The organism is Xanthomonas sp. LMG 12462, from assembly GCF_009192885.1.
GTDB classification, from domain to species: Bacteria; Pseudomonadota; Gammaproteobacteria; order Xanthomonadales; family Xanthomonadaceae; genus Xanthomonas_A; species Xanthomonas_A sontii.
On the sequence record NZ_NMPP01000032.1, the window covers coordinates 54819 to 110105 of the forward strand.

At 69.1% G+C, this 55287-nt stretch carries 54 protein-coding genes and 3 pseudogenes (2 of these 57 running past the window's edge); 42 read left to right on the forward strand and 15 right to left on the reverse strand.

The window, feature by feature from the left end; genetic code table 11:
- On the reverse strand, positions 1-195 hold the start of the coding sequence (locus CEK69_RS09390) for a DUF3016 domain-containing protein (RefSeq protein WP_148828012.1). The gene continues 375 nt to the left of window position 1, outside the view; 195 of the gene's 570 nt are visible here — the first part of the coding sequence; the start codon lies at positions 193-195; its stop codon lies beyond the left edge, outside the window.
- Between the two features lie 192 nt (positions 196-387).
- Between CEK69_RS09390 and CEK69_RS09395 the strand changes: the two genes are divergently transcribed.
- The 5 genes and pseudogenes from CEK69_RS09395 (at position 388) to CEK69_RS09415 (ending at position 5089) form a co-directional block, all read left to right on the forward strand.
- Complete coding sequence (locus CEK69_RS09395) at positions 388-858, forward strand: hypothetical protein (RefSeq protein WP_017914945.1); 471 nt, start codon at positions 388-390, stop codon at positions 856-858.
- Between the two features lie 19 nt (positions 859-877).
- Entirely contained in the window at positions 878-1126 is a 249-nt protein-coding gene (locus CEK69_RS09400; protein WP_152245221.1) for a hypothetical protein, read from the forward strand.
- A gap of 221 nt (positions 1127-1347) precedes the next feature.
- Positions 1348-3291, forward strand: a pseudogene (locus CEK69_RS09405) (ATP-binding protein); the annotation flags it as partial.
- A 68-nt stretch (positions 3292-3359) separates the two neighbouring features.
- The gene (locus CEK69_RS09410; protein ID WP_017908768.1) at positions 3360-3680 is read left to right on the forward strand and encodes a DUF3247 family protein; all 321 of its coding nucleotides are present in this window, start codon (positions 3360-3362) and stop codon (positions 3678-3680) included.
- 74 nt (positions 3681-3754) lie between these two features.
- Positions 3755-5089 carry a sorbosone dehydrogenase family protein gene (locus tag CEK69_RS09415; RefSeq protein WP_193313947.1) on the forward strand — a complete coding sequence of 445 codons (1335 nt, stop codon included), beginning with the start codon at positions 3755-3757 and terminating at the stop codon, positions 5087-5089.
- A gap of 475 nt (positions 5090-5564) precedes the next feature.
- Here the strand turns inward: CEK69_RS09415 and CEK69_RS09420 are convergent, their stop codons facing one another.
- A complete protein-coding gene (locus tag CEK69_RS09420) occupies positions 5565-5828 on the reverse strand; it encodes a hypothetical protein (protein ID WP_017908770.1) in 264 nt (87 codons plus the stop codon).
- Positions 5829-5972: 144 nt separating this feature from the next.
- Here CEK69_RS09420 and CEK69_RS09425 point away from each other — a divergent pair, with 144 nt between their 5' ends.
- Both CEK69_RS09425 and CEK69_RS09430 read left to right on the forward strand, forming a co-directional pair.
- Complete coding sequence (locus CEK69_RS09425; RefSeq protein WP_152245225.1) at positions 5973-7043, forward strand: methyltransferase; 1071 nt, start codon at positions 5973-5975, stop codon at positions 7041-7043.
- Positions 7040-7747 carry a pseudouridine synthase gene (locus tag CEK69_RS09430; RefSeq protein WP_152245227.1) on the forward strand — a complete coding sequence of 236 codons (708 nt, stop codon included), beginning with the start codon at positions 7040-7042 and terminating at the stop codon, positions 7745-7747. Before CEK69_RS09425 ends, CEK69_RS09430 begins: the two co-directional genes overlap by 4 nt.
- Positions 7748-7829: 82 nt before the next feature.
- Here CEK69_RS09430 and CEK69_RS09435 read toward each other — a convergent pair whose 3' ends face one another.
- Positions 7830-8399, reverse strand: a complete 570-nt coding sequence (locus tag CEK69_RS09435; protein WP_152245229.1) for a DUF1415 domain-containing protein — start codon at positions 8397-8399, stop codon at positions 7830-7832.
- Between the two features lie 89 nt (positions 8400-8488).
- Positions 8489-9418: a LysR family transcriptional regulator gene (locus CEK69_RS09440; RefSeq protein ID WP_017908774.1), complete on the reverse strand. Its 930-nt coding sequence runs from the start codon at positions 9416-9418 to the stop codon at positions 8489-8491.
- A 161-nt stretch (positions 9419-9579) separates the two neighbouring features.
- On the opposite strand from CEK69_RS09440, the gene CEK69_RS09445 reads away from it, so the two are divergent.
- From CEK69_RS09445 to salA, 13 genes are all read left to right on the forward strand, one after another.
- Complete coding sequence (locus tag CEK69_RS09445) at positions 9580-10749, forward strand: muconate/chloromuconate family cycloisomerase (RefSeq protein WP_152238509.1); 1170 nt, start codon at positions 9580-9582, stop codon at positions 10747-10749.
- A gap of 2 nt (positions 10750-10751) precedes the next feature.
- Positions 10752-11042, forward strand: coding sequence for a muconolactone Delta-isomerase (gene catC, locus CEK69_RS09450; protein ID WP_043095268.1), 291 nt, complete (start codon positions 10752-10754; stop codon positions 11040-11042).
- 80 nt (positions 11043-11122) lie between these two features.
- Positions 11123-12061, forward strand: coding sequence for a catechol 1,2-dioxygenase (gene catA, locus CEK69_RS09455; protein WP_017914954.1), 939 nt, complete (start codon positions 11123-11125; stop codon positions 12059-12061).
- 105 nt (positions 12062-12166) lie between these two features.
- Positions 12167-13522, forward strand: a complete 1356-nt coding sequence (locus tag CEK69_RS09460) for a Rieske 2Fe-2S domain-containing protein (protein ID WP_017913083.1) — start codon at positions 12167-12169, stop codon at positions 13520-13522.
- Entirely contained in the window at positions 13519-14007 is a 489-nt protein-coding gene (gene benB, locus CEK69_RS09465; protein WP_017908779.1) for a benzoate 1,2-dioxygenase small subunit, read from the forward strand. Before CEK69_RS09460 ends, benB begins: the two co-directional genes overlap by 4 nt.
- Positions 14008-14033: 26 nt before the next feature.
- Positions 14034-15065 (forward strand): benzoate 1,2-dioxygenase electron transfer component BenC, encoded by a 1032-nt coding sequence (gene benC, locus CEK69_RS09470; protein ID WP_043093402.1) that lies wholly within the window; start codon positions 14034-14036, stop codon positions 15063-15065.
- Positions 15062-15835, forward strand: a complete 774-nt coding sequence (locus CEK69_RS09475; RefSeq protein WP_017908781.1) for a 1,6-dihydroxycyclohexa-2,4-diene-1-carboxylate dehydrogenase — start codon at positions 15062-15064, stop codon at positions 15833-15835. The genes benC and CEK69_RS09475 overlap by 4 nt, the downstream gene beginning before the upstream one ends.
- Before the next feature lie 109 nt (positions 15836-15944).
- Positions 15945-16907: an alpha/beta hydrolase gene (locus CEK69_RS09480; RefSeq protein ID WP_017908782.1), complete on the forward strand. Its 963-nt coding sequence runs from the start codon at positions 15945-15947 to the stop codon at positions 16905-16907.
- A 32-nt stretch (positions 16908-16939) separates the two neighbouring features.
- Positions 16940-18403 carry a benzaldehyde dehydrogenase gene (locus CEK69_RS09485; protein WP_148828001.1) on the forward strand — a complete coding sequence of 488 codons (1464 nt, stop codon included), beginning with the start codon at positions 16940-16942 and terminating at the stop codon, positions 18401-18403.
- Between the two features lie 18 nt (positions 18404-18421).
- Complete coding sequence (locus CEK69_RS09490) at positions 18422-19549, forward strand: NAD(P)-dependent alcohol dehydrogenase (RefSeq protein WP_152245231.1); 1128 nt, start codon at positions 18422-18424, stop codon at positions 19547-19549.
- Positions 19550-20408: 859 nt separating this feature from the next.
- A complete protein-coding gene (locus CEK69_RS09495; RefSeq protein ID WP_152245233.1) occupies positions 20409-21602 on the forward strand; it encodes an outer membrane protein transport protein in 1194 nt (397 codons plus the stop codon).
- Between the two features lie 19 nt (positions 21603-21621).
- The gene (locus tag CEK69_RS09500) at positions 21622-22341 is read left to right on the forward strand and encodes an alpha/beta hydrolase (RefSeq protein ID WP_152245235.1); all 720 of its coding nucleotides are present in this window, start codon (positions 21622-21624) and stop codon (positions 22339-22341) included.
- 22 nt (positions 22342-22363) lie between these two features.
- Entirely contained in the window at positions 22364-23650 is a 1287-nt protein-coding gene (salA, locus tag CEK69_RS09505; RefSeq protein WP_152245236.1) for a salicylate 1-monooxygenase, read from the forward strand.
- Between the two features lie 365 nt (positions 23651-24015).
- Here salA and CEK69_RS09510 read toward each other — a convergent pair whose 3' ends face one another.
- The gene (locus CEK69_RS09510; protein ID WP_152182191.1) at positions 24016-24498 is read right to left on the reverse strand and encodes a YajQ family cyclic di-GMP-binding protein; all 483 of its coding nucleotides are present in this window, start codon (positions 24496-24498) and stop codon (positions 24016-24018) included.
- Between the two features lie 300 nt (positions 24499-24798).
- On the opposite strand from CEK69_RS09510, the gene CEK69_RS09515 reads away from it, so the two are divergent.
- The 5 genes from CEK69_RS09515 (at position 24799) to CEK69_RS09535 (ending at position 29046) form a co-directional block, all read left to right on the forward strand.
- A complete protein-coding gene (locus CEK69_RS09515) occupies positions 24799-25695 on the forward strand; it encodes a DMT family transporter (protein ID WP_152238516.1) in 897 nt (298 codons plus the stop codon).
- A gap of 97 nt (positions 25696-25792) precedes the next feature.
- Complete coding sequence (locus CEK69_RS09520; protein ID WP_017907482.1) at positions 25793-26800, forward strand: methionine ABC transporter ATP-binding protein; 1008 nt, start codon at positions 25793-25795, stop codon at positions 26798-26800.
- Positions 26797-27492: a methionine ABC transporter permease gene (locus CEK69_RS09525; protein ID WP_017916296.1), complete on the forward strand. Its 696-nt coding sequence runs from the start codon at positions 26797-26799 to the stop codon at positions 27490-27492. The genes CEK69_RS09520 and CEK69_RS09525 overlap by 4 nt, the downstream gene beginning before the upstream one ends.
- 173 nt (positions 27493-27665) lie before the next feature.
- On the forward strand, positions 27666-28469 hold the full coding sequence (locus CEK69_RS09530) for a MetQ/NlpA family ABC transporter substrate-binding protein (protein ID WP_152245237.1): 804 nt from the start codon (positions 27666-27668) through the stop codon (positions 28467-28469).
- 13 nt (positions 28470-28482) lie between these two features.
- Positions 28483-29046, forward strand: coding sequence for a DUF1453 domain-containing protein (locus CEK69_RS09535; RefSeq protein WP_152245239.1), 564 nt, complete (start codon positions 28483-28485; stop codon positions 29044-29046).
- A gap of 123 nt (positions 29047-29169) precedes the next feature.
- Here the strand turns inward: CEK69_RS09535 and CEK69_RS09540 are convergent, their stop codons facing one another.
- Entirely contained in the window at positions 29170-29799 is a 630-nt protein-coding gene (locus CEK69_RS09540) for an OmpW family outer membrane protein (RefSeq protein WP_017907486.1), read from the reverse strand.
- Between the two features lie 182 nt (positions 29800-29981).
- Here CEK69_RS09540 and CEK69_RS09545 point away from each other — a divergent pair, with 182 nt between their 5' ends.
- A complete protein-coding gene (locus tag CEK69_RS09545; RefSeq protein WP_152245241.1) occupies positions 29982-30521 on the forward strand; it encodes a DNA-deoxyinosine glycosylase in 540 nt (179 codons plus the stop codon).
- 158 nt (positions 30522-30679) lie between these two features.
- Here the strand turns inward: CEK69_RS09545 and CEK69_RS09550 are convergent, their stop codons facing one another.
- On the reverse strand, positions 30680-31423 hold the full coding sequence (locus CEK69_RS09550) for a hypothetical protein (protein WP_152245243.1): 744 nt from the start codon (positions 31421-31423) through the stop codon (positions 30680-30682).
- Between the two features lie 210 nt (positions 31424-31633).
- Between CEK69_RS09550 and aceF the strand changes: the two genes are divergently transcribed.
- The 3 genes from aceF to CEK69_RS09565 all read left to right on the forward strand — a co-directional run bounded on the left by aceF (position 31634) and on the right by CEK69_RS09565 (position 35663).
- The gene (aceF, locus tag CEK69_RS09555; protein ID WP_152245245.1) at positions 31634-33382 is read left to right on the forward strand and encodes a dihydrolipoyllysine-residue acetyltransferase; all 1749 of its coding nucleotides are present in this window, start codon (positions 31634-31636) and stop codon (positions 33380-33382) included.
- 132 nt (positions 33383-33514) lie between these two features.
- On the forward strand, positions 33515-35314 hold the full coding sequence (gene lpdA, locus CEK69_RS09560; RefSeq protein ID WP_152245247.1) for a dihydrolipoyl dehydrogenase: 1800 nt from the start codon (positions 33515-33517) through the stop codon (positions 35312-35314).
- A 61-nt stretch (positions 35315-35375) separates the two neighbouring features.
- Positions 35376-35663: a hypothetical protein gene (locus tag CEK69_RS09565; RefSeq protein WP_150411109.1), complete on the forward strand. Its 288-nt coding sequence runs from the start codon at positions 35376-35378 to the stop codon at positions 35661-35663.
- 135 nt (positions 35664-35798) lie between these two features.
- Here CEK69_RS09565 and CEK69_RS09570 read toward each other — a convergent pair whose 3' ends face one another.
- Positions 35799-36611, reverse strand: a complete 813-nt coding sequence (locus CEK69_RS09570; protein ID WP_017911696.1) for a hypothetical protein — start codon at positions 36609-36611, stop codon at positions 35799-35801.
- A 446-nt stretch (positions 36612-37057) separates the two neighbouring features.
- On the opposite strand from CEK69_RS09570, the gene CEK69_RS09575 reads away from it, so the two are divergent.
- From CEK69_RS09575 to CEK69_RS09620, 10 genes are all read left to right on the forward strand, one after another.
- On the forward strand, positions 37058-37423 hold the full coding sequence (locus CEK69_RS09575) for an ATP synthase subunit I (RefSeq protein ID WP_026143249.1): 366 nt from the start codon (positions 37058-37060) through the stop codon (positions 37421-37423).
- Between the two features lie 26 nt (positions 37424-37449).
- On the forward strand, positions 37450-38244 hold the full coding sequence (gene atpB / locus CEK69_RS09580) for a F0F1 ATP synthase subunit A (RefSeq protein WP_010340498.1): 795 nt from the start codon (positions 37450-37452) through the stop codon (positions 38242-38244).
- A 77-nt stretch (positions 38245-38321) separates the two neighbouring features.
- Positions 38322-38621: a F0F1 ATP synthase subunit C gene (gene atpE, locus CEK69_RS09585; RefSeq protein WP_010340497.1), complete on the forward strand. Its 300-nt coding sequence runs from the start codon at positions 38322-38324 to the stop codon at positions 38619-38621.
- A 114-nt stretch (positions 38622-38735) separates the two neighbouring features.
- On the forward strand, positions 38736-39206 hold the full coding sequence (locus tag CEK69_RS09590; RefSeq protein ID WP_017910291.1) for a F0F1 ATP synthase subunit B: 471 nt from the start codon (positions 38736-38738) through the stop codon (positions 39204-39206).
- A 1-nt stretch (position 39207) separates the two neighbouring features.
- Positions 39208-39735 carry a F0F1 ATP synthase subunit delta gene (locus CEK69_RS09595; RefSeq protein ID WP_152245249.1) on the forward strand — a complete coding sequence of 176 codons (528 nt, stop codon included), beginning with the start codon at positions 39208-39210 and terminating at the stop codon, positions 39733-39735.
- A 147-nt stretch (positions 39736-39882) separates the two neighbouring features.
- Positions 39883-41430: a F0F1 ATP synthase subunit alpha gene (atpA, locus tag CEK69_RS09600; protein WP_026143773.1), complete on the forward strand. Its 1548-nt coding sequence runs from the start codon at positions 39883-39885 to the stop codon at positions 41428-41430.
- A 116-nt stretch (positions 41431-41546) separates the two neighbouring features.
- The gene (atpG, locus tag CEK69_RS09605; protein ID WP_017910294.1) at positions 41547-42410 is read left to right on the forward strand and encodes a F0F1 ATP synthase subunit gamma; all 864 of its coding nucleotides are present in this window, start codon (positions 41547-41549) and stop codon (positions 42408-42410) included.
- A 122-nt stretch (positions 42411-42532) separates the two neighbouring features.
- Positions 42533-43939, forward strand: a complete 1407-nt coding sequence (gene atpD, locus CEK69_RS09610; RefSeq protein WP_017910295.1) for a F0F1 ATP synthase subunit beta — start codon at positions 42533-42535, stop codon at positions 43937-43939.
- Positions 43940-44113: 174 nt separating this feature from the next.
- Entirely contained in the window at positions 44114-44536 is a 423-nt protein-coding gene (locus CEK69_RS09615) for a F0F1 ATP synthase subunit epsilon (RefSeq protein ID WP_019796279.1), read from the forward strand.
- A 414-nt stretch (positions 44537-44950) separates the two neighbouring features.
- Positions 44951-45496 (forward strand): chorismate mutase, encoded by a 546-nt coding sequence (locus CEK69_RS09620; protein WP_152236535.1) that lies wholly within the window; start codon positions 44951-44953, stop codon positions 45494-45496.
- A 363-nt stretch (positions 45497-45859) separates the two neighbouring features.
- On the opposite strand, the gene CEK69_RS09625 is transcribed toward CEK69_RS09620, so the two are convergent.
- Positions 45860-46243 (reverse strand): GtrA family protein, encoded by a 384-nt coding sequence (locus CEK69_RS09625; RefSeq protein ID WP_026144629.1) that lies wholly within the window; start codon positions 46241-46243, stop codon positions 45860-45862.
- Positions 46244-46383: 140 nt separating this feature from the next.
- Between CEK69_RS09625 and glmU the strand changes: the two genes are divergently transcribed.
- From glmU to CEK69_RS09640, 3 genes are all read left to right on the forward strand, one after another.
- Positions 46384-47751 (forward strand): bifunctional UDP-N-acetylglucosamine diphosphorylase/glucosamine-1-phosphate N-acetyltransferase GlmU, encoded by a 1368-nt coding sequence (gene glmU / locus CEK69_RS09630; protein WP_152182183.1) that lies wholly within the window; start codon positions 46384-46386, stop codon positions 47749-47751.
- A 3-nt stretch (positions 47752-47754) separates the two neighbouring features.
- Positions 47755-48276 carry a GNAT family N-acetyltransferase gene (locus CEK69_RS09635; RefSeq protein ID WP_152245251.1) on the forward strand — a complete coding sequence of 174 codons (522 nt, stop codon included), beginning with the start codon at positions 47755-47757 and terminating at the stop codon, positions 48274-48276.
- Positions 48277-48376: 100 nt separating this feature from the next.
- Positions 48377-48691 (forward strand): hypothetical protein, encoded by a 315-nt coding sequence (locus CEK69_RS09640; RefSeq protein WP_153752204.1) that lies wholly within the window; start codon positions 48377-48379, stop codon positions 48689-48691.
- Positions 48692-48869: 178 nt separating this feature from the next.
- Here CEK69_RS09640 and CEK69_RS09645 read toward each other — a convergent pair whose 3' ends face one another.
- From CEK69_RS09645 to CEK69_RS09665, 6 genes and pseudogenes are all read right to left on the reverse strand, one after another.
- A complete protein-coding gene (locus tag CEK69_RS09645; RefSeq protein ID WP_017910302.1) occupies positions 48870-50225 on the reverse strand; it encodes a HAMP domain-containing sensor histidine kinase in 1356 nt (451 codons plus the stop codon).
- Positions 50226-50291: 66 nt separating this feature from the next.
- Positions 50292-50510: pseudogene (locus CEK69_RS21450) on the reverse strand (hypothetical protein); the annotation flags it as partial.
- 134 nt (positions 50511-50644) lie between these two features.
- Positions 50645-51559: pseudogene (locus tag CEK69_RS09650) on the reverse strand (sigma 54-interacting transcriptional regulator); the annotation flags it as partial.
- 102 nt (positions 51560-51661) lie between these two features.
- Positions 51662-52897, reverse strand: a complete 1236-nt coding sequence (locus tag CEK69_RS09655; protein WP_152245253.1) for an FtsX-like permease family protein — start codon at positions 52895-52897, stop codon at positions 51662-51664.
- Positions 52894-54225: an ABC transporter permease gene (locus CEK69_RS09660; protein ID WP_152245255.1), complete on the reverse strand. Its 1332-nt coding sequence runs from the start codon at positions 54223-54225 to the stop codon at positions 52894-52896. Before CEK69_RS09660 ends, CEK69_RS09655 begins: the two co-directional genes overlap by 4 nt.
- Before the next feature lie 36 nt (positions 54226-54261).
- Positions 54262-55287, reverse strand: partial view of an FtsX-like permease family protein gene (locus tag CEK69_RS09665; protein WP_152245257.1) — the 3' portion only. It continues 195 nt past the right edge of the window; only the last 1026 of its 1221 coding nucleotides appear in the window; its start codon lies off the right edge, out of view; it ends in the stop codon at positions 54262-54264.

The following is a 55287-nucleotide window of genomic DNA, read 5'->3' on the forward strand; positions in this document are numbered from 1 at the left end:
TTCGGCTTCCCAGCGGTTGCGGCTTTGCCGCAGTTCGCTGAAGGTGGACGGGTCGGCCCAGCTGACCTGCACCGGGCCGTCGCTGACGAGGCTGCGCGGCGCCTGCGGGTCGGTGACGTTGCGGATCTCGGCGGAGGCGCCGCCCGCCCACAGGCAGGCAAGCGCCAGCGCCGTCCAGGCATAGCGGATCTTCATGGCGGATCTCCAGGAGACGTGCGCCCAGTGTGTGCCTGTGCCGGCGTGCCCGCAATCGCGGCGAGGCGTGCGGCGACGACCGTTGGCCGCCGATTCATCCGCTCCGGCGTGACGGACGGCTCACATCGCCTCGCCGCCTGCTTCACGGTGCGCGCGCGAGCATGGTTGCCACTCGGAGGATGCGGGGATCGCATGAAGACGCCGTTGTTCCACCAGGCCCACACCGGCAGCGATGTGCGCCTGCAATTCATCGACTGGGCCAAGCGGCATGGGCACAGCCCGGCCAGCGGTGCTGCCGCGTTCGTCGAGCACCAGGCCAACCTGGACGAGGCGGCGCGGCAGTTGCGCCTCAACCCCGGCGACGACGTGCGCCATCTGCTGCGGCGCTACCTGGTCTCGCTCGGCGAGGCGCAGGACGTGGCCGTGCAGTTCCCGCCCAGCTACCACTACCGCAGCCCGCAGGGGCAGAGCTTCCGCTACACGCTGACCCTGGTGCTGGCCGAGGACGGCGTGGAGTGGAAGGCGCGGGTGTGGACCGGCCTGGAGTACCTGGGCCTGATCGTCGGCCGCGGTGCCGGCCCGCGCGCCAACTACACGCGCCTGGCGCGGATGGCGGTGGAGCACGAGCTCGCCGGCGACGCGCCGCGTTTCACGCTCGGCTGAGCAATTCAGGAATCTTGGCATGTCCGTCGTCAGCGCACCCGAGCGATCCGTGGTTCCCGAAGAATGCCGCCGGCAATGCCGGCAGCTGGGGCCGACACGCGTGCAGCAGTTGCTCGAATCCTCTTCGCCGCCGCCGTGGCGCGAGGAGGCCGAGCGTTGGCTGGAAGAGCAGGCCTTGCGCAGCGCGCGCCTGACCCAGTGGATGGTGCTCGCCGGCATCGGCCTGTCGCTGCTGGGCATCGTGCTGGTGATCGCGTTCTTCTGGTGACATCGTTCGGGCAGGCGCAGCACAGGCGCTGGCTTGACGGCGGCGGAGTGGCTTAACAAGATGGGGGTTTACGCCTTGCCGCTCCTGGCGCATCGTCGTTGCGCCGCGGATGCCGGGCACCGTCTTCATCCGTTGCCGTAGGCCGCTTCCAGAGCTAGTCCGTCATGCATGCCAGTCCAGACTCCACCGCTTCCTCGTTTGCGCAGGCGACGGACCTGCAGTACCGCGAGATCTTCGACAAGATCGATTCCGGCTTCTGCGTGATCCAGATGCTGTTCGAGGGCGAGCGCGCGGTCGATTACGTGTTCCTGCAGGTCAATCCGGCCTTCGAGCGCGAGACCGGCCTGCGCGATGTGGTCGGGCGGCGCATGCGCGAGATCTCGCCGACCCACGAGGAGCACTGGTTCCAGCGCTACGGCGCGGTGGCGTTGACAGGCCGTCCGGACAAGTTCGAGAACTTCGCGACTGCGCTGGACCGCTGGTGGGCAGTGGATTCGTTCCGTGTCGGCGCGCCGGAACTGCGCCAGGTCGCCGTGCAGTTCCTCGACATCACCGAGCGCAAGCGGATGGAGCGCGACCTGGCCGAGAGCGAGGCGCGCTTCAGCGCGCTTGCCGAGGGCCTGCCGATGCCGGTGTGGGTGCTGGACGCCCAGGGCGAACTGCGCTTCACCAACACCGCCTATGCCGAATTCTTCGGCATCGATCTGGATACCGATGCTGCGCGCCCGGGTTGGGGCGACGTGCTGCATCCGGAAGACGTGGGCGTGTTCGCCTACGAATTGCGCAACGCGCTGCACGACCAGCGCAACCTGCGCGCGCTGGTGCGCGCGCGCCGCCACGACGGCGAGTGGCGCTGGGTGGAAATGACCGCGGTGCCGCGCTATTCCGCCGAGGGCCAGTTCATCGGCCTGGCCGGCAGCAGTCCGGACGTCACCGAACGCCGCGACATCGAACTGGCGCGCGAGCAACTGCTGGAATCCGAGCGCAGCGCACGCAACGCCGCCGAGAGCATGGCGCGGCTGAAGGACGAATTCCTGGCGACGCTGTCGCACGAACTGCGCACGCCGCTGACCACCATCCTCGGCTGGAGCGACCTGCTGCTGCAGCGGCTGCCGCCGGGCGACCCGAGCAGCAAGGGCCTGTCGGTCATCGCCAGCAGCGCGCGTGCGCAGCAGCGGCTGATCTCGGACATGCTCGATCTCAGCAGCATGCTGCTGGGCAAGGTGCAACTGGAAGTGGAGGCGCTGGACCTGGCCGAGCAGGTGCGCGAGGCGATGCGCGCGCAGGAGCCGGTGGCCGAAGGCAAGGACCAGGCGCTGACCCTGCAGGCGCCGTCGCAGCCGTGCATGGTGCTGGGCGACGCCACGCGCCTGCAGCAGGTGTTCTGGAACCTGTTGTCCAACGCGATCAAGTTCACGCCCGCGCACGGGCGCATCGCCCTGGCGATCGCGCTCGACGACGATGGCGAGCACGTCAGCGTGGCCGTGCGCGATTCCGGCGACGGCATTCCGCCGGAATTCCTGCCGCATCTGTTCGGGCGCTTCCGCCAGGCCGACAGCACTACGACACGCCTGCACGGCGGCCTCGGCCTGGGCCTGGCGATCGTGCAGCAGCTGGTGGAAATGCACGGCGGCCAGATCAGCGCGGCCAGCGAAGGTCGCGGTTGCGGCTCGGTCTTCACCGTGCGCCTGCCGCTGCACCGCGATGCGCCGGGCTCGCGCCCGCTGCGCGAAGTGCGCGCGTTCGCGATGGCCGAGCAGGTGGTCGAGGCGTATTCGCTCAAGGGCGTGCGCCTGTTGGCGGTGGAGGACCAGCCGGACATGCTCGACTACCTGCGGCGCCTGCTCGAGGAGCAGGGCGCGGAGGTGGTCGCGGTGGGCTCGGCCAGCGAGGCGTTGGAGGTGCTCGACGGCGGCGGCCATGCGGCGATCGACGTGATGGTCACCGACATCGGCATGCCGGGCATGGATGGCTACGGGCTGATCCGCACCGTGCGCGAGAACATGGGCCTGGGCGCGGACGAACTGCCGGCGGTCGCGGTGACTGCGCTGGCGCGTGCCGACGATCGCCAGCGCGCGCTGCAGTCCGGCTTCCAGGAACACCTGGCCAAGCCGTACAGCGTGGCGCAGCTGGTCTCGGCGGTGCGCTTCGCGCGGCAGCGTTAGCGCGGTCTTGCCCGCCGGCTCACGCGGCCGGCGTTAGGGTGCTGCGGTTCCCCCTCAGGAGTCCGCCGATGACCCAGTTTGCCGAGCGTATCCACACCGACCAGGCGCAGATCCAGGCGCTGGAAGCGTTGATCCTGCAACTGCCCGGGCAGGCGCATGTGCGCATCGAATTGCACGACGGCAGCGTGTGCTTCGGCACCGTGTCGGTCCGGCCCAGCATCCAGCAGTTCCGCGACGCCGATGGCAACGAGGGCAGCAATGCGCAGGTGCGCATCGACGACCTCGACGATCCGGCCCGGCACCGCTACCTGTGGCTGGACGAAATCCGCAGCGTGCGCCAGTTGCCGGCACGGCCCTGGGAGACCGATCCGCGCGGCGACGCCTCTTGACGCATCTTTCACTTTTTCCGCGTCGGGGCTGTGCATCATCGGCGTTCCCCCGTGTTCCCGGATATCCAAGACACATGGCCATGTCTTCGCCGATTCGCGCCCGTTGGGTGTTGTGTGCGCTCAGTGCCGCCCTGCTCGCCGCCTGCGGCGACACCGCCAAGCACTCCATCGAGGAGGGCATGGGGCCGGATCCGGTGTTGCCCGATCCGGTCAAGCGCATGATCCCCACGGTCAAGGTCGCCGAGGTCAAGCGCTGGGCCGATGGCGCCGCGCCGGTGCCGGCCGCCGACCTGGCGGTGCAGGCCTTCGCCCGCGACTTGGACCATCCGCGCTGGCTGTATGTGCTGCCCAACGGCGACGTGCTGGTCGCCGAGACCGCCGAGCCGCCGGCACCGGAAAAGGAGAGCAGCGGCCTGCGCGACAAGATCCAGGGCGCGATGATGGCCAAGGCCGGCGCCGCCGTGCCCAGCGCCAACCGCATCACCCTGCTGCGCGACGCCGACGGCGATGGCGTCGCCGAAGTGCGCACGCAGTTCCTCAAGGGCCTGTATTCGCCGTTCGGCATGGCCCTGGTCGGCGACCGCCTGTACATCGCCAATGCCGATGCCCTGGTCAGCTTCCCGTACAAGGAGGGCGACACCCAGATCACCGCCGCGCCCAGCTTCGTCGCCAACCTGCCCGGCGGCATCAACCACCACTGGACCAAGAGCCTGCTGGCCAGCCGCGACGGCAAGAAGCTGTACGTGGGCGTCGGCTCCAACAGCAACGTCGCCGAGAACGGCATGGAGCAGGAGCTCAACCGCGCCGCGATCCTGGAAGTGGACGCCGCCAGCGGCGCCACCCGCGTGTTCGCCAGCGGCCTGCGCAATCCGGTCGGCCTGGCCTGGCAGCCCGGCACCGACACGCTGTGGACCGTGGTCAACGAACGCGACGAGATCGGCAGCGACCTGGTGCCGGATTATCTGACCTCGGTGCGCGAGGGCGGTTTCTACGGCTGGCCGTACAGCTACTACGGCCAGCACGTGGACGAGCGCGTGCAGCCGCAGAACCCGGAGATGGTGGCCAGCGCGATCAAGCCGGACTACGCGCTGGGCGCGCATACCGCCTCGCTGGGCCTGGCCTTCTACGAGGGTGCGCTGCTGCCGCAGCCCTACCGCGGCGGCGCCTTCATCGGCCAGCACGGCTCCTGGAACCGCGACCCGCCGTCGGGCTACAAGGTGATCTACGTGCCTTTCGCCAACGGCAAGCCCAGCGGCAAGCCGCAGGACGTACTGACCGGCTTCCTCGACGCCGAGGGCCGCGCGCAGGGCCGCCCGGTCGGCGTGGCGGTGGACAAGCCGGGCGCGCTGCTGGTCGCCGACGACGTCGGCAATGTGGTGTGGCGGGTGACGCCGAAGCCGGGGAAGTGAGCGGTCTGGTTAGCCGCGTGTTTCCGCATCGATCGTAGGGGTGGCTTCGGTCGCGGCGCGGGGTTCATGGTCGCGATGCGGGACTGATGGCTGCGACGTGGGCTTCATGGTGAAGCCCGATCGCGGCTTAGGCCGTTCCTACAAAGGACCACTGCGGCGGTGTGGCGCGTGCCCCCAGGGCTGCTGCAGCGCGCATCTCATTGCGCGACCGCGTGCTTCGAAAAACATGCGCAGACACCCATAGGAGCGGCTTCAGCCGCGACGGGCCTTACAGGAAAACCACGACCGCAGCCGCTTCCTGAAAGCCGGCCTTGTTTGCTGCAATCGAAAATCGCGCGAGTGAGCGCGAGGGCAAATCTATCTCTGCTAACGCGTGCAGGAGCGGCGTCGGCCGCGGCCGGGATGCGGCTGGCAAGGCCCGGTCGCGTCCGACGCCGCTCCTGCACGATTGATTGACCGAGCCGAAAGCCCGGCGTCAGTGCTCCACAGGCGCCGGTTCCACACCGAAGCGGCGGGCGTAGCCGCGTTCGTTGAAGACGCGCTCCACTTCGGTGTCGCCCAGTTCCGGGGCGGCATAGACGGCATACACCACGCTGCCGTCGTCGCGTGCGCCGCGCTGGTGCAGGCGGTAGCGCGGACGCCCGGTGCCGGTGTTCTCCGGGTAGTGCAACGGCGGCTGGCTGCCATCCAGGTCCACTTCGCTGTTGTCGACGACGCCGCCGATGAACACTGCGCGCATGCTGCCTCTCCGGTCATTGGGTGCCTTGCAGCCTAGGCGCGGCGATGTTGCCGAAACATCAATGATGCGTTGGATTCGCGCAAAACCGGGGCCGCCGCGCACTGCCGGTAGAATGCGCGTCCCTGTTCCGATGACTCACGCCCGATGCCGGCTGCGCAAGACGCCCCCCTCGACACCCTGTTCCTGCCGTTCGCCCAGGGCGTGCTGCGCTGGCCTGCCGGCAAGGTGCTGTTCCTGCGCGCCCGCGACGGCTGGGCGCTGCGTCAGCACGCGCAGTCGCCGCAACTGGTCTGCGAGCAGGACTACCGGCCGTTCGCCAGCGCGCTGCAGCAGGGCGGCTGGACGGCACGCGCCGAGCAGGACGGCGCCGCCGACGCCGGCGGCTACGCGCTGGTGCTGGTGCTGCCGCCGCGCCAGCGCGAGGAAGCGCGGGCGCTGCTGGCGCGCGCCGTGGCGCTGGCCGCGCCGGGCGGCATGGTGGTGGCCTGCCAGGCCAACAACGAGGGGGCGCGCTCCGGCGAGGACGACTTGCAGCAATTGGCCGGCCTCGGCGGCAAGCTGACCAAGCACCACTGCCGGGTGTACTGGACCGCGCCGCTGCAGGGCGGCCACGACGCCGCGCTGCAGCAGCGCTGGGCGACGCTGGATGCGGTGCGGCCGATTCTCGACGGTCGCTTCCGCAGCCGCCCGGGCGTGTTCGCCTGGGATCGCATCGACCCGGCCTCGGCGCTGCTGGCCGAGCACCTGCCCGCCGATCTGCGCGGCCGTGCCGCCGATCTCGGGGCCGGCTACGGCTACCTGTCGGCCGAACTGCTGGCGCGCTGCCCGCAACTGACCGCGCTGGACCTGTTCGAGGCTGACGCGCGCGCGCTGGCGCTGGCGCGCGCGAATCTGGCGCAGGCACCGGCCGGCCCGACGCTGGGCTTCCACTGGCACGACGTGACCACCGGACTGCCGGGGCAGTACGACGTCATCGTCAGCAATCCGCCGTTCCATGCGCCGGGGCGGATGGAGCGGCCGGACATCGGCCGGCGCTTCATCGCGGTGGCGGCGCAGGCGCTGGCGCCCGGCGGGCGGCTGTTCCTGGTCGCCAACCGGCATCTGCCCTACGAGGCGGTGCTCGACGCCAGCTTCGGGGAGACCGAGGTGCTCGCCACCCGCGACGGCTTCAAGCTGATCCACGCGGTGCGCAGCCGTGCCGGAGCGCGCCGATGAAACTGGTCAAGCACCTGGCCAACCTGGGCTACGGCAGCCGCAAGCAGGTGGCGCTGATGTTCCGCGAGGGCCGCATCACCGACGCCGAGGGCGAGGTGCTGTACGCCGACGACCAAGTGCCGCACGCCACGATCCGCGTCGACGGCGAGCCGCTGGACCCGCCGCCCGGGCTGATCCTGGCGCTGCACAAGCCGGTCGGCTACACCTGCTCGACCAAGGATCCGGGACGCATCGTCTACGACCTGCTGCCGCCGCGCTTCCGCCTGCGCTCGCCGCTGCTGTCCACGGTGGGGCGGCTGGACCGCGACACCAGCGGCCTGCTGCTGATGACCGACGACGGTGCGCTGCTGCATCGCATCGTCTCGCCCAAGGCGCGGCTGGCCAAGGTCTACGAGGCCACCCTGGCCGAGGATCTGCGCGGCGACGAGGCCGCGCAGTTCGCCAGCGGCACGCTGATGCTCGACGGCGAGACCACGCCGCTGCTGCCGGTGCAACTGGAGACGCTGGGGCCGCGGCAGGTGCGCGTGGCCCTGCACGAAGGCCGCTACCACCAGGTGCGGCGCATGTTCGCCGCCGTCGGCAACCACGTGGCCGCGCTGCACCGCAGCCGCATCGGCGGCTTCGGCCTGGACGATCTGCCCTCGGGGCAGTGGCGGGTGCTGGAGGCGGCGGACGTGGCGGTGCTGTTCGAGGGCCGGGATTAGGGAGTCGGGCTTGGGGATTGGCAAAAGCGCGTGGCGCCACGCCCCGTCGCAAATCCCGCTTCTACGAATCCCGAATCCCAAATCACGAATCCCGCTCCCCGACCGCCCGCTTCCAGCCCTCCAGCTCCAGCGTCTCCAGGGTCTGCAGATTGCGCTCGACGATCACGTCCGCGTCCGGGAAGGCGGCCACTGCGCGTTCCACGCTGTCCTCGCGCAGCAGGTGCAGGGTCGGGTAGGGCGCGCGGTTGGTGTAGTTGCCGATGTCGTCCGGTGCGGTGCCGGCGAACTGGTACTGCGGATGGAAACTGGCCACCTGCAGCACGCCCTGCAGGTCCAGCGCTTCGACCGCGGCGTCGGCGTTGTCGAGGAAGTCGTTGTAGTCGAGGAAGTCCTGCAGCACGTCCGGATGCACGATCAACGTGGTGTCGATCTGCTCGGCCGGGGTGTCGCGCAGCAGCACCAGTTCCTCGGCCAGCTGTTCGAGCAGTGCCTCGGGCGTACTCGCATCGCTGAGCACGAAACGCACCTGCTGCTTGACGTACACCGCCTTGGCGAACGGACACAGGTTCAGCCCGATCACCGCGCGCTCCAGCCATCGGCGGGTCAGGGCGATCGGGTCGTCGGAGGCGGGGGCAAGCGAGGTGGGAGGCATGGCGTCGGCGGCGGCGAAGGGGCGGCGCGCGTGGGCACGGGGCCGCGCGCGGCGGCCAGTGTATGCCGGATAGGCGCCGGTGGCCGGGGTTACGGTGCGTTCCAGCGGTTGTAGGACACGTCCAGCCACGGCGGATGCTCGGCATACATCTCGCGGATCAGTTGCTTGGTCAGTTCCACCAGGCCGGAGTCGTCGTTGCGGCGATAACTCATGATGATCGGCGAGGTGGCGTGTTCGTCGTCGATCAGGCGGTAATGCAGGTCGCTGCGCATCGACCGCGCCGAGGCCGGGATCAGGCAGATCCCGCTCTCGGCCGCGACCAGGCCCAGCGCGGTCTGCAGCTCGCGCACCTCCTGCAGTTCGCTGGGATGCGCGCCGTGATCCTGCAGCAGCGACAGCACCTGATCGGCGAAGCTGGGGCGCGGATGGCTGGGATAGAGCAGCAGCCGTTGCCCGGCCAGCGCCGCCGGCGGCAGCGGCGCGTCCTCCGCGGCCAGCGGGTGTTCCATCGGGATCGCCGCGACCAGGCGCTCCTCGCGCAGGACCAGGCGTTCGACATGCTGGTCGCTGCTGCGCACGCGGCCGAAGCCCAGGTCGATGCGGCCTTCCTTCAGCGCTTCCACCTGCTGGCTGGACATCAGCTCGACCAGGCGCACTTCCAGGTCCGGTCGCGCCTGGCGCAGGCGCCGCACCACCGTGGGCAGACCGCCGTACAGGGTGGAGGCGACGAAGCCGATCGAGGCCACGCGGCGCTCGCTGCGGCCGAGCCGGCGCGCGGCCTCGGTCATCTGCTCGACCCGGCCCAGCACCTGCAGCGCTTCCTCGTAGAACAGCCGTCCGGCGTCGGTGAGACGCAGCGGGCGGCTGCGCCGCACCAGCAGCGGCACGCCCAGTTGCTGTTCGATCTGCTGGATCTGCCGGCTCAGCGGCGGTTGCGCGATATGCAGGATTTCTGCGGCACGGGTGAAGTTGCGTTCGCGGGCGACGGCCACGAAGTAGCGGAGTTGACGCAGATCCATAGACGCTCGCTGTGGCGGAAAGTTACATGACATTCAAAGTATGCTGTGCTGCAGCAAATCATGAACGTCTAGGTTTCCCGTCATACTATATCTTCAGGGTATGAAATGGTGCTGCATTCAGTCTTGGACGGCAGTGCCGTGCCGGGCCAAGAATCGGCGCCATGTCACCGCACCCCACCACCGCCACCGTCGAACGCGTCGAGACGCTGCTGCTCGACCTGCCCACGATCCGCCCGCATCGCCTGTCGATGGCGACGATGCGCGGGCAGACCCTGATGCTGGTGCGCCTGCATTGCAGCGACGGCGTGGTCGGGCTGGGCGAGGGCACCACGATCGCCGGTCTGGCCTACGGCGCGGAGAGCCCGGAAGGCATGCAGTTGACGATCGACCGCTACATCGCGCCGCTGCTGGTCGGGGCCGATGCCTGCGCGGTGCAGGCGCTGATGCAGCGGATCGGCGGCCTGGTCAAGGGCAACCATTTCGCCAAGTGCGCGATCGAGACCGCGCTGCTCGACGCCCACGGCCAGCGGCTCGGCCTGCCGGTGTCCGAGCTGCTGGGCGGGCGCCTGCGCGATCGCCTGCCGGTGGCGTGGACGCTGGCCTCCGGCGACACCGAACGCGACATCGCCGAGGCCGAACGCATGCTCGCCGAGCGCCGGCACAACGTGTTCAAGCTGAAGATCGGCACGCGCAGCGTCGCCGAGGACGTGGCCCACGTGGCGGCGATCAAGCGCGCGTTGGGGGCGCGCGGCGCGGTGCGGGTGGACGTCAACATGGCCTGGAGCGAGACCGAGGCGGTGCGCGCGCTGCCGGCGCTGGCCGACGCCGGCTGCGAACTGGTCGAACAGCCGGTGGCGTCGCTGGCGGCGATGCGGCGGCTGATGCGCCGCTTCCCGATCGCGTTGATGGCCGACGAGATGCTGAGCGGCCCGGAAAGCGCCTTCGAGGCGGCGCGACGCGGCGCGGCCGACGTGTTCGCCGTGAAGATCGAGCAGTCCGGCGGCCTGTACGCCGCGCAGAAGGTCGCGGCCATCGCCGATGCCGCCGGCATCGGCCTGTACGGCGGGACGATGCTGGAAGGGGCGATCGGCACCATCGCTTCGGCCCATGCCTTCGCCACCTTCGCCAACCTGCAATGGGGCACCGAGCTGTTCGGTCCCTTGTTGCTGACCGAGGAGATCCTCGCCGAGCCGCTGCGCTACGAGGATTTCCAACTGCACTTGCCGTGCGGACCAGGCCTGGGCATCGCCCTGGACGAGGCACGGGTGGACGCGCTGCGCCGCGATCGCCGCCGCATCGTGATGCCGGTGGCTACCGGCGTGGAGGAATGAACATGTTGTTTCACGTGAGCATGGAAGTGAACCTGCCCGGCGACATGCCGCCCGAGCGTGCCGAGCAGCTCAAGCGCGACGAAAAGGCGCGTTTCCAGCAGCTGCAGCGCAGCGGCCAGTGGCGCCATATCTGGCGGGTGGTCGGGCAGTACGCCAACGTCAGCATCTTCGACGTGGCCGACAACGCCGAACTGCACGCGCTGCTGCTGTCGCTGCCGTTGTTTCCCTACATGCGCATCGCGGTCACCCCGCTGTGCCGCCATCCCTCGTCGCTGTACGAGGACGATCGCTAGTCCCGCACCACGGGCGCTTCCTCGGGAGGGGAACGTCTCAAGGCAGCCAACGCAACCATGAGCAGAGAAGGAACCAGACGATGAGCGTCAAGATTTTCGAGACCCCGGAGGTGCAGGCGTTCCTGCGCACGGTCAGCGGCCTGGAGCAGACGGCCGGCGACGCGCGTGTGAAACGGATCGTGCATCGCGTGCTGTCGGACCTGTTCAAGGCCATCGACGATCTGGATGTCACGCCCGACGAGTACTGGAGCGCGATCGCCTGGCTCAACGACCTGGGCGCGGCAGGGCAGGCCGGGCTGATCTCGCCCGGGCTGGGCCTGGACCACTTCCTGGATCTGCGCCTGGACGCCATCGACGCGCAACTGGGCATCGACAATCCGACGCCGCGGACCATCGAAGGACCGCTGTACGTGGCCGGCGCGCCGGTGGCGCACGGCTTCGCCCGGCTCGACGACGGCAGCGACGAAAACGGCCATCCGCTGATCATGCACGGCACCGTGTACGCCGCCGACGGCCGCCCGCTGCCCGGCGCCACGGTGGAGGTGTGGCACTGCGACACGCGCGGTTTCTATTCGCACTTCGATCCCACCGGCAAGCAGGCGCCGTTCAACATGCGCCGCACCATCGTCGCCGACGACAACGGCCAGTACCGTTTCCAGAGCATCGTGCCCAAGGGCTACGGCGTGCCGCCGGGCAGCCCGACCGAACGCCTGCTGTTCGCGCTCGGCCGCCATGGCCAGCGTCCGGCGCACATCCACTTCTTCGTCGGCGCCGACGGCCACCGCAAGCTGACCACGCAGATCAACATCGCCGGCGACCCGCTGGTCAACGACGACTTCGCCTACGCCACCCGCGATGGCCTGGTGCCGGATCTGGTGGAACGCAGCGACGAGGCCAGCATCCAGGCCAACGGCCTGAGCGGCCCGTTTGCCGAGATCCAGTTCGATTTCCGCCTCACCGCACTGGTGGAAGGCGTGGACAACCAGGCCAATCCGCTGCGCCGCCGCGTCGCCGCCTAGTTTCCGCCGCGTCACGGGGCACGCTGCGCGTCGCCCCGTGCCGGTCATTGCCGCGGCCTGCGGTTGCCAACGCAGGCCGCCGCCATTCTCACAGGAGACACCCCCATGTCTGCCGTCATCGCCCCTGCGGCCGCGCTCGACACCCTGCTCGCCAATGCCGTGCAGGACGATCCCGCCGCGGGACAGTTCCGCTGCCGTCGCGAGATCTTCACCAGCGCCGATCTGTTCGAACTGGAAATGAAGCATCTGTTCGAGGGCAACTGGATCTATCTGGCGCACGAGAGCCAGATCCCCGCGCCGAACGACTACTACAGCACCTACATCGGCCGTCAGCCGGTGGTGATCACCCGCGACAAGCACGGCGAACTGCACGCGGTCATCAACGCCTGCGCGCATCGCGGCGCGATGCTGTGCCGGCGCAAGCACGGCAACAAGGGCAGCTTCACCTGTCCGTTCCATGGCTGGACCTTCTCCAATACCGGCAAGCTGCTCAAGGTCAAGGACGAGAAGACCACCCAGTACCCGCCGCAGTTCGGCCAGGACGGCAGCCACGATCTCAAGCGCGTGCCGCGCTTCGAGAGCTACCGCGGCTTCCTGTTCGGCAGCCTGCGCGAGGACGTGGCGCCACTGCACGAGTTCCTGGGGCAGACCCGGATCATCATCGACCAGATCGTCGATCAGGCGCCGCAGGGGCTGGAAGTGCTGCGCGGCAACTCGTCCTATGTCTACGACGGCAACTGGAAGCTGCAGATGGAGAACGGCTGCGACGGCTACCACGTCAGCACCGTGCACTGGAATTACGCCGCCACCATGAGCCGGCGCAAGCAGGAAGGCACCCCGGCGGTCGATGCCGGCAGCTGGAGCAAGAGCGTCGCCGGCGTGTACGGCTTCGAGAACGGCCACATCCTGCTGTGGACCAAGACCATGAACCCGGAAGTGCGCCCGGTGTACGCGCAGCGCGAGGAACTGGCGCAGCGCCTGGGCGCCGACCGCGCCGCGTTCATCGTCGAGCAGACGCGCAACCTGTGTCTGTATCCGAACCTGTTCCTGATGGACCAGTTCTCCACGCAGATCCGCGTGGTCAGGCCGCTGGACGTGGACAAGACCGAGGTCAGCATCTTCTGCTTCGCGCCCAAGGGCGAAAGCGCGCGCGACCGTGCGCTGCGCATCCGCCAGTACGAGGATTTCTTCAACGTCTCGGGGATGGGCACCGCCGACGACCTGGAGGAGTTCCGCGCGTGCCAGGCCGGCTACGCCGCCGGCGCGGCGCCGTGGAACGATCTCAGCCGCGGCGCGCCGTTGTGGATCGACGGCCCCGACGAGAATGCGCGGCGGATGGGACTGGCGCCGCTGCTGTCGGGCGAGCGCAGCGAGGACGAAGGCCTGTTCGTGCGCCAGCACGCGTACTGGGCGGAGGCGATGCGCGAGGCGATCGCACGCGAACGCGAGGGTACGGCATGAGCACCGACTACCAGACCATCTGCGCCTTCCTGTACCGCGAGGCGCGCCTGCTCGACGACCGCCAGTGGGACGAGTGGCTGACCCTGTACGCCGAGGACGCGGTGTACTGGATGCCGGCCTGGGACGACGACGACCGCCTCACCGACGATCCGCAGTCGCAGATCTCGCTGATCTACTACGCCGATCGCTCCGGGCTGGAGGACCGCGTGTTCCGCATCAAGACCGAGCGCTCCGGCGCCTCCACGCCGGAGCCGCGCACCAGCCACAACCTGAGCAACATCGAGGTGCTGTCCGAGCACGGGCAGGACATCGAGGTGCGGCACAATTTCCACACGCTCAGCCATCGCTACAAGGTCACCGACCAATTCTTCGGCACGGTGACGCTGACCCTGCGCCGGCAGGACGACGCGCTGCGCATCGCGCGCAAGACCATCGTGCTGAAGAACGATTACATCCGCCAGGTCGTCGACGTCTACCACGTCTGATCGGCACGCACCTGCGAGCAACCGCCATGTCCTATCGCATCGCGCTGAATTTCGAAGACGGCATCACCCGCTTCATCGACTGCAACGACGGCGAGACGGTGCTCGACGCCGCCTTCCGCCAGCGCATCAACCTGCCGATGGATTGCGCCGACGGCGTGTGCGGCACCTGCAAGTGCCGCGCCGAACGTGGGCGCTACGATCTGGGCGAGGACTACATCGAGGACGCGCTCAGCGCCGATGAAGCCGCCGCCGGCATGGTCCTGACCTGCCAGATGCGGCCGCAGTCAGACTGCGCCGTGGCGGTGCCGGCGACCTCGCTCGCCTGCAAGACCGGGAGCGTGCACTTCCAGGCCACGGTGGCGGCGGTGGTCGCGCATGCCGACGCCGCGCTGGAACTGACCCTGGAGACGATCGGCCCGGCGCCGGCCTTCCTGCCCGGCCAGTACGTCAACATCGCCGTGCCCGGCAGCGGCCAGTTGCGCGCGTATTCCTTCAGTTCCGCGCCGGGTGCGTCCACGCTGACCTTCCTGATCCGGCGCGTCCCCGGCGGCCTGATGAGCGCCTACCTGGACGCGGCCACGCCGGGACAGGTCCTGGACCTCAACGGCCCGCTGGGCAGCTTCTACCTGCGCGAGATCACCCGGCCGCTGCTGTTGCTGGCCGGCGGCACCGGCCTGGCGCCGTTCCTGTCGATGCTGGCGCAATTGCAGGCCAGCGGCTGCGCGCATCCGGTGCATCTGATGTACGGCGTGACCCGCGGCGCCGACCTGGTGCTGCTGGAGCGCCTGCAGGCGCTGGCCGAGCAGGCCGACTGGTTCACGTTCGATACCTGCGTGGTCGATCCGGCGGCGGCGCATCCGCGCACCGGCTACGTCACCGAGCACCTGCCTGCGCACGCCCTGCACGGCGGCGACGTGGACGTGTACCTGTGCGGACCGCCGCCGATGGTCGAAGCGGTGCGCACGCATTTTTCCGGCATCGGGCTGGTTCCGGCCGCCTTCCACTACGAGAAGTTCACCCCCAGCGCCGTGGCGCCGGTGCAGGAACGGGCCGCATGAGCGCGCGTTTCGCCGGCAAGGTGGTGGTGGTCACCGGCGCGGCGCAGGGCATCGGCCTGCGCGTGGCCGAGCGTGCCGCCGCCGAGGGCGCACGGCTGGTGCTGGTGGACCGCGCCGCCCATGTCGCCGAACTGTCCCAGGCACTGGCGCCGGCCGAAGTCGCCACGCTGGTGGCCGACCTGGAACACTACGAGGAGAACGCGCGGGCGATGCAGTTCGCGCAGGCGCAGATGGGCCGCATCGACGTGCTGGTGAACAACGTCGGCGGCACCATCTGGGCGCAGCCGTACCAGGAATACACCCCGGCGCAGATCGAGGCCGAGGTGCGGCGCTCGTTGTTCCCGGCGCTGTGGGGATGCCGCGCGGCGCTGCCGTACATGATCGCGCAGGGCGGTGGGGCGATCGTCAACGTCTCCTCCATCGCCACCCGCAGCATCCATCGCGTGCCGTACGGCGCGGCCAAGGGCGGGGTCAACGCGCTGACCGCGTGCCTGGCGTTCGAGCACGCCGCGCATGGCATCCGCGTCAACGCGGTCGCCCCGGGCGGTACCGAGGCGCCGCCGCGGCGGGTGCCGCGCAATGCCGATGCGCAGAGCGCGCAGGCGCAGGCCTGGTATCAGCAGATCGTCGCGCAGACCGTGGAATCGAGCCTGATGAAACGCTACGGCACGCTCGACGAGCAGGCCGCGGCGATCCTGTTCCTGGCCTCGGACGAGGCTTCCTACATCACCGGGACGGTGCTGCCGGTGGGCGGCGGCGACCAGGGATGATCCACCCGCCCGGCCCGCCGTGCGCGCGTCGCCGCGGCCTGTCGCCACGCACCGGCGGCGCCCACTGACCCCCGTGTCCTCACCTCTGTCCTTTCCTGGAGCGAACGCCATGCAGTCCCCTCTCTTCGACCCTTCGCGGCTGGCGCCGGACGTGCTGGCGGTGTTGCAAGGCATGGCCGCCAGCGGCGCGCCCCCGCTGGAGACCCTGCCGATCCCGCAGCTGCGCCAGGCCTACGGTCAGATCGGCGCGCTGCTCGGCGGCACGCCGTTGCCGGTGGCCGAGGTCCGTGCGCTGACCGCCACGGGGCCGGCCGGTCCGATCCCGCTGCGCCTGTATCGGCCGGTCAGCGCGCCGCAGGCCACCGCGGCCATCGTCTATCTGCACGGCGGCGGCTGGAGTGCCGGCGATCTGGACACCCACGATCCGGTCTGCCGGCGCCTGGCGCAGGCGGCCGCGTGCGCGGTGGTGGCGGTGGACTACCGGCTGGCGCCGGAACATCCGGCCCCGGCCGGCCCGCAGGACGTGGTCGCGGCGATCGCCTGGCTGGCGGCGCACGCCGGCGAGCTGGGCCTGGATGCCGGCCGCCTGGCCGTGGCCGGCGACAGCGCCGGCGGCAGTCTGGCGGCGGTGGCCTGTCAGCAGTTGCGCGGCAGTGCGGTGGCGCTGCGCGCGCAGGCGCTGTTCTATCCGAGTACGGATCTGTCGCCGGCATCGCAGGACTTTGCGGCGCGCCACGAGAACGCGCATGTGCCGCCGCTGACGCTGGCGGTGATGCAGGCGATGTCGGCGCCGTTCGTGGCCGAGTACGACCCCAGCGACAGCCGGCTGTCGCCGCTGCGCGCGGCCGATCTGCGCGGACTGCCACCGGCCTTGATCTACACCGCCGCCTGCGACGTGCTGCGCGACGACGGCCGCCACTACGCCGATGCCCTGCGCACGGCCGGGGTGGCGGTGGAGTACGTCGAACTGCCGGGCATGGTGCACGGCTTCGTCGAAATGGCCGGCGTGCTGCCGGCCGCCGTGCGCGCCATCGAACATGCCGCCGCCTTCCTGAGCGCGCGACTGGCATGACCGGCAACCCCGATTCCCAGGAGAACACCCGCATGAACGATACGCTTTTGCTGCAGCACGATTTTTGGCACGGAGCGCTTTTCACCGGTCAGTGGCAGGCCGCCACCGAGAGCGCGGAGGCGATCGCGCCGGCCAGCGGAGAGCAGCTCGGCCGCGTCGGCCTGGCTGGCCCGGCGCAGGTCGCGGTCTCGGCCGCCGCCGCTGCGCAGGCGCAACGCGGCTGGGCCGCGGCGCCGTATGCGCAACGCGCGCAGGTACTGCGCCAGGCCGCGCAACTGGCCGAGCGGTTCCAGCAGGAGATCGCCGATTGGCTGGTGCGCGAGAGCGGTTCCACCCAAGGCAAGGCCGGCTTCGAAGCGGCCCTGTGCGCCACCGCCCTGCACGAAGCGGCGGCGCTGCCGTCGCGCAGCGCCGGCGAGGTGCTGCCCTCCGCGGCGGGGCGCCTGAGTCTGGCGCGGCGCCGTCCGCTGGGCGTGGTCGGCGTCATCGCGCCGTTCAATTTCCCGCTGTACCTGGCCATGCGCGCGGTGGCGCCGGCGCTGGCGCTGGGCAACGCGGTGGTGCTCAAGCCCGATCCGCGCACCGCGATCTGCGGCGGCGCGGTCATCGCGCGGCTGTTCGAACTGGCCGGCCTGCCGGCCGGCGTGCTGCACGTGCTGCCCGGCGATGGCGGCGCCGGCGCCGCACTGACCGCCGATCCGCACGTGGCGATGATCCAGTTCACCGGTTCCACCGCGGCCGGGCGCAAGGTCGGCGAGGCGGCCAGCCGTCATCTGAAGAAGGTGTCGCTGGAACTGGGCGGCAAGAACTCGCTGATCGTGCTCGACGATGCCGACCTGGATCTGGCGATCGCCAACACCGCCTGGGGCGCGTATCTGCACCAGGGCCAGATCTGCATGTCCGCCGGCCGCGTGCTGGTGCAGCGCGCACTCTACCCGCAGTTCGTCGAGCGGCTGGCGGCCAAGGCCAGGAGCCTGAGCGTCGGCGACCCGGCCAGCGGCGAGGTCGCGCTCGGCCCGTTGATCGATGCGACCCAGCGCGATCACGCCGCGCGCCTGGTCGCGGCCGCGCGCGAGGCCGGTGCCACCGTCGCCGCCGGCGGCGGCTACCGCGACCTGTTCTTCGAGCCCACCGTGCTCAGCGACGTCACCCCCGACAACCCGGCCTTCCGCGAGGAGATCTTCGCTCCGGTGGCGGTGGTGGTGCCGTTCGACACCGATGCCGAGGCCGTCGCCCTGGCCAACGACACCGAGTACGGGCTGTCGATGGCGGTGCTGTCGGCCGACGTCGGCCGCGCAATGGCGCTGGGCGAGCAGTTGCGCACCGGCCTGCTGCACATCAACGACCAGACCGTCAACGACGAGGTGGTCAATCCGTTCGGCGGCGTCGGCGCCTCCGGCAACGGCAGCAGCATCGGCGGCCCGGCGAACCTGGAAGAGTTCACCCAGTGGCAGTGGTTGACCGTCAAGGGCGCAGCGCCCGCCTATCCGCTTTGAACCCCAGGAGACAGTGCGATGAACGCAGCAACCGATAAACGCGAGATCACCGTGGCGGTCGCGCACGCGCCGCAACAGCCCTTCACCATCGAGCAGGCGCGCATCCGCGCGCCGCAGGACGACGAGGTGCTGGTGCGGGTGGTGGCCACCGGCCTGTGCCACACCGACCTGATCGTGCGCGATCAGTACTACCCGGTGCCGCTGCCGGCGGTGCTCGGCCATGAGGGCGCCGGCGTGGTCGAAGCGCTGGGTCCCAACGTCAAGAGCCTGCAGGTCGGCGACCACGTGGTGCTCACCTATGGCGCCTGCGGCCACTGCAATCCCTGCGATGGCGGGCATGCCGCGTATTGCCAGGAGTTCTTCCCGCGCAACTTCGGCGGTGCCGACGCGCATGGCCATACCGCCATCGAGGATCTGCACGGGCAGCCGCTGCACGACCACTTCTTCGCCCAGTCCTCGTTCGCCACCTATGCGCTGGCGCGCGAGAACAATGCGATCAGGGTGTCGCGCGAGGCGCCGCTGGAACTGCTCGGCCCGCTGGGCTGCGGCATCCAGACCGGAGCCGGCGCGGTGATCAATGCGCTGAAGGTGCGTCCTGGCAGCAGCTTCGTGGCGATCGGCGCCGGTGCGGTCGGACTCAGCGCGGTGATGGCCGCGCACGTGGCCGGCGCCGCCTGCATCATCGCCGTGGACGTGGTGCCGTCGCGGCTGGCGCTGGCCAAGGAACTGGGCGCCACGCACGTGATCGACAACCGCGAAGGCGATCTGGTGGAAGCGGTGCGCGCGATCACCGGCGGCGGCGCCGACTTCGCGCTCGAATCCACCGGGCGTCCGCAGTTGCTGGAGGCGGGCATCGAAGCGTTGGCCAGCCTGGGCACGATCGGCGTGGTGGGCGCGCCCAAGCTCGGCACCAAGGCCGAGTTCGACGTCAACAACCTGCTGCTGGGCGGACGCAGCATCCGCGGCATTGTCGAGGGCGACAGCGTGCCGCAGGTGTTCATTCCGCAACTGGTGACGCTGTACCAGCAGGGCCGCTTCCCGTTCGACAAGCTGGTGAAGTTCTATCCGTTGAGCGACATCAACCAGGCCGCCGCCGACAGCAGCAGCGGCATCACCCTCAAGCCGATCCTGCGCATGGCCAGCTGAGCCTTGCGCTGGCGACGGCGCTGCCGTCGCGCGTGTCCCCGCAGCAGGCGTCGCGCCTGCCTCGGCACCGACGTCGCCACACGCTGCCGTGGGCGATGCCGGTGCCGTTTTTTTTGATCGCGCCCTCGCCGTGCGCGTTCGCCGGCATCCTGCCTGCCTCGGCCGAGACGCGGGAGGCCGGCGCGCGTGCCAGGCTGCGCCGCAGTGCAGCGCCCGAGCGGTGTCTGCGTTGCCCTCCTTGCGTTGCCGGACCGCACCGCCGCCCGATGAAGCCCGTGCCGTGTAGCGCCGCGCGCCGCTGCGCTGCGCGTGCCTGGCTGTCTGTGCGCTGCGGCGCGCGCGGTGTCCAGTGGCATGCAGACACTGGCATGCGCAAGCTTGCCGAGGCGGCGCAGAGCGCGTGTGCGTGCGCGTCCAGGCGTTGGCGTTTGCGCAAGCGATGCGGGCGTGCGCCTGCGACGACGCTGCCGCTGCGTCGGCATGCACGCCATCGAACGCGCATGTTGCATCGCGGAAGATCCAGTGCTAGCGCGCATCGCGCGATGAACATACCAGCAGGGTATGAAACGAGACTGACATGGTCTTGGACGCCTGGTGTGATGCGGGGCAGTGTCGGACGCATGGATGCATCGCCGAGGTCAGTCGTCTCCTGCTTCGATCGTCGCGAGCGTCCGTACCGGTCGCGCGCACGGTCTTGCGTTCGCGTCGTACCGCGTCGCCGTGTCGGCCGACGCGTGCACAAAGGATGAGTGCCGTTTCCAACATCCCGCGCTGCCGGTCGTCACGACGGCAGTGCGGACCCCGCGTGCCGCCGGTCGGCGGCCGCACCCACGCATCGGCTCGGAGGGAGGGCTCGATCATGCAGCAGTTCGCACATCCAATGCGCCGCAGGGCGCAACGACAGGGCACGCCACGCTGGACCACGCTGCTGTGGACCGTGGCGGCGGTTTCGGGTGGTGCCGCCGCCAACAACGGCGTCGCCTTGCCCGGCTACGGCGCGCAGACCCAGGGCCTGGCCGGCACCTCGATCGCGTTGCCGCTGGACGCGGCGGCGTCCGCCAACAACCCGGCCGGCATGGGCGCGGTCGGCGACCGCATGGACGCCGACCTCACCTTGATCGCGGCGCCGGTGCGCGCGCAGGTCGGCCCCAACCGCTACGGCGACGATGCGCTGGTTCCGGTGCCCACCGCCGGCTACAACCATCAACTCAACGACGACCTGAGCCTGGGGGTGTCGGTGTTCGGCCACGGCGTCGCGCTGGACTACGGCGCTCCGGTGTATGGCAGCCACAACACCCTGTCCAAGCTGCAGCAGGTGGTGTTCGCGCCGACCCTGGCCTGGCGCGTGGGCGAGCACCAGTACCTGGGCATCTCGCCGCGGCTGGCCTACCAGCGCTTGCACGTCGCCGGCCTGGAGGGGGTCGGCTTCCAGTCGGCCGGGGCCGATGCGGCCTACGGGTACGGTGTCGCCGTGGGCTGGTACGGCCAGCTCGCGCCGCGCCTGAGCGCCGGCGTCACCTGGTCCAGCCGCATCCGCTTCGGCCAGATGCAGCGCTACCGTGCGCTGCTGCCGGAAGGCCGTCTGAACATGCCGCAGCAGGCCGGTGTCGGTCTGGCCTGGCAGGCCAGCGATGCGCTGACCGTGGCGGCCGACTGGCTGTGGATCGACTGGGCCGGCGAGCGCTCCTACGGCAATCGCGTCGATGAGGGCGGCGCGTTCGGCGATCCGAACGGTCCGGGCTTCGGCTGGCGTAGCCAGCGCGTGTTCCGCCTGGGGGCCGACTACCGCCTCAACGATGCCTGGTCGCTGCGGGCCGGCTATTCCCGCGGCAGCCGCCTGATCCCCGACAGCCAGGCGCAGTTGGCCGTGCTGGCGCCGCTGGCGCAGTACAGCCACTACGCGCTGGGCGCGACCTGGCGCCTGTCGCCGCAGCTGTCGCTGACCGGCAGCGTGACCCATGCGCCGGGCGGCTCGGTCGCCAGCGGCGGCGTGCAGGCCGGCACGCGCGATCTCACCTACCTCAACCTCGGCCTCGGCTGGTCCTTCCGCTGAGCCCCACGGAGACGCACCAATGCAAACCTATCTGTTGCTGCACGGTTCCTGGCACGACGGCCACGCCTGGGACGGGGTCGCCGAGCATCTGCGCGCGCGCGGCGTGCAGGTACACGCGCCGACCATCGCCGGGCATGGCCCCGGCGCCGACAAACGCGTCTCGCATGCCGACTGCGTGGCTTCGGTGGTGGACTACGTGCGCCGCCACGACCTGCGCGATCTGGTCGTGCTCGGCCACAGCTGGGGCGGCAGCATCGTCCAGCGCCTGGCCGAAGAGGAGCCGGAGCGCTGCAGGCGGCTGGTGTTCCACAACGCCTTCGTGCTGCGCGACGGCGAGGCGCTGTTCGACCTGCTGCCGCCGCACTACCAGGCGTTGTGGAAGAACGCGGTCGATGCCGATGGCGGGATCATGCTGCCGTTCCCGATCTGGCGCGACGGCTTCATCGGCGACGCCGACCTGGCGCAGGCGCAGCAGGCGTACGCGCAGTTGAGTCCGACCCCCGCGCGCAGCCATTTCGACGCGGTACCGCTCAAGCGTTTCCACGAGCTGCAGATCCCGCGCAGCTGGCTCTATGCCATCGACGATGTGGCATTGCCGCCGGGCGAGTACGGCTGGCATCCGCGGCTGAGCTCGCGCCTGGGCGGCTACCGTCTGGTCAGCCTGCCGGGCAGCCACGAAGTGTGTTTCAGCGCGCCTGCGCTGCTGGCCGAGAAAATCCTGCTGGCTGGCCGCGACTGACATTCCCCACCGGAGACTCCAGATGAATCCTGCATCCCCCCTGCGCATCGGCATCGTCGGCGGCGGCATCGCCGGCGTCGGTCTGGCCTTGGGCCTGTGCCGGCACCGCCATCTCGACGTGCAACTGTTCGAATCGGCGCCGGCCTTCGGCGAAATCGGCGCCGGCGTCTCGTTCGGCCCCAATGCGGTACGCGCGCTGGCCGGCCTGGGCATGGGCGAGCCCTATGCCGAACTCGCCGACCGCACCCCCGCCCCATGGCAGGACGTCTGGTTCGAATGGCGCCGCGGCGAGGACGCGCGGCTGCTGGGCCAGACCCTGGCGCCCGGCGTCGGCCAGTCGTCGGTGCACCGCGCCGACTTCCTCGATGCGTTGGCCACCCGCCTGCCGTTCGGGCTGGCCAGGTTCGGCAAACGCGCAGTCGCCGTGGAGCAGGACACCGACGTGGCGCGCGTGCGCTTCGCCGACGGCAGCCAGTACGAAGGCGACGTGCTGATCGCCGCCGACGGCATCAAGTCCGCCATGCGCGGCGAAGTGCTGCGTGCGCTCGGCCATGCACCGGCCGAACCGCGTTTCACCGGCACCTGCGCCTATCGCGGCCTGATCGACGCCGCGCGGCTGCGTGCCGCTTTCGCCGCCCGCGGCGTGGACGCGCACCTGGTCGACGTGCCGCAGATGTTGCTGGGCCTGGACGCGCACATCCTGACCTTCCCGGTGAAGCAGGGAAGGCTGATCAACGTGGTCGCCTTCGTCTCCGACCGCAGCGAGCCGGCGCCGCAATGGCGCGCTGGCCAGGCCTGGGTACGCGAGGCCAGCCGCCGCGAGATGCTGGAGGCGTTCGCGCACTGGGGCGAGGCGGCGCGTACGCTGCTGGAGTGCATCGACACGCCCACGCACTGGGCGCTGCACGATCTGGCCGAGCTGCCCGGCTATGTGCATGGGCGGCTGGCGCTGATCGGCGATGCCGCGCACGCGATGCTGCCGCACCAGGGCGCCGGCGCCGGGCAGGGCCTGGAGGATGCCTATCTGCTGGCGCAACTGCTGGCCACGCCTGGCCTGACGCGCGGCGATCTGCCGGCCCTGCTGCAGGTCTACGAGCGCCTGCGCCTGCCGCGCGCCTGCCGCGTGCAGCGCACCTCGCGCGAGGCCGGCGAGCTGTACGAACTGCGCGATCCGCAGGCCGGCGCCGACGATACGCGGCTGGCGCAGACGCTGGCGCAGCGCTTCGACTGGATCTGGGCGCACGACCTGGAAGCCGAAGTGGCGCAGGGGCGGAGAATGCTGGCCGCGGGCGTCACCGCGGGTGCCTAGCAAGAAATTGCGGCGCTAGGCGTCCGCGTCCCGGCGCGGAGGCGGGAGTGCCGTTGCGTGGTGTCGTCTCGTTCCGATGCGGAGTGCGTCGCTTTCGCATGGGCTGCAATGGCCGGGATGCGCTCGCTTGGTCATGCCGGCATGCCTGCTTGCGCAGGCCGGACGGCATGCGCAGGTCGCGACATGGGCGTATCGCCTGTCTGCCGTGCCGCCCTGCAAGGCGAGGCGATGCGCAGCCGTGTGCACTCACGCATCGTGGCGACGATATCGCGCGGTCGACTGCAGAACGACCATCGCCACGCGGTGGTCGTCCTGCGCCCTCGCACCGGCATGGCGATGACGCGCGAGGCGTTTGCGCGGCGGCTTCAGTCGCGGAAATTGTCGAACTGCAGCGGCAGCTCGAAATCGCTCTTCTTCAGCAGCGCGATCGCGTCCTGCAGGTCGTCGCGCTTCTTGCCGCTGACCCGCAGCTTGTCGCCATTGATCTGCGCTTCCACCTTGAGCTTGGCTTCCTTGAGCGTGGCCACGATCTTCTTGCCCAGCTTCTGCTCGATGCCCTGCTTGACGGTGATCTTCTGCCGCGCGCCGGCGAGGTTGGTCTCCACGTCGCCGAACTCCAGGCAACGGACGTCGATGCCGCGGGCCAGCAGGCGCGCGCGCAGGATGTCGGTCATCTGCTTGACCTGGAAATCGCTGGGCGCGGACTGGGCGATGACCTGGTCGTCCAGCTCGAACTTGGCGTCGACGCCCTTGAAGTCGAAGCGCGTCGACAGCTCGCGGTTGGCCTGGTCGACGGCATTGGTCAGTTCGTGCTTGTCGACTTCGGACACGATATCGAAGGAAGGCATGGGCAAGTCCTCGGCAAAGATGCCTATCGTAAGACGTGCGGGCGAGGAGTGGGGCGCGGCAGGTGGGAAGTGGCAGCGCAGGTGTCGCAGGAGCTGGCACGTGCAGGGTGGGATGGATGTCGGTTCCGGCGCGTTGCGCAATGTCGTGCGTTGCTGGGCGCCGCGCGTCGCGACTGAAGTCGCTCCCACAAGAAGCGGCATCGGCCGGTGCGCCGGCTGGAGCCATGTGGGAGGGACTTCAGTCCCGACGCGATGAGCCCCGGCACCACGCGCATCGCCGATCGCGGCGATAATGCGCCGATGCCCAACTCCCGTTCCAATGCCGCCGCCGCTGCGTGGATGATCGCCGCGGTCGCGTTCTTTTCGCTGATGGATGCGTCGATGAAGCAGCTCAGCACGCACTATCCGGCGCTGCAGGTCGCGGCGCTGCGCGGCGGCGCCTCGCTGCCGTTCGTGCTGGTGTGGGTGCTGGCCAGCGCCGGGCCGCGCGCGATCTGGCCGGTGCGCTGGGGCTTGCACCTGCTGCGCGGCGTGCTCGGCATCGCCATGATCGGCTGCTTCGCCTGGGCCTTGCGCAGCCTGCCGCTGTCCACCGCCTACACCATCTACTTCGTCGCGCCGCTGCTGGTGGCGGCGCTGTCGGTGCCGCTGCTCGGCGAATACGTGGGACCGCGGCGCTGGGCGGCGATCGGCGTCGGCCTGGTCGGCGTGCTGGTGGTGCTGCGCCCGGGCATGGACGGGTTCGTCTCGCTGCCGGGGCTGATGGTGCTGCTGGCGGCCATCGCGTATGCGGTGGCCTCGGTGCTGGTCAGCCTGCTGGCGCGCACCGACACCTCGCAGTCGCTGGTGGTGTGGTTCCTGCTGATCATGGCGCTGGGCGCCGGCGCGCTGGCGTTGCCGGAGTGGACCCCGCTGCGCCCGGCCGACACCGGCTGGATCGCCGGCATGGGCCTGGCCGGGGCGCTGGGCCAGGTGGCGCTGACCCAGGCGTTCCGCCGCGGCGACGCCTCGCTGGTCGCGCCGCTGGAGTACAGCGGCCTGTTGTGGGTGATTCCCTGGGACTGGCTGCTGTGGCGCAAGCTGCCCGATGCCTGGACCTGGGTGGGCGGGGCGATCATCGTCGCCAGCGGCCTGTACCTGCTGCATCGCGAGCGGGTCCGCGCGGTGGCGCATCCGCCGCCGCAGGCACGCCCCTAGGCCCCGCGATGCGCGCGTACGTTAGAATCGAATGGAATAACGCACGCCATCCTGGCCTGCTAGGCTTTGCGCCCCCCGTCGCTGCCGGTCCCGCGCGTTGATCCAGTTCGAGCGCCTGCACAAGTCCTATTCCGTCGCCGGCCAGCCGGTCGTGGCGCTGCATCCGCTCGACCTGCGCATCGAGGCCGGCGAGGTGTTCGGCATCATCGGCCATTCCGGCGCCGGCAAGTCGACCCTGATCCGGTTGATCAATCGGCTCGAAGAGCCCAGCGGCGGCCGCCTGATCATCGACGGCGAGGACGTCACCGCGCTGGACCGCGCCGGGCTGCGCACACTGCGCCAGCGCGTGGGCATGATCTTCCAGCACTTCAACCTGCTGTCCTCGCGCACGGTCGCCGGCAACGTCGCCTTCCCGCTGGAACTGGCCGGCACGCCGCGCGCGGAGATCGACGCGCGGGTGGCCGAGTTGCTGGAGCGGGTCGGGCTGGCCGCGCATGCCGACAAGTATCCGGCGCAGCTGTCGGGCGGACAGAAGCAGCGCGTCGGCATCGCCCGCGCCCTGGCCACGCGCCCGCGGATCCTGCTGTGCGACGAGGCCACCAGCGCGCTGGACCCGCAGACCACCGCCTCGGTGCTGGCGCTGTTGGCGCAGATCAACCGCGAGCTGGGTCTGACCATCGTGCTGATCACCCACGAGATGGAGGTGATCCGCCGGGTCTGCGATCGCGTGGCGGTGCTCGATGCCGGGCACCTGGTCGAGAGTGGGCCGGTCACCGAGGTGTTCCTGCACCCGCAGCATCCGACCACCAAGCGCTTCGTGTCCGAGGCCGAGCACGTCGACGAGGCCGAGCTGTACCGCGATTTCACCGCCGTGGACGGGCGCATCCTGCGGCTGACCTTCCTCGGCACCGACACCTACGCGCCGCTGCTCGGGCGCATCGCCCGCGCCACCGCGGTGGACTACAACATCCTGTCCGGGCGCATCGACCGGATCAAGGACACCCCGTACGGCCAACTGACCGTGGCCCTGGTCGGTGGCGACATGGACGCGGCGCAGGCCGCCTTCGTCGCCGCCGGCGTGCATGTGCAGGAGCTGCGCCGATGAGTCCGATCGCCACCGCCGCCACCGGCTTCTTCCGCAATCTCGATGCCGGCAAGTGGAGCGAGATCGGTCGCGCCACCGTCGATACGCTGCTGATGCTCGGCGGCTCGCTGCCGCTGACCCTGCTGATCGGCCTGCCGCTGGGCGTGCTGCTGTTCCTGACCGGCCCGCGCCAGACCCACCAGAAGCCGCTGCTGTACGGCAGCCTGGCGCTGGTCATCAACGTGCTGCGCTCGGTGCCCTTCATCATTTTGATGATCGCGATGATCCCGCTGACACTGTGGGCGATGGGCACCTCGCTGGGCGTGCGCGGCGCGATCCTGCCGCTGGTGGTGGGCGCGGCGCCGTTCTACGCGCGGCTGGTGGAGACCGCACTGCGCGAAGTGGACCGCGGCGTGGTCGAGGCCAGCCTGGCGATGGGCGCGACCACCTGGCAACTGGTGACGCGGGTACTGCTGCCGGAAGCGCGGCCGGGCCTGATCGCCGGCGCCACGGTGACCACCATCGCCCTGATCGGCTTCACCGCGATGGGCGGCGCGATCGGGTCGGGCGGCCTCGGCGACCTGGCCTACCGCGACGGCTACCAGCGCTCGCACGCCGACGTGGCCCTGGTGACGGTGGTGATCCTGTTGCTGCTGGTGCAGGCGTTGCAGATGCTCGGCGACCGCCTGGTCGCGCACTACAGCCGGCGCTGATGTCCTGCGTGCCGCGGTAGGGCTTCAGCCGCGCCTCCGATCGGTGAGCGGTCGCGGCTGAAGCCGTTCCCACGCGCATGGATCGCCCCGCCTGCACGGCCGTCTGCTAGCGTGCACGCATCGCGGCCGCGGGTCGCGCTCCTCCACTCCCCCCGTTTCTCCGGATACCTGCCATGACCCGATTCCCGTTCCGCCTCCTGCTCGCCAGCGCCGTGCTCGTGCTCGGCGGCTGCGGCAAGCCCGATGCCGGCGCCGCCGGCGACCATCTCAGCGTCGCCGCCACTGCGGTGCCGCACGCCGAGATCCTGGAGGTGGTCAAGCCGATGCTGGAGCAGCAGGGCCTGACCCTGGACGTGCGCGTGTTCAACGACTACGTGCAGCCCAACGACCAGGTGGTGCAGAAGCAGATCGACGTGAACTACTTCCAGACCGAGCCCTACCTGCAGGCCTACAACCGCGACCGCAAGAGCGACCTGGTCACCGTGGTCGGCGTGCACATCGAGCCGTTCGGCGCCTACTCGCGCCGCTACAAGTCGCTGGACGCGCTGCCGCAGGGCGCCGACGTGGTGATCCCCAACGATCCCAGCAACAACAGCCGCGCGCTGATCCTGCTGGCCAAGGCCGGGGTCATCAAGCTCAAGGACCCGGGCAATGCGCTGTCCACCCAGCGCGACATCGTCGCCAATCCCAAGCAGCTGAAGTTCCGCGAGCTGGATTCGGCGATGCTGCCGCGGGTGCTGGACCAAGTCGACCTGGCGCTGATCAACACCAACTACGCGCTCGACGCCGGCCTCAACCCGACCCGCGACGCGCTGGCGATCGAAAGCAAGGATTCGCCGTACGTGAACTTCCTGGTCGCGCGTCGCGACAACAAGGACGATCCGCGCGTGCAGAAGCTGGCCAAGGCGCTGACCAGCCCGGAAGTGAAGGCCTTCATCCAGCGCAAGTACCAGGGCGCGGTGCTGCCGGCGTTCTGATCGGGCCACGCGCATGCCGCTGCTGCTGGCCATTCCGCTGGCGATCGTGATCGCGCTGGCGGTGACCGCGGTGCTCTTGCCGCTGTCGCTGCTGCAGCGGTTCCGCGTGGGCACGGCGCGGCGTCAGGCGCGCGGTTGGCTGGTCGCGGTGCAAATGTGGTCGGCGCTGCTGTCCAGCGTGGTGTTGCTGGTCTTCGCCCTGATCGCCGCGCACTGGTGGCCCGGTGCGGCCACGCATGCGCTGGCCGGCTGGGGCATCGGCGCGCTGCTGGGCGCGCTCGGCATCGTCGCCACCCGCTTCGAGCCGTTGCCGCACGGGCTGCACTACACGCCGAACCTGTGGTTGGTCTTGGGTCTGACCGCGCTGGTGGCGGTACGCATCGGTGCCGGACTGTGGCAAGGCTGGCGCAGTCTGGTCGATGGTGCGGCGTGGCCGACCGAGGGCTGGATGAGCCATGCCAGCCTGCTGGCCGCCGCGGCCATGCTGCTCGGCTATGCCTGCGCCTACGCCTGGCTGCTGCGGCGGCGCCTGCGCCGGTTCGACCGCTACCGCGGTTTCGATCGCTCGCCGCGCTGAAGGCGGCCGCGCCCGCGTGCACGCGCAATGCGGTTTTCGCTGGTCGCGCGCTCGATCCAGCGCACGCACAAAAACAAACGGGCCCTTGCGGGCCCGTTTGCGCAAACGCTGGAGACGGAACGCTTAGAAGCGCGCGCCGACGCCGAAGCTGAACAGCCACGGATCCAGCTTCAGGTCTTCGCCGGTGCCTTCGCCGGCCACCTTCAGCTCCGGACGCGAGTGCATGTAGCGCGCATCGGCACGGGCGAACCAGGTGGAGTTGATGTTCATGTCCACGCCGACGGTGCCGATGGCGCCCTTGGCGGTGTCCAGGCTGATGTGCTGGTCCGGGTTCAGGCCAGCCAGCTTTTCGTTGCTGAAGTTGGACTCGTAGTAACCGACGCCGACGAACGGACGGAACACGTTGTCCGCCTGGCCGAAGTGGTACTGGCCGCTCAGCGCGATCGGCTGCTGCTCGACGGTACCGACCTTGCCGATGCCGTCGGCCTTGACGCGGTGGTTGAACTTGTCGGCAGCGCCCCACAGTTCGACCGCCCAGTTGTCGTCGATCAGCCAGCTGGCGCTGATGGTCGGCGCCGGGCCGCCATCGACGTCGAGGCCGGCCGCCGGCTTGGAATGCGGGTCGAGCAGGGTCGCGCTGCCGACGACGGAGAAGTGCTTGCCGGAAGCGGTATCGGCATCCTGTGCGAATGCGGCGGGCGCAAACGCAAGGGCGGACACGACAGCCAGGCTCAGGATCTGAATGGACCGCATGGGGTATCTCCTCATCTTGTTCTTGTGGGGCCACGGGAGTGGGCGCGCACACCGTATCGATGAGAAGATGAATCGGCGCCGACCCTCGTCGGACGAATGCAGGCGACGTTCAGGCACTTGCGCCCGATGCTTGAAATAACGAGGTTTTAAGGCTTTTGGCTGTTCATCCAGGTGCGCGCGACGTGACGACGCAGCCGCTGTTGCAGGGCCTGCCCGCGCAGATTCGCGACGATTGCCGCGTGCTTGTGCTCGGCTCCATGCCCGGTGCGGCGTCGTTGCAGCAGGCGCGTTACTACGCGCATCCGCGCAACCGGTTCTGGCCGCTGATGGCGGCGCTGTGCGGCTTCGATGCGGCACTGGACGCCGAAGCGCGGATGCAGGCGCTGCACGCGGCCGGCGTGGGCCTGTGGGATGTGATCGGCCAGTGCCGACGCCGCGGCAGCCTGGACGCGGCGATCGTGCGCGGCAGCGAAATTCCCAATGCCTTGCCCGAGCGCATCGCGCAGTTGCCGCAGCTGCGCGCCATCGCCTGCAATGGCGCGGCGGCGGCGCAGGCGTTCGCGCGCTTCGTGCAGCCGCACCTGCCGCTGCGCGATCCGCATCTGGTGCTGCTGGCGCTGCCGTCCAGCAGCCCCGCCAATGCCGCGTTCGCCTGGCCGCGGCTGCTGCAGGCGTGGTCGCCGCTGCAGCAATGGCTGCGGGTGCCGATGGCTGGCGATTGACGGGTGCCTCCAATCACGCACGAGGCACACGCGCAGGGGCGGCTTCAGCCGCGACGCGGCTATCCCGACAACGCTGGCGCGGCCGAAGCCACTCTTACGAGACAGCGCGATGTGGCAAAAACAGGTGATTGGCGGCGCGCTGGCATTGCATCCATGGATCAGCGCCGCGCGCGCAGGCGCAGCCACAGCGTCTGCAGCGCCAGCACGGCGGCGAGCAGCAAGGCCACCCACGCCGCAGTCTGCGCACCGGCCAGCGTGCTGTCGGTCTGTTTGACGTAGACCGCGGCCAGCGCCCATAACGCTGCCGCCGCATAGGCGAGGTTGCCGCGCATCGCCCGGTTCATGCCCAGCAGCAGCGCCGCCGCCAGCGCGAACAGCACCAGGCTCCACGGCAACATCCGCTCGGTCGAGAGCCAGCGGTAGGCCACGATCACCTGCGCGGTGTTCAGGAATGCCGCCAGCGACAGCCAGCCGGCGTGCAGCGACAGCGGCAGCCAGGCCCACAGGGTCTGGCCGGATTCGGGGGCGGGGTCGCGCGACAGCCGGAGCGCGGCCAGCAGCATCGCCGCCAGCGCGGTCCAGATCACCGCCAGCGCCAGCAGGAAGTGCTGCTGCGAGAACACCGGCATCCACGCCGCCGTCAGCGCGAAGCCCAGCGCCGCCGGCGCCCGCACCTGCGCCAGCGCGCTGACGCGACGGCGCCGCGCGCTGGATTGCCACAGGCCGAAGGCCAGGTCGAGCAGGAAGATCACACCCCAGATCGCGAAGGCGTAGCCGGCGGCGACGATCAGGGTCGGGTAGCGGTCGGAGATGGCGCCGTTGGTCGGGCCGAACGCGCCACGTTGCGAGAACCAGGCGACCAACGGCATCGCCAACGCCATCAACAGCACCAGGATCCGCATGCCTGCCCTCCGGAAATCTGCGGCGAGCCTAGCCGTGGCGCCGTGAAGGCGGTGCACCGGCGATGGCTGTGCAACATGCGCCGGCGTACTGTCCGCCGGCAGTGGCGCTCCCTGCAGGCGATCGGGCTTTTTTGCCCGTCAAAGGTTGGCGCTGCGGCTGCGGGCCGCCACAATAGGGGTTTCCCCCTCATTAGTTGCCGGAGTTCCCGCATGGCCGAAATCAAGGAAGCACTTGTCCCCGATATCGGTGACTACAGCGACGTCCCGGTAATCGAAGTGCTGGTGGCCGTCGGCGACACGGTGAAGAAGGACCAGAGCCTGGTCACCCTGGAATCGGACAAGGCGACGATGGAAGTGCCGTCGCCGTTCGCCGGCGTGGTCAAGGAGATCAAGGTCAAGGTCGGCGACAGCCTGTCCGAGGGCAAGGTGGTGGCGCTGATCGAAGTGGCCGAGGGCGGCGCCAGTGCCGCACCCGCCGCGCCTGCGGCCGCCAAGGCCACGCCCGCGCCGGCCCAGCAGGCCGCCGCTCCGGCCGCGGCGCCCGCGCAGAGCGCGGTCAAGCCGGCCCCGGCCGCGCCCGCCGGCGTGGTCGAGGCGCGGGTGCCGGACATCGGCGACTACAGCGACGTGCCGGTGATCGAGGTGCTGGTCGCGGTCGGCGACACGGTCAAGAAGGATCAGGGCCTGGTCACCCTGGAGTCGGACAAGGCGACGATGGAAGTGCCCTCGTCGGTGGCCGGCGTGGTCAAGGAACTCAAGGTCAAGGTCGGCGACAGCCTGTCCGAGGGCAAGCTGGTGGCGCTGATCGAGGTGGCCGGCAGCGATGCCGACGCGCCGGCCGCGTCCGCGGTCCAGCCCAGCGCCGAGACCGGCGGCGGCGTGGAGCCGGTGCCGGCCTCGTCCGCGCCGGACAAGCTGGCCCAGCGCGAGATCGCCCAGGTCCAGGCCACGGCGCCGGCCAAGGCCGCCGCGCCGTCCGCCACCCAGAGCAGCCCGCCGGTGGCGTTCGACGCCGACAGCGTGCTGCCGCAGAAGGTGCCCTATGCGAGCCCGGCGGTGCGCGTGTTCGCCCGCGAACTCGGCGTGGACCTGTTCCAGGTCAGCGGCTCGGAGCAGGGTGGCCGCATCACCAAGGACGACGTGCAGCGCTACGTCAAGGCGGCGCTGTCCGGCGCCGCGCCGGCCGCCGCCGGTGCCGCGCCCGCCGCGGGCGGCAATGGCCTGAACCTGCTGCCGTGGCCGAAGGTGGACTTCGCCAAGTTCGGCGAGGTCGAGGTCAAGCCGCTGTCGCGGATCAAGAAGATCTCCGGCGCCAACCTGGCGCGCAACTGGGCGATGATCCCGCACGTCACCCAGTTCGAGCAGGCCGACATCACCGACCTGGAAGCCCTGCGTGTGGCGTTGAACAAGGAGAACGAGAAGGCCGGCATCAAGCTGACCATGCTCGCCTTCCTGCTCAAGGCCAGCGCCGCGGCGCTGAAGCAGTTCCCCGAGTTCAACGCCTCGCTCGATGCCAGCGGCGAGAACCTGACCCTGAAGAAGTATTTCCACATCGGCTTCGCCGCCGACACCCCGAACGGGCTGGTGGTGCCGGTGATCCGCGACGTGGACAAGAAGGGCGTGGTTGAGCTGGCGCGCGAGAGCGGCGAGCTGGCCAAGAAGGCGCGCGACGGCAAGCTGGGCCCGGCCGACATGAGCGGCGGCTGCTTCTCGATCAGTTCGCTCGGCGGCATCGGCGGCACCGCCTTCACCCCGATCGTCAATGCGCCGGAAGTGGCGATTCTGGGCGTGTCCAAGTCGTCGATCCAGCCGGTCTGGAACGGCAAGGAATTCGCGCCCAAGCTGATGCTGCCGCTGTCGCTGAGCTACGACCACCGGGTCATCGACGGCGCCGCCGCCGCGCGTTTCACCACCTACCTGAGCCAGGTGCTGGCGGACATGCGCCGCGTGCTGCTGTAAGCCCTGTCGTCACGGTGCCGCGTCCGTCGCGGCGCCGGTTTTCCCCCACCTGCGCGCGCCGCCTGTTTGCGCGGTCGCGCCGACGAACTGCAAACGCCCCTCGCCGCGGCGAAGGGCCACAGGAGAAGCTGCATGGCGGTCATTGAGGTCAAGGTCCCGGATATCGGCGACTACAGCGACGTTCCGGTCATCGAGGTGCTGGTCGCCGTCGGCGACACGGTGAAGAAGGACCAGGGCCTGGTGACGCTGGAGTCGGACAAGGCCACGCTGGAAGTGCCGTCCGCGGCTGCCGGCGTGATCAAGGAACTGAAGGTCAAGCTCGGCGACACCCTCTCCGAGGGCGCGGTGATCGCGCTGCTGGAGACCGCCGATGGTGCCGCCGCCGGCGCGCCCGCCGCGGCCCCGGCCGAAGTGCCGGCCAGCAAGCCGCCGGTGGCGCCGTCGCACCGCGCGCCGGCCGAGCCGCCGGCACCGAAGCCGGCCCTGGCCAGCGGCAAGCCCGCCGACATCGAATGCAAGATGGTGGTGCTCGGCGCCGGTCCCGGCGGCTACACCGCCGCGTTCCGCGCCGCCGACCTGGGTCTGGACACGGTGTTGATCGAGCGCTACGCCAGCCTCGGTGGCGTCTGCCTCAACGTCGGCTGCATCCCGTCCAAGGCGCTGCTGCATGCGGCCGCGGTGATCGACGAGGTCGCCCATGCCGGCGACTTCGGCGTGGACTTCGGCAAGCCCAAGATCACCCTGGACAAGCTGCGCGAGTACAAGGAAAAGGTGGTCGGCAAGCTCACCGGCGGCCTGGCCAGCATGGCCAAGCAGCGCAAGGTGCACACCGTCACCGGCGTGGCGTCGTTCGTGTCGCCGAACGAGCTGGAGATCGTCGGCGCCGACGGCAAGACCCAGTTGCTGCGTTTCGAGCACTGCATCGTCGCCGCCGGCTCGCAGGCGGTAAAGCTGCCGAATTTCCCGTGGGACGACAAGCGGGTGATGGACTCCACCGATGCGCTGGAACTGCAGGAGATCCCCAAGACCCTGCTGGTGGTCGGCGGCGGCATCATCGGCCTGGAAATGGCCACCGTGTACAGCGCGCTGGGCAGCAAGGTCACCGTGGTCGAGTTCATGGACCAGCTGATGCCGGGCGCGGACAAGGACCTGGTCAAGCCGCTGGCCGACCGCTTGAAGAAGCAGGGCGTGGAGGTCCATCTCAAGACCAAGGCGGCCGAGGTCAAGGCCGACAAGAAGGGCATCACCGTGACCTTCGAAGCCGCCACCACGGGCGAGACGCCGGCGCTGGCCGCCACCACCTACGACCGCGTGCTGGTCGCGGTGGGTCGCGCGCCCAACGGCAAGAAGATCGGCGCCGACAAGGCCGGCATCAACGTCACCGAGCGCGGTTTCATCCCGGTCGACCGGCAGATGCGCACCAACGTGCCGCATATCTTCGCCATCGGCGACATCGTGGGTAACCCGATGCTGGCGCACAAGGCCACCCACGAGGGCAAGCTGGCCGCGGAAGTGGCCGCTGGCGAGAAGAAGGAGTGGGTGGCGCGGGTGATCCCGTCGGTGGCCTACACCAACCCGGAAATCGCCTGGGTCGGCGTCACCGAGACCGAGGCCAAGGCCAAGGGGCTGAAGGTCGGCGTGGCCAAGTTCCCGTGGGCGGCCAGCGGCCGCGCCATCGGCATCGGCCGCACCGAGGGCTTCACCAAGCTGATCTTCGACGAGGAGACGCACCGCATCATCGGCGGCGCGATCGTCGGCGTGCACGCCGGCGACCTGCTGGCCGAGATCGGCCTGGCGATCGAGATGGGCGCGGAGGCCGAGGACATCGGCCACACCATCCACGCGCATCCGACCCTGAGCGAATCGGTCGGCATGAGCGCCGAGGTCTACGACGGCACCATCACCGACCTGTACATCCCGAAGAAGAAGTGACGCCGCCCGGCGCGACCGTGCCGCTGCGTGCGGTGCGGTCGCGGCCGTGGTGAATCCACGCATGGAGGTCGCTGTGGGGCAGGGCACCCTATGTCCCGAACTGCAGGCGCTGCTGCAGCGCGAACTGGCCAGCGGCAACCGCATCGCCGAGCCGCCGCGCCGGACCGACTGGCCGCATCCTGGCTCGGTCTTCGTGTCGCTGAAGCGCGATCTGCGCAGCGACGTGGCGGCGTTGCCGGCGACGGTGCAACACGCGATCTGCACCGATCCGCACTACGGCTGGCACGACGAGTGCTACTGCTCGACGCACCAGCACCTGCTGGTGGCCGGTGCGACCAAGCCGCCGTGAGCCTGTGTCGGCTGCCGCAGTCGCTGCCACCGCCTCTGCGATCTGCTGCGCACCCCGTTGAACGACAAAACCCCGCATCGCTGCGGGGTTCTGCATGGAACTGCTCGCGGGTCCCGGGTTCCGGGTCCCGAAAGATCAGAACGCGAAGGTCACGCCCGCGACCGGACCCTTGAACTCCTGCTTCAGGCCGATCGCGGCGTTGCCGCCCTTGCGGTCCACGTCGAGCTTGAACCAGTCGTAGCCGGCAAAGATGCCGAAGTTGCGGGTGAAGCGATATTCGGCGATGGCGTTGGCGCGGCTCAGGTCGCCGTCGTATTTCTTGAAATCGCCCCACTTGGTGTTGACGTACTGCCCCTGCACATTGAACAGCCAGTGTTCGTTCGGGTGCGCGGTGAAGCGCAGGCCGACCACCGGCGCGGCGCCGTCGTCGCTTTCGTCGACGAAGGTGCCGGTGTACAGCGGGCCCAGGTCGGCATAGGCCTTGCCGTTGACCTTGGCCCACTCGGCACCGAGCTGCAGGCCCATGCTGAACTGCGGCGTATCGATCACCGAGTAGTCGTACACCAGGCTGGCGACCTGATACTTCAGTTGGCCCTTGACGAAGCTGCCCGACGGCACGGTGACGCCGCCATAGCTGACGTCCTGGCCCAGCTCCTCGCGGCGGTCCTTGTCGTACTTGAAGTAGTCGAAGATCAGGCGCTGGCGGGTGCTGATGCGGAACACGCCGTCCACGCGCGGCTCCCACTCCTTGCCGCCCAGCTTGAAGTCCTGCGACCCGGAGATGGCATTGCCGTTGATGACGGTGTTGCCGCGCAGGGTGTTGTTGTTGTCGACGTTCATCGCGCCCAGGCGCAGGGTGAAGCGGTCGTCGCCGTCTTCGGCGTGGGCGGGCAGGGCGTAAGCGGCGGCGAGCGCGCACGGCAGCGCCAGGGCAAGCAAGTGTTTCATGGGGGACAAGCTCCGTCGTCTTGGGATTTTTTTGATGAGGCGTCGATGGCTGGGCCACCGCGTGCCGTCACTATCCTTAAATTTGCGTCCACCATTCGTGAAAGTATGGTGGCCCGGGCCGCCACGCCCGTCCCAGAACGCGCAACGAAAAGAGCCCCGGGAGGACCGGGGCTCGGTGGGTCTGCGCTGTGGGCCGACGAGGATGGGCGCAGTCCCTGTCCGATCAGACAGCGCAGTGGACAGAAAGTTCCTCCGCAAAGGCGTGCTGCAACGCCGCATTCGGCGCCGGCGGCGGGCGGTGGCCGTGTTATCGTCTACGGGCGGATGGGCATTCGGACGCGGCCAGGACCCCTGGCGGTTGTCTCGCAAATTGTCCCATTGCTATAATTCCGCGGCTCGACGGACGCGAAGACGTCCTCAATCCACCACCAATTGCAGGATTTTCTGTGCTGAACTCCGTTGATGCGGGTCGGCGGCTGATGCTGCGCGCAGCGATTTACCCGCTGGTGGCGGTGGCCGTGGTGTCCCTGCTGTTCCTGCTGCTGGGACCGAAATACGCGATGGGCGCCGCCGCAACCGGGCTGGCGACCGTGGCAGGGGGATGGCTGGCCGCACGCACCGCGCTCAATGGCGGCGTGCAGGCGGCGGGTTCGGCGCTGGCGCGGTTGATCGTGGCCATGGTGCTGAAGTGGGTGTTGGTGTTCGCGGTGCTGGCGCTGGGCTTTGCCTGGTGGCGGTTGCCTCCTCTGGCCCTGTTGGCGGGTATCGCCGTCGGGCTGATGTTCCAGGTTCTGGCTCTGGCCAGGCGTTGATCGAATCAAGAAAAGGCTCAGGACTCATGGCGGGCGAGGCAGAAACCCCTACCTCCTACATCCAGCACCATCTGCACAACCTCACCTTCCAGGTGCAGGAAGGCGGGTTCTGGCAATTGCATGTCGACACCCTGGTGATGTCGCTGCTGATGGGCCTGTTGATGGTGTTCGGCTTCTGGCTGGCCACGCGCAAGGCCACCGCGGGCGTGCCCGGCAAGTGGCAGGCGTTCGTGGAAATCATGCTGGAGTTCGTCGACCGCCAGGCCAAGGACACCTACCACGGCACCAGCAAGCTGGTGACCCCGATCGCGATCACCCTGTTCTTCTGGATCCTGTTGATGAACCTCATCAAGATGATCCCGGCGGACTTCCTCGCGATCCCGCTGGGCTGGGCCGGCGTGCACTACTGGAAGCCGGTGCCCACCGCCGACGTCAATGCCACCCTGGGCATGTCGATCAGCGTGTTCTTCCTGATGCTGTTCTTCTCGCTGCGCTCCAAGGGCGTGGGCGGGATGACCAAGGAATTCCTCACCGCGCCGTTCGGCAAGTGGATGCTGCCGTTCAACCTGATCCTCAATATCGTCGAATGGCTGAGCAAGCCGGTGTCGCTGGCGATGCGACTGTTCGGCAACATGTTCGGCGGCGAGATCGTGTTCCTGCTGATCTGGGTGCTGGGCGGTGCCGGCATCCTCGGTGCGCTGGCCGGCGGCGCGTTTGGCTTCGGCTGGATGCTGTTCCACCTGCTGGTGATTCCGCTGCAGGCGTTCATTTTCATGATGCTGTCCATCGTGTACCTGAGCCTGGCGGAAGACAGCCACTGACGTTTCTGTTTCACGCGTTCTAAGCAACCCTTCGTTCGATTCACCATCCTCAAGCAACTTTGTTCCTGGAGAAAACCATGTACTTCGCCGTCCTGACCAACCTCGCCCAAGTCCAGAGCTCCACCGTCCTCGCCGTCGGCATCATGATCGGCCTGGCCGCGCTGGGCGCCGGCCTCGGTCTGGCCATCATGGCCGGCAAGTTCCTGGAATCGGCCGCGCGCCAGCCGGAACTGATCCCGGTGCTGCAGGTCCGCATGTTCATCACCGCCGGCCTGATCGACGCCGCGTTCATCATCAGCGTCGCGGTCGGCCTGCTGTTCGCGTTCGCCAACCCGATGATCGGCGAGTTCGTCGCGCGTCTGCCGCAGGGCGGTTGATCCCGTCGTACCGGCGTGCGGTCGCCATCGGCGGCCGCCGCTACGGATGAAGGTTCGGACGCGTCGCCGTGCTGGCGGCGCGTCCACCCCGTCACCATTGGCTGAGCGTACCCCATGAATATCGGTCTCACCCTCTTTGCCCAGGCGCTGGCGTTCGCCGGTCTGATCTGGATCGTCGCGACCAAGATCTGGCCGCCACTGATGCAGGCCATCGAAGAGCGCCAACAGAAGATCGCCGAAGGCCTGGCCGCCGCCGATCGCAGCCAGAAGGATCTGGCGCAGGCGCAGGAAAAGGTCAACGAAGCGTTGAAGGATGCCCGCATCAAGGCCAACGAGATCATCGATCAGGCCCATGCGCGCGCCAACCAGATCGTCGAGGCGGCCAAGCACGAGGCGATCGTCGAAGCCAACCGGCAGAAGGAACTGGCCCAGGCCGAGATCGACGCCGCGGCCAACCGCGCGCGCGAGGACCTGCGTCGCCAGGTGTCGCTGCTGGCGGTGAGCGGCGCCGAGAAGCTGCTCAAGCGCGAAATCGACGCCAACGCCCACAAGGCGCTGCTCGACGAGCTGGCGGCGGAGATCTGAGATGAGCCAGGCCCTCACACTGGCGCGTCCCTACGCTCGCGCCGCGTTCGCCGCGGCCAGCGACGCCGGCAAGCTCGCGCCCTGGTCGCAGGCGCTGGCGTTCTCCGCCCAGGTCGCCGCCGACCCGCGCGTGGCCGCGCTGCTGCACAACCCGCTGCTGCAGCGGGAGCAGGCGGTGTCGCTGCTGGCGCCGGAGGCGGCCGACGAGCAGTACCAGCGCTTCCTGAGCCTGCTGGCCGAAGGCCAGCGGCTGCCGCTGCTGCCGGAGATCGCCGGGCTGTACGACCAGCTGCGGGCCGAGGCCGAGCGCGTGGTGCAGGCCAACGTGACCTCCGCGACGGCGCTGAGCGATGCCGAGTTGGCCTCGCTGAAGGTGGCGCTGAAGCAGCGCTTCGGCCGCGAGGTCGAGATCACCACGGCGGTGGACGCTTCGCTGATCGGCGGCGCGGTGATCGACGCCGGCGACGTGGTCATCGACGGTTCGTTGAAAGGCAAGCTGTCGCGTCTGCAATCCGCACTGGCCCACTAAGAAACGGGAATGGCGAATAGAGAGGAGAGAACCCGGCCCGGCGGCGACGCCACCCGCGATTCCCGATTCCCCATTCCCGATTCTCAAAGAAGCTAACCACACGTCGCCATCCGCCGCTGCGCGATGGACGATCCGAAGGAAACCAAGATGGCAACCACGCTCAACCCCTCCGAAATCAGCGAACTGATCAAGAACCGCATCGAGCAGGTCAAGCTGGCCGCGGAGTCGCGCAACGAAGGCACGGTCACCAGCGTGTCCGACGGCATCGTGCGCATCTTCGGCCTGGCCGACGTGATGCAGGGCGAAATGATCGAACTGCCGAACGACACCTACGCCCTGGCGCTGAACCTGGAGCGCGACTCGGTCGGCGCCGTGGTGCTCGGCGACTACGAGAACCTGCGCGAAGGCGACGTGGCCAAGACCACCGGCCGCATCCTGGAAGTGCCGGTCGGCAAGGAACTGCTGGGCCGCGTGGTCAACGCGCTGGGCGAGCCGATCGACGGCAAGGGCCCGCTGGGCACCAGCCAGACCGCGCCGGTGGAGCGCGTGGCGCCGGGCGTGATCTGGCGCAAGTCGGTCGACCAGCCGGTGCAGACCGGCTACAAGTCGGTCGACGCGATGATCCCGATCGGCCGCGGCCAGCGCGAGCTGGTCATCGGCGACCGCCAGACCGGCAAGACCGCGCTGGCCATCGACGCGGTGATCAACCAGAAGAACACCGGCATCAAGTGCGTGTACGTGGCGATCGGGCAGAAGGCCTCGACCGTCGCCAACATCGTGCGCAAGCTGGAAGAGAACGGCGCGCTGGCGCACACCATCGTGGTCGCCGCGACCGCCTCCGAGTCGGCGGCGATGCAGTACATCAGCGCCTACGCCGGCTGCACCATGGGCGAGTACTTCATGGACCGCGGCGAAGACGCGCTGATCGTGTACGACGATCTGTCCAAGCAGGCCGTGGCCTACCGCCAGATCTCGCTGCTGCTGAAGCGCCCGCCGGGCCGCGAAGCCTACCCGGGCGACGTGTTCTACCTGCACAGCCGCCTGCTGGAGCGCGCCGCGCGCGTGTCCGAGGAGTACGTGGAGCAGTTCACCAAGGGCGAGGTCAAGGGCAAGACCGGTTCGCTGACCGCGCTGCCGATCATCGAGACCCAGGCCGGCGACGTGTCCGCGTTCGTGCCGACCAACGTGATCTCGATCACCGACGGCCAGATCTTCCTGGAAACCGACCTGTTCAACGCCGGCATCCGCCCGGCGGTGAACGCCGGTATCTCGGTGTCGCGCGTCGGCGGCGCCGCGCAGACCAAGATCATCAAGAAGCTCTCTGGCGGCATCCGTATCTCGCTGGCGCAGTACCGCGAGCTGGCGGCGTTCGCGCAGTTCGCCTCGGACCTGGACGAAGCCACCCGCAAGCAGCTCGAGCGCGGCCAGCGCGTCACCGAGCTGATGAAGCAGAAGCAGTACATGCCGATGTCCATCGCCAACCAGGCGCTGTCGATCTACGCGGTCAACGAGGGCTACCTCGACGACGTGCCGGTCAACAAGCTGCTGGCGTTCGAGGAGGGCCTGCACGCCCACTTCGCCAACACCCAGGGCGAGCTGATCGCCAAGGTCAACGACACCGGCGACTGGAACGGCGACATCGAGGCCGCGTTCAAGAAGGGCATCGGCGAGTTCAAGACCACGGGCAGCTGGTAAATCAGTTGCCGGGAATCGGGATTAGAGAATAGGGAATCGTAGGAGCGGGATCCGGGCTTGCCCATTCCCGATTCTCCATTCCCCATTCCCACGAAGCGAGCAAAGCGAGCGAGAGCATGGCAGGCGGACGCGAAATCAAATCCAAGATCAAGAGCGTGCAGAACACCCGCAAGGTGACGCGCGCGCTCGAGATGGTCTCGGCCTCCAAGATCCGCAAGGCGCAGGATCGGATGAAGACCTCGCGTCCGTACGCGCAGGCGATGAAGCAGGTGATCGGGCATCTGGCGCAGGCCAGCACCGATTACACGCATCCGTTCCTGGTGCAGCGCGAGTCGGTCAAGCGCGTCGGCTACATCGTGATCTCCTCCGATCGCGGCCTGGCCGGCGGCCTGAACAACAACCTGTTCCGCAAGATGCTGGGTGAAGTGCGCCAGTGGCAGGACCAGGGCGCGGGCGTGGACGTGGTCACCATCGGCCAGAAGGCCTCCGTGTTCTTCCGCCGGATCAAGGTGGACATGGTCGGCAGCGTCAGCCACCTCGGCGACCTGCCGCAGCTGGAGCAGTTGATCGGCGTGATCAAGGTGATGCTGGACGCGTTCACCGAAGGCAAGCTGGACCGCGTGTATCTGGTCTACAACCGCTTCGTCAACACGATGACGCAGAAGGCCAGCTTCGACCAGCTGCTGCCGCTGCCGGCGGCCGAGAGCCAGGTCGCGCACCACGACTGGGACTACCTGTACGAACCCGATGCCGCGAGCGTGCTCGAGCACGTGATGACGCGCTACATCGAGTCGCTGGTGTACCAGGCGGTGCTGGAGAACGTGGCGTCCGAGCATGCGGCGCGCATGGTCGCGATGAAGGCGGCCAGCGACAACGCCAGCAAGCTGATCAGCACCTTGCAGTTGGTCTACAACAAGGCGCGTCAGGCTGCGATCACCCAGGAAATTTCCGAAATCGTCGGCGGCGCAGCCGCTGTGTAGCCGGGAATGGGGAATGGAGAAACGGGAATGGTCGAAGCAGCAGCGCTTGATCTTCCCATTCCCGATTCCCCGTTCCCCATTCCCGACACCAGATTCGCATAGACATTAGTGGAGTTATCCAAATGAGTCAGGGCAAGATCGTTCAGATCATCGGCGCGGTCGTCGACGTCGAATTCGCGCGTGCCGATGTGCCGAAGGTGTACGACGCACTGAAGGTCGACGGCACCGCCATCACGCTGGAAGTGCAGCAGCAGTTGGGCGACGGCGTCGTGCGTACGATCGCCCTCGGCTCCACCGACGGCCTCAAGCGCAACCTGGTCGCCACCAACACCGGCCGTGCGATCTCGGTGCCGGTCGGCGCCGGCACGCTGGGCCGCATCATGGACGTGCTGGGTCGTCCGATCGACGAGGCCGGCGACGTGCAGGCCACCGACCATTGGGAAATCCACCGCGCGGCGCCGACCTACGAAGACCAGTCCTCGGCCACCGAGCTGCTGGAGACCGGCATCAAGGTCATCGACCTGATGTGCCCGTTCGCCAAGGGCGGCAAGGTCGGCCTGTTCGGCGGCGCCGGCGTCGGCAAGACCGTCAACATGATGGAACTGATCAACAACATCGCCAAGGCGCACTCGGGTCTGTCCGTGTTCGCCGGCGTGGGCGAGCGTACCCGCGAGGGCAACGACTTCTACCACGAGATGAAGGACTCCAACGTCCTGGACAAGGTGGCGATGGTGTACGGCCAGATGAACGAGCCGCCGGGCAACCGCCTGCGCGTCGCGCTGACCGGCCTGACCATGGCCGAGTACTTCCGCGACGAGAAGGACGCCTCGGGCAAGGGCAAGGACGTGCTGCTGTTCGTCGACAACATCTACCGCTACACCCTGGCCGGTACCGAAGTGTCGGCGCTGCTGGGCCGCATGCCGTCGGCGGTGGGCTACCAGCCGACCCTGGCCGAGGAAATGGGCGTGCTGCAGGAGCGCATCACCTCGACCAAGTCCGGCTCGATCACCTCGATCCAGGCCGTGTACGTGCCCGCGGACGACCTGACCGACCCGTCGCCAGCGACCACCTTCGCCCACCTCGACGCCACCGTCGTGCTGTCGCGTAACATCGCTTCGCTGGGTATCTACCCAGCGGTGGATCCGCTCGATTCGACCAGCCGCCAGCTGGACCCGAACGTGATCGGCCACGAGCACTACGACACCGCCCGCCGCGTGCAGTCCACCTTGCAGAAGTACAAGGAACTGAAGGACATCATCGCGATCCTGGGCATGGACGAACTGTCCGAAGAGGACAAGCAGGCCGTGTCGCGCGCGCGCAAGATCGAGCGCTTCTTCAGCCAGCCGTTCCACGTGGCCGAAGTGTTCACCGGCTCGCCGGGCAAGTACGTGTCGCTGAAGGACACCATCCGCGGCTTCAAGGCCATCGTCGACGGCGAATACGACCACCTGCCGGAGCAGGCCTTCTACATGGTCGGCGGCATCGAGGAAGCGGTCGAGAAGGCCAAGAAGATGGCCGAGAAGGCCTGATCTGGACGCCGGCCGCAGCCGGCCGGCATCCGGGAATGGGGAATCGGGAATAGAGAATCGTCAAGGCGGGACAACTGGAATCTGATGCATCGCGTACTGGTTGAGAGAAGGCAGACTGCTTCTCCCCATTCCCGATTCCCGATTCCCGATTCCCGCCTCACCCAGTGAGGCACCATGAGCACCATCCGTTGCGACATCGTCAGCGCCGAGCATGAGATCTACCACGGCGACGCCACCCTGGTGGTCGCGACCGGCGAGCTGGGCGAGCTGGGCATCGCGCCCAAGCACGCGCCGTTGATCACCCGGCTCAAGCCCGGAAAGGTGGTGGTGACCACCCCGAGCGGCGAGCAGCTGGATTTCGCCATTTCCGGCGGCATCCTCGAGGTGCAGCCGCAGGTGGTGACGATCCTGGCCGACACCGCGATCCGCGCGCAGGACATCGACGAAGCGTCGGTGCGCAAGGCCAAGGAAGAAGCCGAGCGCCTGCTCGCCAACCGCGGCGAAGGCATGGATGTCGCCGAGGCGCAGGCCAAGCTGGCCGAGGTCACCGCGCAGTTGCAGGCGCTGGAGCGTCTGCGTAAGAACCTCAAGCACTGAGTTCACCGCCCCGCGGCCTGATGGCCGCATGCGCGACGACGACGCCGGCGTTTGCCGGCGTTGTCGTGTCTGGGAGATGGGGGTCTCCTTCGCACGCCGCCTCCGCGTGCATGTGGGGGATCACCTCGCGGATCCGGCTTGCCGCACTCTGTGACGCGCAGGCGCATTGGATCGCCGCGAAGATCGCATTCCTGCGGCGCAGCTCGAGATCGAGCTGGACTGCGACGCAGCGCACGGCGCTGGCTTGCTGGTCGCTGACTCGGCCGCGCTGGCATGCGACAAGACGCGGGTGCGGTCATCGTGCGGTCGGTGGACTGCGGCAAGATGGCCGCCCGATCTGCGGTTCATCCCCCACCCGCAGACGGTTACCGGAGAACCGAGATGAGCCTGTCCGCTGCCGTTCCTCGTCCCTGCATGCATGCGCTGACCGCCGTGCTGGCCGGCGCCCTGTTGATGGGATGCGCATTGCCCGCACGCAGTGCCACCCCACTGGAGCCGCTGCTGGATCGCATCGTCGAGCGCAATGCGATCGGCGACCAGGTGGCGCTGAGCAAGTGGGACAGCGGCAAGCCGGTGCTGGATGCCACGCGCGAGGCCGCGGTGCTGGCGAGCGTGCGCGATCAGGCGCCGGCCCACGGCGTGGATCCGGACGATGCGGCGCGTTTCTTCGGCATGCAGATCGAATCCAACAAGCTGGTGCAGTACGAACTGCTGTCGCGCTGGCACCTGCGCGGCCGCGCGCCCAACAGCCCGCGCCCGGACCTGACCGCACTGCGCGCGCGCCTGGACCAGCTGCAGGGCGAGATGCTGGACGCGTTGCAGGCCAGCGCGGCGGTGCGCCAGGCCCCGGACTGCTCGGCCACGACCGCGCGCGCGGCCGAGGCCTATGCGCTGCGCTGGCAGCTCGACCAACTGCACCGCACCGCACTGGTGCGCAGCCTGGGCGATTTCTGCCATTGAGTCGTCGGTAGCGGGGCCGATGGCGCGTTGCCTGCGCCCAACGGGGCGCTGAAGCCGATTTGGCGCTCTGCAGGCCCGATCATGCTGGCCGTCTCGGCTGCGCTCGTCGCAACTCATCCCACAAAAGAGGACAAGAGTCGCTCCCACAAGAACGTGCGGCGAACGCGCCGGGTGCACTGTGGGAGGGACTTCAGTCCCGACGCATTGCGCCATCAAAAGCAGGCCACTTCGCGCGCCGCCGCCGCATGACAGGCGACCCACCCAGCATCCGCCGGACCCGTGTGCGAGCCGCTTCAGCCGCCGTCGCGATGGACGCCGATCGCGTAGATCGGTCATGCCCGATTGCCGCCACGCGTGCCAGCGCTAGCGATACACCAACTGCCGGCCCAGGAAGAACGACACCACCGCCAGCATGCCTTCGACCAGCGGCTTGGCCAGCCAGGCCAGGCGCAGGCCCAGGGCGTGGGCGCACAGCGCCACCAGCCAGGTGCTGAGTGCGGTGAGCACCAGCCACATGGCCATGAAACGGCCGAAGCGGCGCCAGCCCAGGCGTGCGGCGTCGTCGCTGGCGAAGGTGATGCGGCCGTTGAGCCAGAACCCGAGCAGGGCGCCGCAGACGCGGCCCAGCACGTTGCCCGGGACCGTCGGCATGCCGGCCGCGGTGGCGGCGACGAACACGCTCCAGTCGACCAGCAATTGCAGCAGGCCGATCAGCAGGAACTGGCTGCCCTGGCGCAGGAGACCCATGAACATCCGCAGGAGAAGACGATCGCGCATGCTAGCGCCTGCGGCGCCGATGTGCAGCCCGCCGCGTGTGGCGCGGTCGTGACGGCAGGCGTGGCCGGCAGCCTCTAGAATTCGTCGTCCACCCGCAACGGAACCGCCCCATGAGTCTGCCCCTGCACGTCGTGATCCTCGCCGCCGGCGCGGGCAAGCGGATGAAGTCGGCCAAGCCCAAGGTGCTGCAGCCGATCGCCGGCCGGCCGATGCTGGCGCATGTGATCGAGACCGCGCGCCACCTGCAGCCGGACGCGATCCACATCGTCCATGGCCACGGCGGCGAGGCGGTGCTGGCGGCGTTCGCCGACCAGCCGGACCTGCTGTGGGCCGAGCAGGCGCAACAGCTGGGCACCGGCCACGCGGTGCAGCAGGCGATGGCGGCCGTGCCCGATGCCGCTACGGTGCTGGTGCTGTACGGCGACGTGCCGCTGATCCGCGCCGAGACCCTGACCCGCCTGCTGCATGCGCCCGGTCGCGTCGCAGTGCTGGTGGCCGAGCCGGAGGATCCCACCGGCTACGGCCGCATCGTGCGCGATGCCGCCGGCAAGGTCGCGGCGATCGTCGAGCAGAAGGACGCCGACGACGAGCAGCGGCGCATCCGCACCATCAACACCGGCATCGTCACCGCCGAGTCCACCGCGCTGAAGCGCTGGCTGGCGCAGTTGCGCAACGACAACGCGCAGGGCGAGTACTACCTGACCGACGTGTTCGCCGCCGCTGCCGCCGAGTTCACCCCGGCCGAGATGGTGCTGGTGGCCGACCCGATCGAGGCCGAGGGCGCCAACGATCCGTGGCAGCTGGCGCAACTGGAACGCGCCTGGCAACTGCGTGCGGCGCGTGCGCTGTGCGAGCAGGGCGTGCAACTGATCGACCCGAACCGCCTGGACCAGCGCGGCCGCGTGCGCGCCGGCCATGACGTGCGCATCGACGCCAACGTGATCCTGGAAGGCGAGGTGGAATTGGGCGACGGCGTCAGCATCGGCCCGTTCGTGCGCTTGAAGGACGTGGTGCTGGGGCCGGGCACCGAGGTGCGTGCGCATTGCGACCTGGAAGGCGTGGTCGCCGAGGGCGCGGTGCAGATCGGCCCGTTCGCGCGGCTGCGCCCGGGCACGGTGCTGGCCGATGGCGTGCACATCGGCAACTTCGTCGAGACCAAGAAGGCGGTGCTCGGCGTCGGCAGCAAGGCCAATCACCTGACCTACCTCGGCGACGCGACCATCGGCAGCGGCGTCAACGTCGGTGCCGGGGTGATCACCTGCAACTACGACGGCGTCAACAAGTCGCAGACGGTGATCGGCGATGGCGTGTTCGTCGGCTCCAACAGCGCGCTGGTGGCGCCGCTGGAGATCGGCGACGGCGCCACCATCGGTGCCGGCTCGGTGATCACCCGCAGCGCGCCGGCCGGCAAGCTGAGCGTGGCACGGGTGCGGCAGGAAACCGTCGAAGGCTGGAAACGCCCAGGCAAGCGCGACTGAGACATGGCCGGGCGCATTCGTCTGGCGCGCGCGCAGGAGTTGGCGCGGTTGCAGGAGATCGAACGGCGCGCCGGCGCCCTGCTGCAAGGGCATCCGGCGCAGGCCGTGTTCGCGACGCACGGACTGGATGCGGAGGCGCTGCGCGCCGGACTGACGCGCGAGCAGTTATGGGTCGCGTTGGACGAGGACGAACGTTGCGTCGGCTATCTGCTCGGCGGGCGCCTGGACGACGGCTTCCACGTGCAACAGATGGACGTGGATCCGTGCTACGGGCGCCGCGGCCACGGTCGTGCGCTGCTGCGGCATGCGCGCGCCGCCGCGGCAGCTGCTGGTTTTCAATGCATGCTGCTGACCACCTTGCGCGATGTGCCGTGGAATGCGCCGTTCTACGCCAGCGAGGGCTTCGTCGAGATGCCGCCTGCGCAGTGGGGCCCGCAGTTGTGCGCGACCTGGCGACAGGAAGCCGCGCTCGGCTTCCCGATGCACCTGCGGGTGGCGATGCGTTGTCCGCTGCCATCGCGCTGAGCCTCGCGGCCGGGTCGTCGATGCTGCCGGGGTAGCGCTGATACTGTATACAGATGGAAGCGCGGCAATGATGCCGCGACGGTCCAATCCAGGGGAGATCATGAAGCGACTTGTCGTGGCGTCAGTGCTGACGCTGCTGAGTTTTCAGGCGCCGGCGTTTGAGCGCGTGCATGCAAAGGTCAGCAAGTTATATTCGGAATCCAATCGATTCACCCTCGTCGTCGCCGATAGCGACATTCCGCAGCAATGCGGCGGTGTGTTCTATGAGGTCTACCGCGACGAAGCGACGCCCCACTTCAAGGAACTGTATTCGCTCGCCCTGGCTGCGTTCACCAGCAAGGCCAATGTCGAGATCGTGGTCAAGGGCTGCGCCGACGTCGATCGCGCCGTGATCGACCACATGGCGATCTACTGAGCCACTGCGCCCGACGTGTCCTGGGTGCGCGCCGCTGAACCGCAGCGCTTTTGCTTGAGCGGAACGTAGCGCGACGGTCACGGCTTGGCTAGGTGCGCTCATGCTCTTCGGGTCCCGGGTCCCGGGTCCCGGGTCCCGGGTCCCGGCGCTCAATCCCCAATCCCCAATCCCGAAAAAATCAGCCCCGCTCCCCCTGCGGCAACTGCACCGTCACGCACAGCCCGCCTTCGTCGCGGTTGTGCAGCGACAGGCGGCCGCCGTGGGCTTCGACGATCTCGCGGGTCAGGGCCAGGCCCAGGCCGGTGCCGTTGCGCTTGGTCGAGTAGAACGGCATCAACGCGTTGTGCAGCACCGCCTCGTTCATGCCGCTGCCGCGGTCCAGTACTTCCAGGCGCAGCCAGTCCGGGCGGGTGGACACGCGCACGCGCACGCCATCGGCCGGCGTCTGCCCCTCGGGCAGGGATTCGTGGGCGTTCTTGACCAGGTTGAGCAGGGCCTGCTGCAGTTGCGCCGGATCGACCCGGCTGTGCAGGTCCGGCGACTCCAGGTCCAGCGCGAACGGAATCTGCTGCTGCAGCCCGGCCAGGAACTGCGCCCAGTGCACCGTCTGCAGTTGCGGCTGCGGCAGCTTGGCGAAGCGCGCGTAGCCGCGGATGAAGCCTTCCAGGTGCCGCGCGCGTTCCTCGATGGTGCCGAACACCTCTTCCAGCCGCTCCACCTTCTGCCGCCGCACCAGCTCGGCGCCGGAGTGCGCCAGCGAGGCGATCGGCGCCAGCGAGTTGTTGAGCTCGTGGCTGATCACCCGGATCACCTTCTTCCAGGTGTGCACTTCCTGGCGGCGCAGTTCGGCGGTGAGCAGGCGGATCAACAGCAGTTCGTGCGGGCGGCCGTTGAGATGGAAGCGGCGCTGCGACAGGTGGTAGATCTGCTCCTCCTCCGGGTCCTCGTCGCTGCCTTCGATGGCGAACAGGCTGTCGCCACCGCGCGAGATCGCCTCGCGCAGCGGCGCCGGCACGCCGAGCAGCAGGTCATCCAGGCGCTGTCCTTCCAGCTTCCAGCCGCTGTGCAGCAGCTTGCGCGCGGCCAGGTTGGAGAACACCACGCGGCGCAGGCCGTCGCCGCCCTTGGAGGTGAGCAGCATCGCCACCGGGGTGTTCTGCACCATGGTGTCGAGCATCAGTTCGCGCTGCGCCAGGCCCTGGCGCTGCTCGCGCAGGATCTCGCCCAGTTGCGCGTGCGCGGCGACCATCTCGCCGAGTTCGTCGTCGCCGCGCCAGTGCACGCCGAAGTTGTATTCGCCGTCGCGGTAGCTGCTGACGGTGCCGGCCAGGGCGCGGAACAGCGAGCGCATCGGCGCGGTGGCGCGGCGCAGCGTCCACCACATCAACAGCAGCAGGGTCAGCGCCGAGGCCGTGACCACTTCCCAGCCGCGGTCCATCCAGTAGGCCAGCAGCCACGGCAGGGCGGCGGCCAGCGCCAGCACCGGCAGCAGGCGCAGGAACAGCATGACGGTGAAGGAGCGGCGCAGTTTCATTCGCGCGGGATGCCGTAGCGGTCCATGCGCCGGTACAGCGCCTGCCGGCTCATGCCCAGTTCGGCGGCGGCCTGGGCGATGACGCCGTGCGCACGGCTCAGCTCGGCCACGATGCGCTCGCGGTCGGGTTCGGCAGCGGCGGCCGTGCGCGGCGCGGCGGGCTTGGGCAGGTTGAGGTCGGCGGCCTCGATCTGCGCGCCGCCGGCCAGCAGTTCGGCGCGCTGCACCACGTTGCGCAGTTCGCGCACGTTGCCGGGCCAGGCGTGGCGCTGCAGCGCCTGGCAGGCGCCGGCCGACAGCGGCTTGTCGCCGGAGAGGAAGTGTTCGGCCAGCGGCACGATGTCGCCGGGGCGCTCGGCCAGCGCCGGCAGCGACAGTTCCACCGCGTTGAGCCGGTAGTACAGGTCCTCGCGGAAGCTGCCGTCGCGGATCATCGCGGTCAGGTCGGCATTGGTGGCGCTGATCACCCGCACCTTGACCTGCCGCTCGCGGTTGGAGCCCAGCCGCTCGAACCGGCCGGTCTCCAGCACCCGCAGCAGCTTCATCTGCCCGGCCAGCGACAGGTTGCCGATCTCGTCCAGGAACAGCGTGCCGCCGTCGGCGGCCTCGAACTTGCCCTCGCGCACCTTGTTGGCGCCGGTGTAGGCGCCGGCCTCGGCGCCGAACAGCTCGGCCTCGATCAGTTCGGCCGGGATCGCGCCGCAGTTCAGTGCCACAAACGGGCCGCGCCGCACCGAGGAGTTGGCCTGGATGATCTGCGCGATCTTCTCCTTGCCGCTGCCGTTGGGGCCGGTGATCAGCACCGGCAGTTCCGAACGCGCGACCTGGCAGGCCAGGGCGATCGCGCGCTCGCTGGCAGGGTCGGCGAACACTGCGCCGCACAGGTCGTAGCGCTGCGCCAGCTGCTGGCGATGGCGGCGCTCGCCGTCGCGGCGGCGTTCCAGTTCGCGTCGTGTCTCCGACAGCTCCAGCAGGTTGTTGACGGTGGTCAGCAGCTTGCGGTCGTCCCAGGGCTTGGCCAGGTAGTCGGCGGCGCCGGCCTTGACCAGCTCCACCGCACTGCTGAGCTGGGTCCAGGCGGTCAGCAGGATCACCGGCAGGTCCGGATGGCGCGTGCGGATCGCCTCGAACAGGGCCACGCCTTCCTCGCCGGAGGTGGTGTCGGCGGTGAAGTTCATGTCCTGCAGGACCAGGTCGATGTCGCCCTCGCCCAGGCGCTGCAGGCCCGCCTGCGGGCTGTCGGCATGGACGGTGTCGATGTCGTGCAGGGAGAACAGCACTTCCAGCGCGGTGGCGACCGCAGGGTTGTCGTCGATGATCAGCAGGCAGGGCATCGTGCACCTTGGGCGCGGCGGGACACGCAGGCGGAGAAAAACGGACCAGTCGGCATCATCGCAGTCTGCGTGGAGATTGTCGTGCCTGCGTGCATCGGCGCCTCAGACACTGCGGGTGGCCACCGCCGGCGGCACCGCCGCGGCGCGACGCGCGGGCGCCAGGATCGCCAGCTGGCCGAGCAGCAGGAGCGCCGCAGCGACGGTCGGCAGGTAGCCCAGCGGCAGGCGTGGCAGGTCGTAGCGCTGCAACAGCGCTTGATTGAGCAGCAACGCCAGCACCATGCCCACGGCGCTGCCGGCGCTCACGATCAGCAGGTTTTCGGTCTGGAAATGGCGCAGGATGTCGCGACGGGTCGCGCCGATGGCGCGGCGGATGCCGATCTGGCGCGTGCGTTGCTGCACCCAGAAACTGGCCAGCCCGCCGATGCCCAGGGCGGTCACGAACAACAGGCCCGTGGTCGCCGCGAGCAGCAACCCGATCATGGTGGCATCGCGCTGGAAATAGCGCTGCCGCAGCTGGGCGTAGCTGCGGCGCCCTTCGGCCGGAATCAGCCGCAGCGGTCCTGCCTGTGCCAGCGCGCCGGCCGCCGCGGCCAGGATCCGTTCGCGGTCCTGCGGCGCGCTGCGCAACAGGTACTGCACCTGGTTGCCCGCGGGCAACTGCGGCGATAGCGCGGCCAGATGGTCGACCGCTGCGCCGCGCAGCGTCGTGCGCAGCAGATCGTCGACGACGCCGACGACGACGGCGCCCTGGACTCCGCCATACAGCGTTTTGCCGACCGCAGGTTGACCTGGCCACAGTTGCCGCGCCAGCGCGCGGGTGACGATCACGGCGCTCGGTGTGGCGGTGGAATATTCGTCGGCACGGAAGTCGCGGCCGGCGATCAGGTGGGCGCCCATGGCCTGCACGAAACCGGGCGAGCCGCTGTAGTACGTGGCCTGGATGCACCCTGTATCGTCCATCGACTGCCGCGCCATCGCGCGGTCCAGCGTCTGTCGGTCGGGGCAACCGCCATAGTCGTTGGCGCCGCCGGACAGTGGCAGGCTGAAGCCGATCGCGGCGGCCGCGGTGACACCGGGAATGCTGCGCAACGCCCGCAGATCGGATTGTTGCTGGGCCAGCGCATTGCCATCGCTCTGGACGCCGCGCACCGAGATCAGCGTCAATTCTTCCTCGGGCAAGCCGCTGGAGACCCGCAGACGTTCGATGCGCCCACCGATCAGGAACACGGCGTTGGCCACGAAGGCGCAGGTCAGTGCGACCTGCAGGGCCAGTAGCGCGGCGGTCAGGCGGTGATGCTGCAGGCTGGAGAGGATGGGGCGGATCGGCAGATTCATGTCAGGTCCTTGATCTGCAGGGCGGGGTTGATCCGGCTGGCCCGCCAGGCGGGCAGCAGGCCCGCCAGCAGGGCGGCGATCACCGCCAGTGCCACGGTGGCGAGCAGCATCTGCAGGTCCATCCGCGCCAGCCTGGCGTAGTCGTCCGGGCGCTGGCGCACGCTCCACAGACCCAGTTCGGCGATCGCGATGCCAACGGCGCCACCGAGCAATCCGATCAGCGCGGCCTCGCTGCCGAACTGCAGGAACACGTGGCCGCGGCGGGCACCGAGCGCGCGTCGCACGCCGATCTCGCCACCGCGACGCAGGAATTTCGCCAGCAGCAAGGCGATCACGTTGACCAGGCAGATCCACAGGAAGCCCAGCGCCAGCAGCGTCTGCAGGCGCACATCGTCGGGCACCATCCGCAAATGGTGCAGCCAGTCCATCAACGCATACAGGCGCGCTCGCTCCGGCGGCAGCTGGAAGCGGCCGCTGGCGTGCTGTGTCGCGGCGTAGTCGTAGAGCAGGCGCTGGTAGGCGGCGACCTGTTGCGGCGTGTCCAGGCGCACCCAGAACTGCAGCCAGCTGGTCGACGGATCCTTGCGTCGCGCCGCGTCGTCGCCGTTGAAGCTGTTCCAACTGCTGATGTTGCTGTTGACGTCCAGCGCCAGTTCCATCGCGGTCGACAGCGGCAGGAAGAAATCGTCGCGCTGGCCGAAACTGCCCTTGCTGCCCGGGTCGGCGTAGAACAGCGGTTGCGGATCCCAATCGCCGGTCACGCCGATCACCTCGAAGCCGATGCGCTTTTCCCCGAGCGCCACCCGCTGGCCGACCGGATCGCGCGCGCCGAACAGGGTGTCGGCCAGGGTGCGGCTCAGCACGATGACGCGGGCGTGGCTCCGGTCGTCCGCCACGCTCCAGCCGTGGCCGCGCTGCAAGGGGATGCCGAACACGGCGAAGAATCCGGCGCTGGTGTAGCGGCCGCTCAGATCGAGCGGCGCTTGCGTCGCCCGCGGCGGCCACAGCAAGATCTGCCCGCCGGCCATCGCCGCCTGCGGCGTCGTGGGTGCGGCGCGCAGCAGCGCCATGGCGTCGGGCCAGGTGAGGTTGTCGGCCGGATCGCCCCACTCCTGGCTGTCCGGGTAGCTTCTTGGCAATGGATCCAGATGCGGGGTGTAGAGCGCAGCGCTCCTGTCCGGCAGCGGGTCGCGCGACATCACGTGCAGCACCGTCAGCATGGTCATGCTCGCGCCGATGCCCAGGCCGATCGCCAGCACCATCAGCGCGGTGGCGATCGGCGTGCGTCGCAGGCTGCGCCAGGCCAGCAAAAGATAATGGTTCAGCATCCTGGCTCTCCTCGTTTGGACGGTGGCCGCGTTCGCTTAGACACTGCGGGTGGCCACCGCCGGCGGCACCGCCGCGGCGCGGCGTGCGGGCGGCAGCACCGCGAGCTGGCCGAGCAGCCACAGCACCACCGCGCCGACCGGCAGGTACCACAGCGGCAGCCGCGGCAGTTCGTAGGCGCTCATCAGGTACAGGTTGGCGGCGTAGGCCAGCAGCATGCCGAGGACGATGCCGGTACTGGCGAGCAGGAAATTCTCCAGCTGGAAATGCCGCAGGATCTGCGTGCAGGTAGCGCCGAGCGCGCGGCGGATGCCGATCTGCTTGGTGCGCTGCTGCACCCAGAAACTGGTCAGGCCGACGATGCCCAGGGCGGTGACCAACAGCAGCAGGACGCAGACGCCGACCAGGAGCCAGGCCATCGCCTGGTCGTCGCGGTAGTAGTCCGCGCGTGCTTGTTGCAGGGTCTTGCCGCCGTTCACCATCCGCCGTGGACCGTGTTGCGACAGCGTCGCCTTGGCTTGCCGCAACACTGCCTCGCGCTGCGCCGGATCGCGCACGCGCAGCAGGTAGGTGCCGCGATCGTAGGGAACGTTCACCGGGAACAGCATCGTGTCCTCGTAGTGGCCGACGTTCCCTCCTTCGCGGGGTTGCACCAGGCGTTGCACCACGCCGACGACGCGGTGTTCGCCGTAGACGTAGATGGTGCGGCCCACCGCGTTCTGGCCGGGGAACAGGCGTTGCGCCAGCGACTGGCTGAGGATGACCGAGGGCGGGATGCGCTTGGCCACCGGATCGCGCAGTTGCGCGTCGTCGATGAACTCGTCGTCCGCGAAGCGGCGCCCTGCGACCAGATGCAGCCCCAGGGTATCGAGCAGCCGCGCGTCGCCGAAGTACTGCACCGCGTGCAAGGTGCTGCGTTCCTGGTCCGGGCGCAGCGACACGCCGCTGTAGCCGAGCGAATCGCCGAACAGCGGCTGGTTGATGATGCTGGCCTCGCGCACACCCGGAATGCGGCGCAGCGCGTCCAGGTCGGCGCGGGTCTGCGCTGCGCCGTTGCCGTCGCT

Excerpts from the sequence above, each read along its gene's own strand:
- CEK69_RS09410 (WP_017908768.1), top strand. The coding sequence starts at position 3,360 with ATGACCCAGTTTGCCGAGCGTATCCACACCGACCAGGCGCAGATCCAG.
- CEK69_RS09535 (WP_152245239.1), top strand. The coding sequence starts at position 28,483 with ATGCCGCTGCTGCTGGCCATTCCGCTGGCGATCGTGATCGCGCTGGCG.
- CEK69_RS09620 (WP_152236535.1), top strand. The coding sequence starts at position 44,951 with ATGCATGCGCTGACCGCCGTGCTGGCCGGCGCCCTGTTGATGGGATGC.
- CEK69_RS09590 (WP_017910291.1), top strand. The coding sequence starts at position 38,736 with ATGAATATCGGTCTCACCCTCTTTGCCCAGGCGCTGGCGTTCGCCGGT.
- CEK69_RS09480 (WP_017908782.1), top strand. The coding sequence starts at position 15,945 with ATGCAGTCCCCTCTCTTCGACCCTTCGCGGCTGGCGCCGGACGTGCTG.
- glmU (WP_152182183.1), top strand. The coding sequence starts at position 46,384 with ATGAGTCTGCCCCTGCACGTCGTGATCCTCGCCGCCGGCGCGGGCAAG.
- CEK69_RS09655 (WP_152245253.1), bottom strand. The coding sequence starts at position 52,897 with ATGAATCTGCCGATCCGCCCCATCCTCTCCAGCCTGCAGCATCACCGC.
- atpD (WP_017910295.1), top strand. The coding sequence starts at position 42,533 with ATGAGTCAGGGCAAGATCGTTCAGATCATCGGCGCGGTCGTCGACGTC.
- CEK69_RS09445 (WP_152238509.1), top strand. The coding sequence starts at position 9,580 with ATGTCACCGCACCCCACCACCGCCACCGTCGAACGCGTCGAGACGCTG.
- CEK69_RS09640 (WP_153752204.1), top strand. The coding sequence starts at position 48,377 with ATGAAGCGACTTGTCGTGGCGTCAGTGCTGACGCTGCTGAGTTTTCAG.
- CEK69_RS09420 (WP_017908770.1), bottom strand. The coding sequence starts at position 5,828 with ATGCGCGCAGTGTTCATCGGCGGCGTCGTCGACAACAGCGAAGTGGAC.
- CEK69_RS09435 (WP_152245229.1), bottom strand. The coding sequence starts at position 8,399 with ATGCCTCCCACCTCGCTTGCCCCCGCCTCCGACGACCCGATCGCCCTG.
- CEK69_RS09400 (WP_152245221.1), top strand. The coding sequence starts at position 878 with ATGTCCGTCGTCAGCGCACCCGAGCGATCCGTGGTTCCCGAAGAATGC.
- salA (WP_152245236.1), top strand. The coding sequence starts at position 22,364 with ATGAATCCTGCATCCCCCCTGCGCATCGGCATCGTCGGCGGCGGCATC.
- CEK69_RS09625 (WP_026144629.1), bottom strand. The coding sequence starts at position 46,243 with ATGGGTCTCCTGCGCCAGGGCAGCCAGTTCCTGCTGATCGGCCTGCTG.
- CEK69_RS09440 (WP_017908774.1), bottom strand. The coding sequence starts at position 9,418 with ATGGATCTGCGTCAACTCCGCTACTTCGTGGCCGTCGCCCGCGAACGC.
- CEK69_RS09565 (WP_150411109.1), top strand. The coding sequence starts at position 35,376 with ATGGAGGTCGCTGTGGGGCAGGGCACCCTATGTCCCGAACTGCAGGCG.
- CEK69_RS09530 (WP_152245237.1), top strand. The coding sequence starts at position 27,666 with ATGACCCGATTCCCGTTCCGCCTCCTGCTCGCCAGCGCCGTGCTCGTG.
- aceF (WP_152245245.1), top strand. The coding sequence starts at position 31,634 with ATGGCCGAAATCAAGGAAGCACTTGTCCCCGATATCGGTGACTACAGC.
- atpB (WP_010340498.1), top strand. The coding sequence starts at position 37,450 with ATGGCGGGCGAGGCAGAAACCCCTACCTCCTACATCCAGCACCATCTG.
- CEK69_RS09635 (WP_152245251.1), top strand. The coding sequence starts at position 47,755 with ATGGCCGGGCGCATTCGTCTGGCGCGCGCGCAGGAGTTGGCGCGGTTG.
- CEK69_RS09615 (WP_019796279.1), top strand. The coding sequence starts at position 44,114 with ATGAGCACCATCCGTTGCGACATCGTCAGCGCCGAGCATGAGATCTAC.
- CEK69_RS09430 (WP_152245227.1), top strand. The coding sequence starts at position 7,040 with ATGAAACTGGTCAAGCACCTGGCCAACCTGGGCTACGGCAGCCGCAAG.
- benB (WP_017908779.1), top strand. The coding sequence starts at position 13,519 with ATGAGCACCGACTACCAGACCATCTGCGCCTTCCTGTACCGCGAGGCG.
- CEK69_RS09415 (WP_193313947.1), top strand. The coding sequence starts at position 3,755 with ATGGCCATGTCTTCGCCGATTCGCGCCCGTTGGGTGTTGTGTGCGCTC.
- CEK69_RS09515 (WP_152238516.1), top strand. The coding sequence starts at position 24,799 with ATGCCCAACTCCCGTTCCAATGCCGCCGCCGCTGCGTGGATGATCGCC.
- CEK69_RS09425 (WP_152245225.1), top strand. The coding sequence starts at position 5,973 with ATGCCGGCTGCGCAAGACGCCCCCCTCGACACCCTGTTCCTGCCGTTC.
- CEK69_RS09510 (WP_152182191.1), bottom strand. The coding sequence starts at position 24,498 with ATGCCTTCCTTCGATATCGTGTCCGAAGTCGACAAGCACGAACTGACC.
- CEK69_RS09645 (WP_017910302.1), bottom strand. The coding sequence starts at position 50,225 with ATGAAACTGCGCCGCTCCTTCACCGTCATGCTGTTCCTGCGCCTGCTG.
- catC (WP_043095268.1), top strand. The coding sequence starts at position 10,752 with ATGTTGTTTCACGTGAGCATGGAAGTGAACCTGCCCGGCGACATGCCG.
- CEK69_RS09495 (WP_152245233.1), top strand. The coding sequence starts at position 20,409 with ATGCAGCAGTTCGCACATCCAATGCGCCGCAGGGCGCAACGACAGGGC.
- atpE (WP_010340497.1), top strand. The coding sequence starts at position 38,322 with ATGTACTTCGCCGTCCTGACCAACCTCGCCCAAGTCCAGAGCTCCACC.
- CEK69_RS09550 (WP_152245243.1), bottom strand. The coding sequence starts at position 31,423 with ATGCGGATCCTGGTGCTGTTGATGGCGTTGGCGATGCCGTTGGTCGCC.
- CEK69_RS09500 (WP_152245235.1), top strand. The coding sequence starts at position 21,622 with ATGCAAACCTATCTGTTGCTGCACGGTTCCTGGCACGACGGCCACGCC.
- CEK69_RS09395 (WP_017914945.1), top strand. The coding sequence starts at position 388 with ATGAAGACGCCGTTGTTCCACCAGGCCCACACCGGCAGCGATGTGCGC.
- CEK69_RS09490 (WP_152245231.1), top strand. The coding sequence starts at position 18,422 with ATGAACGCAGCAACCGATAAACGCGAGATCACCGTGGCGGTCGCGCAC.
- CEK69_RS09595 (WP_152245249.1), top strand. The coding sequence starts at position 39,208 with ATGAGCCAGGCCCTCACACTGGCGCGTCCCTACGCTCGCGCCGCGTTC.
- catA (WP_017914954.1), top strand. The coding sequence starts at position 11,123 with ATGAGCGTCAAGATTTTCGAGACCCCGGAGGTGCAGGCGTTCCTGCGC.
- atpG (WP_017910294.1), top strand. The coding sequence starts at position 41,547 with ATGGCAGGCGGACGCGAAATCAAATCCAAGATCAAGAGCGTGCAGAAC.
- CEK69_RS09460 (WP_017913083.1), top strand. The coding sequence starts at position 12,167 with ATGTCTGCCGTCATCGCCCCTGCGGCCGCGCTCGACACCCTGCTCGCC.
- CEK69_RS09485 (WP_148828001.1), top strand. The coding sequence starts at position 16,940 with ATGAACGATACGCTTTTGCTGCAGCACGATTTTTGGCACGGAGCGCTT.
- CEK69_RS09475 (WP_017908781.1), top strand. The coding sequence starts at position 15,062 with ATGAGCGCGCGTTTCGCCGGCAAGGTGGTGGTGGTCACCGGCGCGGCG.
- CEK69_RS09540 (WP_017907486.1), bottom strand. The coding sequence starts at position 29,799 with ATGCGGTCCATTCAGATCCTGAGCCTGGCTGTCGTGTCCGCCCTTGCG.
- CEK69_RS09570 (WP_017911696.1), bottom strand. The coding sequence starts at position 36,611 with ATGAAACACTTGCTTGCCCTGGCGCTGCCGTGCGCGCTCGCCGCCGCT.
- lpdA (WP_152245247.1), top strand. The coding sequence starts at position 33,515 with ATGGCGGTCATTGAGGTCAAGGTCCCGGATATCGGCGACTACAGCGAC.
- CEK69_RS09660 (WP_152245255.1), bottom strand. The coding sequence starts at position 54,225 with ATGCTGAACCATTATCTTTTGCTGGCCTGGCGCAGCCTGCGACGCACG.
- benC (WP_043093402.1), top strand. The coding sequence starts at position 14,034 with ATGTCCTATCGCATCGCGCTGAATTTCGAAGACGGCATCACCCGCTTC.
- CEK69_RS09525 (WP_017916296.1), top strand. The coding sequence starts at position 26,797 with ATGAGTCCGATCGCCACCGCCGCCACCGGCTTCTTCCGCAATCTCGAT.
- atpA (WP_026143773.1), top strand. The coding sequence starts at position 39,883 with ATGGCAACCACGCTCAACCCCTCCGAAATCAGCGAACTGATCAAGAAC.